Here is a 56152-nt window from a genome sequence, read left to right as displayed (position 1 = left end):
CCGGACTGCGCAAGGGCGGCATCTTCGACAGCACGGTCCTCGTGCTGTCACTCGTCGTGATCGCCATCCCGACCTTCGTGCTCGGCTTCGCGCTGCAGCTGCTCGTCGGGGTCCAACTGGGGTGGGCCAAACCCACGGTCGGCTCGAATGTCACCTGGGGAAGCCTGATCCTCCCGGCAGTGGTGCTTGGCATGGTGTCCTTCGCCTACGTGCTGCGCCTGACGCGCGCGTCCGTCATCGAGAACATGAACGCCGACTACGTCCGCACTGCCACCGCCAAGGGCCTGTCACGCCGCAAGGTCGTGACCACCCACGTCCTGCGCAACTCACTGATCCCCGTGATCACGTACCTCGGCGCGAGCCTGGGCGGCCTGATGGGCGGCGCGATCGTGACCGAAGCCATCTTCAACGTCCCCGGCGTTGGCCAGAAGCTTTACCAGGCCATTCTCCGAAGTGAAGGCCCCACCGTGGTCGCCATTGTGAGCGTCCTGGTGCTGGTCTTCGTTCTCGCCAACCTGTTGGTCGATTTGCTGTACGCCTGGCTTGACCCGAGGATCCGCTATGAAAACTAATCGCACACTCGAGCACTTTGTCGCCCCGGTCGAGGAAACCCCTCTGCTGGCAACGGATGCCGTCAAAGTCGACGAGGCGCCGCTGAGCCTCTGGGCAGATGCCTGGCGCAAGCTCCGCCGTCGTCCGCTCTTCATCATTTCCGCGGTCATGATCGCGCTGATCATTGTGGTGGCCGTCTTCCCGGGGCTCTTCACCCAGGTCGCCCCGGACAACGGCTGCGAGCTGGCGAACTCCAACGGTGCTCCCACCGAGGGGCACCCGCTGGGCTTCACCTTCCAGGGCTGCGACATCTACTCGCGCATCATCCACGGCACCCAGGCATCGCTCATGGTCGGTGTGTTCTCGGTGATCTCCGTGCTGATCATCGGCGTCACCTTCGGCGCCCTGGCCGGCTTCTTCGGCGGCTGGGTGGATACCTTCTTTGCCCGCCTCGGCGACATCTTCTTCGCCCTGCCCATCGTCCTCGGCGCCCTGGTCCTTACCCAGCTGCCGCTGATGCGTGAGAACCGGGGAGTCTGGACCGTGGTCCTGGTCCTCGTGGTGCTTGGCTGGCCGCAAATGGCCCGCATCACCCGCGGCGCCGTCATCGAGGTCCGCAACGCCGACTTCGTGACCGCTGCCCGCTCGCTCGGAGTCTCCCGGCTCGGATCCCTGGTCAGCCATGTGCTCCCGAACGCGCTGGCACCGATCATCGTGCTCGCGACCATGGAACTCGGCGTCTTTATCGTCGCCGAAGCCACGCTCTCGTTCCTCGGAATCGGCATGCCCGGCTCGGTGATGTCCTGGGGCAATGACATCTCCGCGGCGCAGTCCTCCATCCGCACCAACCCGGCCGTGCTGCTCTACCCGGCAACGGCCCTGTCCATCACGGTCCTGAGCTTCATCATGCTGGGCGATGCCCTGCGCGATGCGCTCGATCCGAAGAGCCGCCAGCGATGAAGGAGGCAACCATGACTACGTCCGACGTCACGATTCTCGAGGCCGGAACCCAGGCTGACCGGCCACTGCTGGAAATCCGCGACCTCGCGATTTCCTTCAAGACCGGCAGCGGCGAGGTCCAGGCCGTGCGCAACGCCCATCTGACCATCATGCCCGGCGAAACGGTCGCCATTGTGGGCGAGTCCGGATCCGGCAAGTCCACGACGGCGCTGGCCGCGATCGGACTCCTGCCCGGCAACGGACGTGTCGCCGGCGGGCAGATCCTGCTCGACGGCGAGGACATCTCGCACGCTTCCGAGAAGCGCATGATCGAACTGCGCGGCAACATCATCGGCATGGTCCCGCAGGACCCGATGTCCAACCTGAACCCGGTCTGGAAGATCGGCGACCAGGTCAGGGAGACGCTGAAGGCCAACGGCCGCCCCAGCGGCCCGGACGACGTCGCCAAGGTCCTGGCGCAGGCCGGGCTGCCGGACGCCGCCCGGCGGGCCAAGCAGTACCCGCACGAGTTCTCCGGCGGCATGCGCCAGCGCGCGCTGATCGCCATCGGCCTGTCCTGCCAGCCGCGCCTGCTCATCGCCGATGAGCCGACGTCGGCCCTGGACGTCACCGTGCAGCGCCAGATCCTGGACCACCTGGAGAAGATGACCTCGGAACTGGGCACCTCCGTGCTGCTCATCACCCACGACCTCGGCCTGGCCGCCGAGCGTGCCGACAAGGTCGTGGTCATGTACCGCGGCAATGTCGTCGAGGCCGGCCCGTCCCTGGAGCTGCTGCAGAACCCGCAGCACCCGTACACCCAGCGGCTGGTGGCCTCGGCGCCGTCGCTGGCATCACGGCGCATCCAGGTGGCCAAGCAGCTCGGCGTCCCGACGGAAGAAGTTTTGGCTTCCGCCGAGACCGTTGCGGTTGAACCGGCGATGACCGAAGACGTGCTGCAGATCCAGAACCTGAGCAAGGTCTTCAAGCTGCGCTCCGGGTTCGGCAAATCGACCGACTTCACCGCCGTCGACGACGTCTCCTTCAGCGTCAAGCGCGGGACCACGACGGCGATCGTGGGCGAGTCGGGTTCCGGCAAGTCCACCGTGGCGCAGATGGTGCTGAACCTGCTCGAGCCGACCTCCGGCAAGATCATCTTCGACGGCGTTGACACCTCCGCGCTGAACAGCAAGGAGATCTTCGCGTTCCGCCGCCGGGTGCAGCCGATCTTCCAGGACCCGTACGGTTCCCTCGATCCGATGTACAACATCTACCGGACCATCGAGGAGCCGCTGCGGGTCCACAAGATCGGGGACAAGGTCAGCCGCGAGAAGAAGGTCCGCGAGCTGCTGGACCAGGTGTCGCTGCCGCAGTCCACCATGCAGCGGTACCCGAACGAGCTCTCCGGCGGCCAGCGCCAGCGCGTGGCGATCGCCCGTGCCCTGGCGCTGGATCCGGAGGTGATCATCTGTGACGAGGCCGTGTCCGCCCTGGACGTCCTGGTCCAGGCGCAGGTGCTGAACCTGCTCGCGGAACTGCAGTCCCGGCTGGGCCTGACCTACCTGTTCATCACCCACGACCTCGCGGTGGTGCGGCAGATCGCCGACCACGTGTGCGTCATGGAGAAGGGCAAGCTGGTGGAGACGGGCTCGACCGACGACGTCTTCGACGCGCCGCGGCAGGACTACACCAAGGCGCTGCTCCATGCCATCCCGGGCGCGCGCCTGATGCTGCCCCCGGAAGTGGCCTGAGCCGGGCAAACCTTGCTGAGTGAACCCGGCTGAATGTACGCAGCTGGCATGACGCCGGAGCCGGTGTCCGCCCCCCCGGGGGCGGGCGCCGGCTCCTGTCTTTCCGGGCTGCCCGTGGGACCGCAGGAGGACCTGCGGCCCTACACGAAGGGGACGCCAATCCCTAACATGGCGCCATGGAACTACTACAGGAACCGGGCGCTGAAGAACCGGCGTTGTCTGCCACCACGGTTTTCGCCAGTCTCGCAGAGCTGCGGGACGCCCCAGGGTACAGCCCAAAGGCCATCTCCGGCCGACTCATCAACTCGCTGGGCGCCGATGCTGCCGCACCCCTGCTGGGCGTCAGTGCGGACGTGCTGGATCGCTGGGCGTCGGGCCAGGAGGCACCCGACGCGGACGGGCGACTCCAGCTTGCGGACCTGGATGCCTTGGTCGGCCACCTCCACGGTGCCTTCACGCCGGCCCAGGCGATCTTCTGGATGTGCAGCCCCAACGTGCAGCTGGGTGCCAGGCCCATCGATGTCTACCGGACGCAGGGATCGGCGCCGGTGATAGGAGCCATCCGGGCCCATATGCACGGTGCTTTCGGCTGACCGCGCTCTCCGCGGCTCGCTCTCAGCGGTTTGCCGCGGGCCCTGCCGGCCCGGGCTCGGCCGGCCCGGGCACCGGGGCCCGGAAGCCGAAATCGCCCAGCCGCCGGGCCAGCAGCCCGGCCAGGGCGGCGTGGCCCTCGGGACCCATGTGCACGCCGTCGGCCATCAGATTGGTGAGGTTGTGGCGCGTCAGCCAGTCCCCGACGCCCACAAAGGGGATCGTATGCCGGGCCGCCACGGTGCCCAGCAGCGCATCCACCTCGGTGCGGCGGCCGCCGCCGTCTGCTGCGCCGCGGGCGAGGGTTCCGACCATCGCCAGCCGGGCCTCGGGGTAGCGCTGCCGGATGCTGGCGATCAGCCGCTCGGCGTTGGCTGAGATCTGCTGGTCGGTGGCGCCCCGGGAGGCGTCGTTCCCGCCGCCCTCAATGACAACGAGCGGCGGCGATCCGTAGGGCAGCAGCCAGTCGCCGCGCTGCAGGGCATCGATGTAGTTGCCGGTCGTGCCGTTGGAAGTAACAAATCCGGTGCCGCCCCGGCCGCAGAAGTGCACCTTGTAGCCCAGGCTGGCCAGTGCCGTCCGGGGCCAGGAAAACGTGGGTTCCGACTGGGAATCGCCGATCAGCACGGCGGTCCGGGCGATGTCCTCCACGACCACCTCGTTGCGGCCGTTGGCGGGATTGCGGTAAATGCTGCCCGCCGGCAGGCTTCCCGGCACGGTTGTCGCTTCAGTCAGTTTCCGGGTGCCGTACCAGCCCGCGGCCAGCGGCTCGCCGGCAGCCCCGGCGGGTGCGGGAGCGGTCTGGCCGTAGAAGCCGCCGACCGGGGCCGTGCCGTCGTCGGCGGTGCGGGTGGGGGGTGTCTGTCCGCAGCCGGCAACCAGGATGCCTACGGCGATCATCGGTGCGGCCAAGCGGGACAGAGCCGAGGCGTTGCGCATTGATGTCTCCGTGCTGGCTGCTGCTGTCAGAGCAATGATGGGGCATGGGCGGCGGAATATCCAGTGATTTTACTCACACCCGGCGCGCCGATCTCCCGTCCTGACTACCCGGCCGGGACGCCGGGAATGAGGGATTTTAGGCCAATAAATGCCTTAGCGTTTAGAATGGATGAAGGTGCCCTGTGCCAAAGGGGCGTATCCGTCGTGCGTTCCGGTTGGAAATGTCGCGATACAACAGCTGACTTCACCACTGAATCGAGCAATAACGCATGTCTGAAACCACCACCAACACCGCGGTAGCCACTGCATCGCGCAGTGACCTGCGCAACGTCGCGATCGTGGCCCACGTTGACCACGGCAAGACCACCCTGGTCGACGCCATGCTCAAGCAGACCAACTCCTTTGCCGCCCACAACCACCTCGAAGACCGGGTCATGGACTCCGGCGACCTCGAGCGTGAAAAGGGCATCACCATCCTGGCCAAGAACACCACGGTGGCCTACAACGGACCGTCCTCCAAGGGCGAGACCATCACCATCAACGTCATCGACACCCCCGGCCACGCCGACTTCGGTGGCGAGGTCGAGCGCGGCCTGTCCATGGTCGACGGCGTTGTCCTCCTCGTTGACGCCTCTGAGGGCCCGTTGCCCCAGACCCGCTTCGTCCTCCGCAAGGCCCTCGCCGCGCACCTGCCGGTGATCCTCCTGGTCAACAAGACCGACCGTCCCGACGCACGGATCGACGAAGTTGTGCACGAGTCCATGGACCTGCTTCTGGGCCTGGCTTCCGACCTCGCCGACGAAGTTCCGGACCTCGACCTGGACAAGATCCTCAACGTCCCCGTCGTCTACGCCGCCGCCAAGGTCGGCCGCGCGTCCCTCGAGCAGCCCGCCGACGGCTCCGCCCCGGAGAACGAGGACCTCGAGCCGCTGTTCCAGGCCATCATCGAGCACATCCCGGCGCCGACCTACAACCCGAACGGTGTCCTGCAGGCGCACGTCACCAACCTGGACGCCTCCCCGTTCCTCGGCCGCCTGGCGCTGCTGCGTATCTACAACGGAACCCTCCGTAAGGGCCAGACCGTTGCCTGGGCGCGCGCCAACGGTGAACTGAAGAACGTCAAGATCACCGAACTGCTGGCCACCAAGGCGCTGGACCGCGTCCCGACCGAGTCCGCCGGCCCGGGCGAGATCGTCGCCGTCGCCGGCATCGAGGAAATCACCATCGGTGAGACCCTCACCGACGTCGACAACCCGCAGCCGCTGCCGCTGATTACCGTTGACGATCCGGCCATCTCCATGACCATCGGTATCAACACCTCGCCGCTGGCCGGCCGGGTTAAGGGTGCCAAGGTCACGGCCCGCCAGGTCAAGGACCGCCTGGACAAGGAACTGATCGGTAACGTCTCCATCAAGGTGCTCCCGACCGAGCGCCCGGATGCCTGGGAAGTCCAGGGACGTGGCGAGCTCGCGCTGGCCATCCTGGTCGAGCAGATGCGCCGCGAAGGCTTCGAGCTGACCGTCGGCAAGCCGCAGGTTGTCACGAAGATCGTCGACGGCAAGGTCCACGAGCCGATGGAGCACATGACCATCGACGTGCCGGAAGAGTACCTCGGCGCCGTCACGCAGCTCATGGCTGCCCGCAAGGGCCGCATGACCAACATGGCGAACCACGGCACCGGCTGGTGCCGCATGGAGTTCATCGTTCCGGCCCGCGGCCTGATCGGTTTCCGCACCAAGTTCCTCACGGACACCCGCGGCGCCGGCATCGCAGCGTCCATCTCCGAGGGCTACGAGCCCTGGGCCGGCCCGATCGAGTACCGCACCAACGGTTCGATGATCGCCGACCGCGCCGGTGTTGTGACCCCGTTCGCGATGATCAACCTGCAGGAACGCGGATCCTTCTTCGTTCGCCCCACCTCCGAGGTCTACGAGGGCCAGATCGTCGGCGAGAACTCCCGCGCCGACGACATGGACGTCAACATCACCAAGGAAAAGAAGCTCACCAACATGCGTGCCGCTTCCTCCGACACCTTCGAGAACCTGACGCCCCCGCGCGACCTGACCCTCGAAGAGTCGCTCGAATTCGCCCGCGAAGACGAGTGCGTCGAGGTCACCCCGGAATCCATCCGGATCCGGAAGCTCATCCTGGACGTCAACCAGCGCGCCAAGTCCAACCGCGCCCGCGCGAAGGTCTAATCTTCGCGTTCTGCGCTGAAGAATCGGATCGTTTGTGAATAGGAGAGCTGCCGGCATGGCAGGCGGTATTGCCGCCGCCGTGCCGGCAGCTCTTTTTGCTGCCCTCGCCGGCACGGTCCTGCACGGGCAGGACTTCCTGGTGGCGGGCGTCGAGGTGCCGTGGGGCGCCGCCGCCGCGCTGGTGCTGCTGGGCTCCGTCGAGCTGTGGCTCGGCGCCGCGTTCCGTTCCGCGCTCCCGACGGCGGTCTGCGGCGCGCTCTGCTACGCGCTGGCCGGCTGGTGGTCCACCCTGGAGAACGGCAAGCGCCTCATCGTCGGCGACCTGGCAGGAAACCTCTGGATCTACGGCATCGCGGTGGTCACCATCGGCATGCTGGCCTGGTGCCGGCGCTACCGGCCGGCCACGGCTTAGCCACACCGCCGCACCACAGCACGCCACCCTGCCCGCGGGACATGCCCATTCTTCGCCCTCCGCCCCGGGGGACATGCCCATTTTTCGCGGCCAAGGATGGACATAGGCGCAGTATGTCCGTCCGCTGCACCTGCCGCGGGACATGCCCCTTCTTCGCTCCGCCCGCAGGCGGGACATGCCCGTTCCCCGCGCGCTGCCCGCGGACATGCCCATTGCTGACCAGGGACGTGCACCAGGCCCGCCGCGGAACAGGTCCCCACCGGGCCCGGTCCGCCGGGCATGCCCTTTTGCACATAGCGGATCCCGGCCCTGTTCCGGCCCGGGGCCTGGGCGCCACGATGTCCGCATGGTCAATGTCATGGAAGTACTTTCACGTTACGACGGCGTCGCCCGCGCCAAACACCTCGCTGCCGCGGGAGTCTCCGACTTCCAGCTCAAGGCAGCCCTGTCCCGGGGCGCAGTCTCCCGGGTGGCCCGGGGCGTTTACGCGGTCCCGGGTGCCGATGCCGAGCTCGTCGCCATCCGGTCGCTTCCGGCCGAGCCCGCGTGCGCCACTGCGGCGCAGTTCCAGGGGCTCTGGGTGCTCGAACCGCCCGTGCAACCCCATATTGCGATCACCCACAGCCGCCCCTATCCGGGCTTCATTTGCCACCGCTCCGCCGCGCCGCCCACGCTGCTGGACACTGTTGTTCAAAGCCTGCGATGCCTCCCGGAACTCGACGGTCTCGTCATTGCCGAGTCCGCCGTCGTCGTCAAAGGCTTAAGCCTCTCGGGGCTGCGGCATCGGCTGGCCGGGCGCAACGACGCGAGGGAGCGCCGGCTGGTGGCCAGGATCGTCCCGCAATCGCAGTCCATCATCGAGTGCATGGCCCGGTATTGGCTGCGCAGGGCAGGGTTCCATGTGGAGTCCCAGGTCAACATCCCGGGCATGGGCCACCTTGACCTCATGGTCGACGGCCGGCTCGGCATTGAGACCGACGGGGCGGCTTTCCACATGGACCGGGCAAGCTTCGAGGAGGACCGGCGCCGCTGGAACGTCACAACCCGGCTCGGCATCCCGACGCTTGTGGTCAGCTACACGCTGCTGCTGAACCGGCCCGATGAGTTCATCGCGATGGTCCGCGAGGCGCTCAACAGCATCTCCGCTGCGGCCTAGCGCCGGAGATGTCCTCCGAGTCGCGGTTCCCACTCATGCAAATGTCCAGAGTTCACAGTGACGGCTGGACATGCCCCACATTCGCCGACCGGACCGCGGGGACATGTACAGCGGTGGGGCCGCGAATGGACATAGTGGCTATATGTCCATTGGCCGAGGCCAGGGGAGGGCATGTCCACCGGGCGGGGAGGGGTGAGGCAGGCTGGGCTGGGCGTGGGAGGTCCGGGGCGGGGGGGTTAGGGCTGCTGGCGCGGGGCGCGGCGGGGCGGCGGGGGCGGGACCTGTTTGGCGGCCACCACCAGCGGCAGCGGGATCACGACGTCGGAGCGCCGGGTGCGGATGGTGCAGCCGTCCTCGGTGCGCGCCACGAGCTCGCCCAGGGCGTCCGTCAGCCCGCCCTCAATCCGGTACCTGACCACGACCCGGGTGCCGGGCTCGGCAGCGGCCAGGAACTCTTGGGGCGACGGCTTCGAGGAACTCACCCGTCCATACTAGGTCGGTTGGATTCCAGAGTGCGGACCCGTGTGACGCCCGGCTAGGTTCGCGGGAACCGGCTGGGAGATAATAGGCTCAGAAGTCAGCAGCCGGCGCTCAGGCCGGGAGCAGTTGTCCGGCACTTGCCGGAACCAGAGTGGAGAGGCCAGGGACGTGACGTACGTAATCGCGCAGCCGTGTGTAGATGTCAAGGACAAGGCATGTATTGAAGAATGCCCCGTTGATTGCATCTACGAGGGTGAGCGTTCCCTGTATATCCACCCCGACGAGTGCGTGGACTGCGGTGCCTGCGAGCCGGTCTGCCCCGTCGAGGCCATCTACTACGAGGATGACACGCCCGAAGAATGGGCCGACTACTACAAGGCCAACGTGGAGTTTTTCGACGATCTGGGGTCCCCGGGCGGGGCCGCGAAAGTCGGCAACACCCACACCGACCACCCGATGATTGCCGCCCTGCCGCCGCAGAACCAAGAGAGCTAGGGCGGGGCGTCGGTGACTTCTGCGCTGCGCAGCTTCGGCCTCAGCCTGCCCGACTACCCGTGGGAAGCCCTGGCGCCGTATCTGGCCCGGGCTGCCGAACACCCCGGGGGAGTCGCGAACCTGTCCATCGGCACTCCGGTGGACGCCACCCCCGCGGTGGTGCAGGAGGCCCTGCGCGCGGCGGCCAACGCTCCCGGCTACCCGACGGTCCACGGCACAGCCGGGCTCCGGGAAGCTATCGCGGCGTGGTTTGAGCGCCGCCGCGGCGTGCCCGGGCTGGATCCGCAGGACATCATGCCCACCGTGGGCTCCAAGGAACTCGTGGCCTGGCTCCCGTTCCTGCTCGGCCTCAAACCGCGCGACGTCGTCGTCCGCCCGACGGTCGCCTACCCCACGTACGACATCGGCGCCACGTTCGCCGGGGCCGAGCACATCGCCGCGGACGACCTGGACGAGCTCGACGCCGGCACCCGCGCACGGGTGCGCCTGGTCTGGATCAACTCCCCGGCAAACCCCACGGGCAGTGTGCGCGACGCCGAATCGCTGCGCCGGATCGTCCGGCAGGCCCGCGAGCTCGGCGCCGTCGTGGCCTCGGACGAGTGCTATGCCGAACTCGGCTGGGGCGAATGGGACCTCCAGCGCGGCGGCTCCCCGGTGCCCAGCATCCTGGACCCGCAGGTCGCGGAGGGCTCACATGAGGGCCTCCTGGCCGTGTACTCGCTGAGCAAACAGTCCAACCTGGCCGGCTACCGCGCCGCCTTCGTCGCCGGTGACCCCGCCATCGTGGCGAACCTGGTCAACAGCCGCAAACACGCCGGCATGATCGTTCCGTACCCGGTCCAGGAAGCTATGCGGGTTGCCCTTGGCGACGATGTACACGTCCAGGCGCAGAAGGACCTGTACCGCGGACGCCGCGAACGGATCGTGCCGGCTCTTGAGCGGTTCGGGCTGACCATCCACGAATCCCGCGCCGGGCTCTACCTCTGGGCCACCGCGGGCGAACCCACCTGGGACACTGTCGGCCGGCTCGCGGACCGCGGGATCGTCGTCGGTCCTGGCGTGTTCTACGGCGACGCCGGCAACGGATTCATCCGCGTGGCGCTCACGGCAAGCGATGAGCGGATCGACGCCGCCGCCTCCCGACTGGCCGCAGGCGCGTAACAATGCAGTGACACGTGCCACAACTGGCGCGTTTTGGGTAGGACCGGACGGCCTTGGATTAGTGCCACCCGGAAACTGAAGGTAGTTTTTAACTGACTATCAATGGTGGCTTTCCACAAGAAGGCAGCGCAGCCGTTGGAATCCGTGGCTAAAACAGGTTCCGTGGGCGGCTTCACCAAAAGTTGGACCAGCTTTCTACAGAGGCCCCGACGCCTCAGAGGAGACTCCATGACTGAGACCACCAGCGCAACCCTGCGCCATGCCGGCGGGGAACTCGTACTCCCGCGCATCCAGGTTGTAGAAGGAAACGAAGGCTACGACGTTTCCAAGCTGCTGAAGCAGACCGGTGCCGTTGCCTTTGACCCCGGCTTTATGAACACCGCAGCAACCACCTCCGCGATCACCTACATCGACGGCGACGCCGGTGTCCTGCGGTACCGCGGCTACCCGATCGAGCAGCTCGCCCAGCACTCAAGCTTCCTGGAAGTTTCCTACCTGCTGATCTACGGCAACCTGCCGACCGCCACGGAGCTGGAAGCCTTCGACCAGCGGATCCGCCACCACACCCTGCTGCACGAAGAGCTCAAGGGCTTCTTCAGCGGTTTCCCGCGCGACGCCCACCCGATGCCGGTGCTGTCCTCGGCCGTGTCCGCACTGTCCACGTTCTACCAGGACTCGCTGGATCCGTTCAACGCCGAGCAGGTGGAAGTTTCCACCTACCGGCTGCTGGCCAAGATGCCGGTCATCGCCGCGTACGCCCTGAAGAAGAGCATCGGCCAGCCCATGCTCTACCCGGATAACTCCCACAACCTCGTGGAGAACTTCCTGCGCCTGAGCTTCGGCCTCCCGGCCGAGCAGTACGAGGTGGACCCGGTCGTCGCCAAGGCACTGGACCTGCTCCTGATCCTGCACGCCGACCACGAGCAGAACTGCTCGACCTCCACGGTCCGGCTGGTTGGCTCCTCCAACGCGAACCTCTTCGCCTCCGTGTCCGCCGGCATCAACGCCCTCTTCGGCCCCGCCCACGGCGGCGCCAACGAGGCCGTGCTGAAGATGCTGCGCCAGATCCAGGCCGACGGCACCAAGCCCGAGGACTACATGGAGAAGGTCAAGAACAAGGAGGACGGCGTCCGGCTCATGGGCTTCGGGCACCGCGTCTACAAGAATTACGACCCGCGCGCCAAGATCGTCAAGGCCACGGCCCACGAGATCCTCACGAAGCTCGGCGGCCACGACGAACTCCTGGAGATCGCCCTGCGCCTCGAAGAGAAGGCCCTGAACGATGACTACTTCATCCAGCGCAAGCTCTACCCGAACGTGGACTTCTACACCGGCCTGATCTACAAGGCGATGGGCTTCCCGGAGAAGATGTTCACCGTGCTCTTCGCGATCGGCCGCCTGCCGGGCTGGATCGCGCAGTGGCGCGAGATGATCAACGACCCGAACACCAAGATCGGCCGCCCGCGGCAGCTCTACATCGGCGAGCCGGAGCGCAACTACCCTTCCGTGTAGTCCTTAGTAGACAAAAGCAGCAACAAGAGTACGACGCCGGCCGCTCACCCCACGGGGTGCGCGGCCGGTGTCGTTGTCACTCGGGTCCCGCACCGGGGCAGGCTGACCGACCATCCCGCACCCGGACGGGGCCGGACCACCGCGCGGCCGTCGGACTGCCGACGGTGTGGCCCGCAGCCGTTCGCGCACATCCGTGCTAAAAAAGACGAATGCCCAAATTTGTCGACGCCGCTTTGCGGCGCCAAGAAGTGGTCGAAGCGGTTTTCCGGATCGTCGCAGCAGACGGGCTCGAAAGGGCCTCGCTCCGCGAAGTCGCGGACGAGGCCGAACTGGCGGTCGGATCGGTCCGGCACTACTTCGCCAGCAGCGACGAGCTCCTGGCCCACTCCTTCGGGGTCGTCGTGGACCGGATCGTCCGCCGGCTGGCGGCAGCCGATGAGCGCCTCGCGGAGTCGCAGCCCGGCACTCCGCAGCACCACGAGGGTGTATTAACCCTGCTGGGTGAGTTTCTTCCGCTGGATGAGGAGCGCGCCGTCGACGCCTGCGTCTGGATGGCGTTCAAGGCCGCGGCCAGGACCAAGCCGTTCCTCGCCCCGGAAGCGGACCGGAGCCACCGCGCCGTGGCCGCGATCGTCGGGCGGCTCGTGATGGAACTGTCCGCCGGCGCCGGGGCCGGCACGTCCGGAGCCGGGGCCAACGCGGCCGGGAACGACGCGGCTGAGCCCGACCCGGCGGCGGAGCAGCAGCGCCTCGTCACCGAAGCGGAACGGCTCCTGGCCACCCTGGACGGGCTCACCCTGCACGCCCTGCTGCAGCCCGAGTGGATGACCGCGCAGATGTGCAGCGACGTGTTGGAATCCCACCTCAACGGGCTGGGCAGCTACGCTGGCAGACATTAACGTGCGTTAACTTGGGGAATACACTGGAAACGTACGTCTTGCCAAGGAGGCAGTTGGATGCACCACACAGGCGGGCCGGGCTGGCGGATCACCATGGACACTTCGGGTCCGATGCTCATTGCACTGTACGTTCGCGACGCCGCCGGCCTGGACACCGCGGGGCACCCGGCACTCTGTCACGCGGCACCGAAGATCCGGCCCGCGGACCACACGCACCTCATTGCGGAGGTAGGCGGAATCAGTGCGCTCAAGACGGAGTGGGAAGCCTGGTGGGAGCAGCTCCTCAAGGCCCATCCCGAGATGTCGCCGGAACTGGGCCCGCCCGGCTTCCGCGCCTTCAGTAATTCCCCGGCCCTCCGGCGTGTGCTGCAGGCGCATTTCGGTGCGGCGCTGTCCTGGGCGCGGGAACGCCGCAGTGAGTACCTGGCCCTGGAGGCCGAACGTGAGGCCGCCGGCGGGGTGCAGCTGCTGCAGGACATGGTGGAGGACCGGCTGCTGGAGGTGGGCCGGGCCGCCAATGATTTCAACCTGACCATCATCGAGCTGCCGCTGGCCGAGCCGCGGGCCTGGTACCTGGAGCCGGACAAGATCATCATGAGCTCGGATCTGCTGTCCCAGCCGGAACTGTTCCGGAGCTATGTGCAGCCGGTAGTGGACCTGCTGGTCTGAGTCCGCACGGACCGCACGCACGGACCACACCAGGGGACCGCATGCACGGACCGCCGCACGGACGCACCTGCGGACGTGCCGCTACTGCGTCGGCGCCTCCGCGACAGTGACCCTGACCTGTCCCGCCGGGACCTCGGAGGCCTGCCAGCCGTTGCGGTCCTGCCGCGTCCAGCTGCGCCCCTCCGTCTGGACTTCCGTGATGGAGAGGGCCTTGGCGTTGGCAACCGCCCACTGGGCCACGGCCCACGCACGGTCACCCTCGGCCTCCAGGACGAGGGTGCGGCCCTCCGTGGATGCCGGGACCGCACCAAAGTCGGAGGTAAGGCGTTCCTGCACGGCCGCCGGGTCGCCGGCTGCGTCGGGGTCGCGCAGCGTGCAGTCGAGGCCCGCGGCGGTCTGTCCGGTCAGCGACGACGCAAAGGCGCGGGCCATCGCCTCGTGCTGGGCGTAGGCGTCCGGGTAGGCGGAACGCTGGACCCGCTGTGCGGCATCGGTGATTTCCAGCGTCTGGTAGCCCGGGACCTTCACCAGGGCATCGTAGAAGGCGTTGCTCGCGTGGTGCGGGTCCATCACCTGTTCCGTGGTGCCCCAGCCCTGCGAGGGGCGCTGCTGGAAGAGCCCGCGGGAGTCAGGGCCGGCCTGGTCACCGTGGCCGATGTTCCGGATCTTGGACTCCTGCATGGCCGTGGCCAGCGCGATGCTGGCGGCCCGGGCCGGGAGCCCGCGGCGGACGGCAACAGCCGTGATGAGACCGGCATTGGCCGCCTGGTCGGTGGCAAGCTGGGCAGTGCCGCCGCCCGCGGCCGTGCAGCGTTCGGTGATGAGGACTTCCGAGCGCTGGACGAACGCCAGGGCCGTGTACACCGCGCCCGCCACCAGGACCAGGGTCAGCAGCAGCACAACCCAACGGCGCAAGCTGCCTCTGCGTGCCACGAAAACTACTCCCTCAGGCCCGTCCGGGGCCGGTTCATCTGCTAACGGTTGGCTTTCCGCACCCAACCTTAGTTGGCGTGCAGGGCCTCGTTGAGTTCGACGGTCTGGCCCTTGCGCGGCAGGACCTCCACCTCGCCGGTGGAGGAGTTGCGGCGGAAGAGCAGGTTCGGGACGCCGGAGAGTTCCACGGCCTTGACGATCTGGCTGGTGTCCTCGCCGTCGGCGTCTTTGGCCCCGACCACACGGATGCGGGTTCCGGCCGTGACGTACAGGCCGGCCTCGACGACGGAGTCGTCGCCGATGCTGATGCCCACGCCGGAGTTGGCGCCCAGCAGGACCCGCTCGCCCAGGGAGATCTTTTCCTTGCCGCCGCCGGACAGGGTCCCCATGATCGAGGCGCCGCCGCCGACGTCGGACCCGTCACCGGCGACCACACCCGCGGAGATACGGCCTTCCACCATGGACGTGCCCAGGGTGCCGGCGTTGAAGTTCACGAAGCCCTCGTGCATGACCGTGGTGCCCTCGGCCAGGTGCGCGCCGAGGCGGACCCGGTCGGCGTCGGCGATGCGCACGCCGGAGGGGATGACGTAGTCGACCATGCGCGGGAACTTGTCCACACCGTAGACCGTGACGGCGCCGCGCTTGCGCAGCCGGGCGCGGGTCAGTTCGAAGCCCTCGACGGCGGCGGGCCCGAAGTTGGTCCACACGACGTTGGGGAGCTTGCCGAAGATGCCGTCGAGGTTGATGCTGTTCGGCTGAACCAGGCGGTGCGAGAGCAGGTGCAGGCGCAGGTAGGCGTCGGCGGTGTCGGCCGGGGCCTCGTCGAGGTGGATCTGGGCGAACACGACCTTCTGCTCGGTGCCGCGGTCGGCGTCGGCGCCGGTCGCGGCGATGTCGAGCAGCGACTGGTCCGCGTTCGCGACGTCGCGGAGGCTCTCCGTTGCGGTGCCGAGGGCCGGTGCCGGGAACCAGACGTCCAGCACGGTGGCGTCACCCTTGCCGGTGGCGATCGTGGCGACGCCGTAGCCATAGGCGGAGCGGGCGTCTGCGGGCACAGCGGAAGAAGCGGTTTCAGTCATGCCCCCAAGTCTATAGACGGCGCCCGCCGTCCCTGAAACCGGTGACAGCCCGGAGCGGCGCCGGGGGAGCGCAGCGGATAAAGTGGGACGGTGACTGCCCCGGACCTGAACTCACGCCCGAACTCCCGCCCCCATGCCGCCGCCCGCCTGGACCTCCGCCAGGACGTGGCGCTGCTGACCGCCAGGCTCATCGACATCTACAGCGTCTCCGGTGCGGAGCAGGAACTGGCCGACGCCGTGGAGCATGCCCTCCGCTCCATCCCGCAGCTGGAGCTGGTCCGCGACGGCGACTCGATCATTGCCCGCACCAACCTCGGCCGCGCCGAACGGGTCATCCTGGCCGGGCACCTGGACACGGTGCCGCTGCCGACCACGGAGGGATCCCTCGGGACCGTCCCGTCCTACTGGCCCTCGGGCTCGCCCGGCGAGGGGATCCTCTACGGCCGCGGTGCCACCGACATGAAGGGCGGTGTCGCGGTGCAGCTGGCGCTGGCCGCCGGGCTGTTCGACGGCGGCGCGGAGCCGGACAAGGACGTCACCTTCGTGTTCTACGACCACGAGGAAGTCGAGGCCGTCAAGAGCGGGCTCGGCCGGCTGGTGCGGAACCACGGCCACCTGCTGGGCGGCGACTTCGCGATCCTGCTCGAACCCACGCACGGGACCGTGGAGGGCGGGTGCAACGGCACCATGCGCTTCGAAGCGACCACGGTCGGCGAAGCCGCGCATTCGGCCCGGGCCTGGATGGGCAGCAACGCGATCCACGCCGCAGCCCCGATCCTGGCCCGGCTCGCGGCCTACGAGCCACGGACCATCACCGTGGACGGCCTCGACTACCGGGAAAGCCTCAACGCCGTGAAGGTCAACGGCGGGACCGCCGGCAACGTCATCCCGGACCGGTGCGTCGTGGAAATCAACTACCGCTTCGCCCCGGACAAGACCCCGGAACAGGCGGAGCAGCATGTCCGGGACCTGCTGGAGGGATTCGACGTCGTCCGCACCGACAGCGCCGCCGGCGCCCGGCCGGGACTCAACCACCCCGCCGCCGCGTCCTTTGTCGCCGCTGTGGGGGCCGCGCCCAAGCCCAAGTACGGCTGGACCGACGTCGCGCGCTTCAGTGAACTGGGCATCCCGGCGGTGAACTTCGGGCCCGGGGACCCGCTGCTGGCGCACAAGGACAACGAACACGTCGAGGCCGAGGCGGTCCGCGAATGCCTCCGGGTCCTGCGGAGCTGGCTCACGGCCTGACTCAGGCAGGACAGCAGCCAATACAGCAGGCAACACAGCAGGCGGTACCGCCGGGAACGCCACAGGCGTTGCAGCCGGCAACACAAAAGGTCCGGAACCCCTCGCGGGATTCCGGACCTTTTGTGCGTGCGGTGCAGCCTTGGTGCGGCGCAGGCTGCGCCGCCGGGGACCTACTTGACCGGGATCTCGGCGACCGGAACGTGGACGACGCCGCCGGCGGCCTTCTTGGAACCGCGCTTCTCGATCCAGATCGCGAGCCGGGAAACGGAGAAGTTGATGGCGATGTAGATGGCCGCCGCCACAAAGAACACCGGGAACAGGTAGTCCGGGCCGAGGAAGTCGGCCATGATCTGCACTTTGCGCAGCAGTTCCTCGTAGGACACGATGTAGCCGAGCGAGGTGTCCTTCAGCAGCACCACGAGCTGCGCCACGAGCGAGGGCAGCATGCGCCGGATCGCCTGGGGCAGTTCGATGCTGCGCCGGGACGCGAAGCTGGTGAGGCCGATCGCGAGGCCGGCTTCACGCTGGCCCTTCGGCAGCGACTGGATGCCGGCGCGGATGATCTCGGCGAAGATCGCCGAGTTGTACAGCACCAGGCCGGCGACGACGGCGGCGAAAGGAGCGGTCGCGAACACCAGCAGCACGAAGAACATCATCAGGACCACGGGCATGCCGCGCAGGAACTCCAGCACGATCCGGGTCGGGATGCGGATCCACGCAACGTCGGAGATGCGCATGAGGCACAGCACGAGCCCCAGCGGGAACGCGATGACGGCGGCGAGCGCCGCGGCGGAGAGTGTGGCGATGATGCCGTTGCCGATCAGCACCCAGACCTCGGGAATCTGGAAGACGGCCCAGCGTTCGGGTTCGAAAATTCCCTGCGCGGCGAGGATGGAGACCGCCCACCAGAGCAGCCCGGCAATCGCGACGGCTCCGACGATGGAGCCGATCAGGGAGACGCGGCGGGCCTTGGGGCCGGGGACGTCGTAAAGGACCGAAGTCATCGGGCGATCGCCACCTTTCGTTCAACCAGGTTGGCGAGGTAGCCAAGGGGGACGGTGATCAGCAGGTAGAAGAACGCGACGCCGACGAGGACCCACAGCACGGCGTCGCCGTGGGCGTTGGCGAGCTGACGGCCGTAGCCGAAGAGTTCCAGGACGTAGAAGGCGCCGGCCACCGAGGAGTTCTTCACCAGGGCAATGAGGATGTTGATCAAGGGCGGGATCACCGTGCGCAGCGCCTGCGGCAGGATGATCAGGGTGAGGACCTGGCTGAACTTCATGCCGATGCTGCGGGCGGCCTCGGCCTGGCCCACGGGGACGCTGTTGACGCCGGAGCGCACGGCTTCGGCGATGAAGGCCGAGGTGTAGGCGCTCAGGGCGATGATGGCGGCGACCTCGAACTGCTGGAACGTCACCCCAAGCCGGGGAAGGACCACGGCGGCGAAGAAGAACGCGATGGTCAGCGGGGTGTTCCGGACGATCTCCACGTACGTCATGCTGAAGCCGCGCAGGGCGGCGATGGGCGAGACACGGGCTGCTGCGAGCAGGGTGCCGAAAATCAGTGCGAAGATCCCCGAGACCACGGACAGGAAGAGGGTTCTGAGAAAACCGTCCACATATGCGGGAAGGTTTTCAATGATGACGTCCATAGGTTCCTTAGGCTGCCTTGCGGGAAGTGGAGCGGGAGACGGAAATGGCGGTTACCGGGGCCGCGTCGGGCGCGTACCCCGGCAACCGCCACACCTGGCTAGTAGCGGTCGATCGTGGGAAGGGCGGGAGCGGTCTTGATGACAGTTCCGGCGGTGTCTTCCCAGGCCTTCTTGTAGGAACCGTCCTTATCGAAGGCTTCCAGCTGGTCATTGATCCACATGCGGAAGGCGGTGTCGTCCTTCTTCAGGCCGATGCCGTAGGGCTCCTTGGTGAAGGTCTGGTCCGAGGCCAGCTTGAAGGCGTCCGGCTCCTTGGCCACGAAACCGGCAAGGATGACGTTGTCGGTGGTGATCGCTTCGACCTGCTTGTTGCGCAGCGGCTCGAGGCAGGCGGAGTAGGTGGCAGCCGGGACGAGGACTGCTCCGTACTTCTCGACGATCGTGGCGGCCGGGGTGGAACCGGTCACGGAGCAGACGTTCTTGCCCTTGACGTCTTCGGGCTTGGTGATGGACGTGTTGTCCTTGTTGACCATCAGTGCCTGGCCGGCCTCGTAGTACGGGCCGGCGAAGTCGACTTCGGTCTTGCGCTTGTCGTTGATCGTGTAGGTGGCGACGATGAGGTCGACCCTGCCCTGCTTGATGAACTGCTCGCGGTTGGCGGAGACCGTCTCGACCCACTCGATCTTGTCGGCGGCGATGCCCAGCTTGGCGGCGATCAGCTTGCCGATTTCGACGTCGAACCCGATGGGCTTGCCGTCGAGGCCCTTCTGGCCGAACAGGGGCTGGTCGAACTTGGTGCCGATGATGATCTTGTCGGCGGATGACAGCTTGGCCATGGTTGAATCGGCAGCGAAGCTCGGCTTCTCGGCCACGGGCGGGTTGGAAGAGGAGGTGCTGCCGCCGCAGGCGCTCAGGCTGAGGGCCAGAGCCGCGGACGCGGCAACCAGAAGGGATTTCCTTCGGGTCAAAAATGCCATCATGACGTACCTTTCATTGGACGGCCGCCTTGCGGCGGCCAGGGTGCGAACTCGGAGGGAACTCAGTGGGTCAGCAGCTTGGAGAGGAAGTCTTTGGCGCGGCTGCTCTTGGGGTTGGTGAAGAACTCTTCGGGAGTGGAGTCCTCGACGATCTGGCCGCCGTCCATGAACACCACGCGGTGCGCGGCCTTGCGGGCGAAGCCCATCTCGTGGGTGACCACGATCATGGTCATGCCCTCCTTGGCCAGCTGGATCATGACGTCGAGGACCTCGTTGATCATTTCCGGGTCCAGGGCGGAGGTCGGCTCATCGAAGAGCATGACCTTCGGCTTCATGGCGAGGGCGCGGGCGATCGCGACGCGCTGCTGCTGGCCGCCGGAGAGCTGGGCCGGAAGTTTCGGCGCCTGGTGCCCGACGCCGACGCGCTCCAGCAGGGCCATCGCGTCCTTGTCGGCCTCGGCCTTGGAGAGGCCCTTGACCTTGATCGGGCCGAGCGTGACGTTTTCAAGAATCGTCTTGTGGGCGAAGAGGTTGAAGGACTGGAAGACCATCCCGACGTCGGCGCGCAGCTTGGCGAGTTCCTTGCCCTCGGCGGGCAGTACCTTGCCATCGATCTTGATCACGCCGTCGTCGATGGTCTCGAGGCGGTTGATGGCACGGCACAGCGTTGACTTGCCGGAACCCGACGGTCCGATGACGACAACAACCTCGCCCTTGCGGACATCCAGGTTGATGTCCTTCAGGACGTGCAACTCGCCGTAGTGCTTATTGACGGCATTCAGGGAGACGAGGGCATCGCCGGGCACTTGAGTAGTCATAAGAAGAATCTAGCGAACATCCGCAGATTATGACCGCAATCACTCCCACTTCCTACAGATCGTGATTCAAGAGATACCTGCAGGTCAGCCTGCCAGCGGCGTCCTCGGGTAGCCTGTGGAGCCGGCCGGGCATCCTGCGCCGCCGCCCGCACGTCCGGGCCGTGCCGGACCGGCGCCGGCGGGGAACCGCGCTAACCTGTGGACATGAGTACCGATCCGCAGCAAGAGGGGCCCCCGGCCGCCGCCGGAAAATCCGCCGGAAAATCCGCCGGAAATCAAGCCGGCAAAACAGCCGGTAAAACAGCCGGGGAGACAGCCAAACAGGCCGCCGCAAAGACCGCCGGCGAAACCCGCGACATTCCGGCCCCGGCCGGGATCAGGCACAAGGGCCCGCTGGAGCTGCGGCGCAAAGCCGCCAAGGTCACGATGTCCGACCGGACCCTGCTGGACACGAAGGGACCCGGACAGTTCGTCCACACTGACCCGTGGCGCGTCCTCAGGATCCAAAGCGAGTTCGTGGAAGGGTTCGGCGCGTTGGCCGACCTGGGCCCGGCGGTCAGCGTCTTCGGCTCGGCACGGACCGTGCCCGGCAGCCTGAACTATGAACTCGCCGTCGAGGTGGGGCGCCAGCTGGCCGAAGCCGGGCTGGCAGTGATCACCGGCGGAGGACCCGGCTCGATGGAGGCTGCCAACAAGGGCGCCGTGCAGGGCAACGGGGTGTCCGTGGGGCTCGGCATCGAGCTGCCCTTCGAACAGGGGATGAACCAGTGGGTGGACCTGGGCATCAACTTCCGCTACTTCTTCGCCCGCAAGACCATGTTCGTGAAGTACGCCCAGGGGTTCATCGTGCTGCCGGGCGGCCTCGGCACGCTGGACGAACTCTTCGAAGCGATGGTGCTGGTCCAGACCCGGAAGGTCACCTCCTTCCCGATTGTCCTGATCGGAACAGCGTTCTGGAGTCCCATGGTGGAGTGGATCCAGAACACGCTGGTGGCCGAGGGAATGATGTCCGAGGAGGACCTGGACCTGCTGCAGGTCGTCGATGATCCGGCGCTCGCCGTGGAGCTCGTGGTGGAAGGTGCCGCCCGGCACCGGAACCCCAACGGCACCGGCGCCGGGAACGGGAACGGCACCGGACCCGCCGGCGGCACGCGGGGCTGACGGGCCACCCGCCGGACCCGCCGGCGTCTGGCACGATGGGGGAGTGAGCTTCTTCCTGATCTTCGTGGCGATTGCGCTCGTCGGCGCCGCTTTCCTCCTCGGCACCGGCCGGGCATCGAGGTTCTTCCGCGGCCGCCGCGGGACGGACGCCGGTGAGCTGCGGGCCCTGGATGACGGCTTCGACCAGCCGGTCGCCAACCTCCCGCCGGTGCTGCTGCCCGCCGAGGCGGAGCCGGCCGACGTCGACCGTCTCCGGTTCGCCATTGGCCTGCGGGGCTACCGGATGGATCAGGTGGACCAGGTGCTGGACGAGCTCCGGGACCAGCTCGCCACGAAGGACCGGAAAATCGCGGACCTCGGGGCCGAACTGGGGCGGCGCCGGCGGCAGGGACCGGAGCGGGCCCCGTGAGCAGCGACCCGCCAAAGGGGCACCTGCCGGCGGCAGTGCAGCCGCACCGCCGCGAGGAACCGGCAGACGGAACGCGCAGCTCCGGGCTGCGGGACCTGACTGCCGCGGCCCGGGGCAGCGTCGCAGCTGCGGCGGGCCGGGCGGCGCACTGGCCCTGGTGGGTCCAGGTGGGCGGCCTCTATGTCGCCGCCCGGTTCGTCAGTGCCTGCATTTTCATGGCCGCGGCCCTGCACCAGGGCGTGAACCCCTGGTTTCCCGCGAAGCCGGACTACTGGTCCTTTGTCAACATCTGGGATGCCCGCTGGTACGGCGAGATCCTCCTGAACGGCTACCCTGACGTCCTTCCGACCGACGGGGCCGGGAACGTCCAGGAGAACGCCTGGGCGTTCTATGCGCTCTTTCCTGTGCTGGGCCGCGTGGTCGCAGGGGTGACCGGACTGCACCCGGCGTTCAGCCTGACGCTGATCGCCATGGTGTGCGGGCTGGGCGCGGCACTGGTCATCTACCGACTGTTCCGGCACAAGGCATCGCACCGGACGGCGCTCTGGGGAACGGTGTTCGTTGCCACCTTTCCGGTGTCCCCGGTGCTCCAGGTGCCCTACGCCGAGTCGCTGAACCTGCTCCTGCTGGCTTCTGCCCTGCTGTTGGTGGTGACACGCCGCTACCTGTGGGCCCTGCCCGTCGTCGTTCTGATGTGCCTGTCCCGGCCGACCGGCGTGCCGTTCGCGGCGATGGCGGGGCTGCTGTTCCTTTTCCGGGGGTGGCAGTCCTACTCGGCGTTCCGCCGCCCGGCACGCGGGGATGACCCGGACCCGGCGGGCGGCGGGCAGCCGGGCGTCGTGCCGCACACCGTCGTGCCGCACACCGGCACCCAGCTCTGGTCCCTCGCCGGACTGACGGCGGTCAGCGGACTGGGGGCCCTGATGTGGCCGGGGATCGCCTGGGCAGTGACCGGAGACATCGAGGCCTACACCAAGACCGAAACCGTCTGGCGCGGCCACGACCTCGTGCCGTTCAAGCCCTGGTTCGACACCGGCATCCTGCTCTTCGGGCCGGTGCTGGGGGTGCTGGCGCCGTTCGTTTTCGTCGCACTGTTCGCCTTGCTCCTGATGAGCCGTCCGGTGCGGGCGCTGGGCACGGAACTGCGGCTGTGGTGCGCCTGCTACATGGGCTACCTGCTGCTTTTCCTGCACCCGCAGACGAGCACTTTCCGGATGCTGCTTCCGCTGTTCCCGCTGGCACTCGCCGCGGCCCTCATCTCCCGGTCCCGCGCGTACCGCGTCACCGTGGTGGTCATGTTCGTGCTGCTGCAGATTGTCTGGATCGTCTGGCTGTGGGCCTGGGCTCCGCTGCCCGGCGGTGGGGACTATCCGCCGTGACCCACGGCACCTTTGGCGGCCGCCGACGCGAGCACGACGCGGCGCGTCGGAAAGTCCAACGATTAGCTACAGCCGCGTTGTTACGCGATAATAGTTGGTAAGCAAGGACAAGAAGCAAACTGAGTATGTGGCCCTGATGGCACCCATCATGGCCGCCGGGCAGCTTGATTGACTAAGCGGACGCAGCCCGGCCGGGCTGGTATGTCACTGGACTAATGGAGGGGATATTCCTTATGGCGGCAATGAAACCACGCACCGGCGACGGCCCGATGGAAGTTACCAAAGAAGGACGAAGCTTGATCATGCGTGTTCCGCTCGAAGGCGGCGGACGGCTCGTGGTCGAACTCAATTCCGCCGAAGCTGCCAACCTGAAGGAATGCCTCGTCGGCGTTACCGAATAGCGTCAATGAACACTTGACAGCGGGCGGGGCCCGCAGCCGGATGGCTGCGGACCCCGCCCGCTTTTTGCTGTCCTGCGGCGGAGTTGCCCGCCGCCCTCGACCGTCAGTTACCGACGGCTACTTTTGGACAGCTACTTTTTGACGGCGACCAACAGGCCGTCGCCGGTGGGCAGCATGGCCGACGCGAGGCGGTCGTCGTCGCGGATGGCCCTGCCCACCTGGCGCAGGATCACGGTGGTGGCGTCCCGTGCGGCCGGGTTGGCGACGCGGTCCTTGTCCAGCGCATCGTTGACGATCAGCAGGCCGCCGGACTTGAGCAGGCGGATGGCCTGCTCCACGTAGCCGGGGTAGTTCGGCTTGTCGGCGTCGATGAAGACCAGATCGTAGGCGGCGTCTGTCAGCCGGGGAAGGACGTCGCGGGCCCGACCGGAAATGGTCCGCGTGCGGTTGGCCGGGCTGCCGGCTTCCTGGAACGCTTCCCGTGCGGCTTTGAGGTGTTCGACGTCGACGTCGATAGTGGTCAGTACGGCCTGCGGACCCAGGCCGCGCAGGATGCAGACGCCGGAGACGCCCGCGCCGGTGCCGATTTCAACAGCGGTCTGGGCCTTGGAGGCGGCGGCCAGGACGGTCAGGACGGCCCCGACGCCCGGGCCGACGGGGGTGACGCCCAGTTCGAAGGACCGTTCGCGCGCGTGCAACAGGACCTCATCCTCGGCAGGCAGATCTTCTGCGTAGGACCAGCTCGTGGACTTATCGGCGCTCATGGATTTCGCTTTCTGGGCGGGAGGGGGGTTGTTCCCTCCAGCGTACTGTGTCAGGTGGTACCCGGCCGGGAGGCGCCCCCGCTGCGGCGGTCACACTGCGGCCCCGGCGGCCGGTTTCTGCCGTGGGCGGAAGGACCGCCAGCGTCAGGAAATTCCCAGCTTGATTTGAAATGATGGTTATCCGCTCATCCGCGAGGTGATCGGCGCCGAATCAAGGATGCAGGTGCTTGCAGCCGCAAGCACCGTCCACGGCGTAAGCACCATCCACGAGGGGAGCGGACAATGTCGATAGCGGCAGCTGTCCCTGCAACTGAAGAGTCCCAGCCCGCGGCAGAGGCCGAGTGGGTCCGGCCCACCTGGGAGGAAGTGGTGACCAACCACTCCGCAAAGGTGTACCGCCTCGCGTACCGGCTCACCGGCAACAAGTACGACGCCGAGGACCTCACCCAGGAAGTGTTTGTCCGCGTCTTCCGTTCGCTGGAGAACTTCAAGCCGGGAACGCTCGACGGGTGGCTGCACCGGATCACGACCAATCTCTTTTTGGACCAGGCGCGACGCAAGAGCCGCATCCGCTTCGACGCCCTGGCCGACGACGCCGAATCCCGTTTGCCCGGACGCGAGCCCGGCCCCGAGCAGAGCTTCGAGTTCAACAATCTGGACATTGACGTGCAGGCCGCGCTGGAGGAACTTCCCCCGGATTTCCGCGCCGCCGTCGTCCTCTGCGACCTGGAAGGCCTGTCCTACGATGAGGTCGCCGAGGCGCTGGACATCAAGCTCGGCACGGTCCGCTCCAGGATCCACCGCGGCCGGACCATGCTGCGGGAGAAGCTTGCACACCGCGACCCGCGGCCGCAGACCGCCAAGGCCTCGCTGAAGCCGCGGCTGAAGATGCCGCGCATCGCCGGTCTCCTCTGACCCGAGCAATGCGTCTGCTGAAACGACTGCTCCGGGGCCCGCACGAACGGCAGCCCCGGCACTTGGACTCATGCGCGGAATGCCGGCTCCAGCAGCGCCGGGAACGCCAGTACCTGGAGCGGCTGCGCAGCGCCGACGTGCCCGTGGCCAGCAATGACCTCACCGCACGGCTGCTCGAACGCACCGCGGACCTGGCCCGCCACGAACCGCCGGGCGCCCCGCCGGCGGCCCGCGGATTCCGTCCCGCCCGCGGTTTCCGGCCTGCCCTTCGGGCCGCGGTGCTCGTCGCCGGGACCGCGGCAGCCGCCACCGCGTTGCTCGGCGGATCGGCCTACCTGATGGGCGGGGACCGCGCCCCGACGTCCGCCGGCGCATCCGCCCCCGTCTTCCTGCAGCGCGACCTTGCCGCCTCGGGGGCTGCTGCCGCCGTCGAGGCCGGGCCCGGGGCGCCGACGGGGTGGAGCCTCACCGGCGAACCCGATTTCACCCCGGCCGGAGCACTCACGGACGACCAGCTCGCGTCCCTGCGCTCCGCGGGCTGGACCTGCCCCGAACTGCGCGAACTCGGCTACCACCTCGTCTGGGCCAGGGCCGGGGTGCTCGCCGGCGGCGACATCCTGGAACTGCGCCTCACCGACGGCCGGAGTTTCGCCACCGTCCTGGAACAGCACAGCGTCGCACCGGGCAGCAGCGACACCCAGGAGCGTGACGCCCGGGACCGTGACGCCCGGGACCGTGACGCCCAGGAGAGCGGCGTGCGCGGGCAGACCGGCAGCCCGGGCGCCGGGCCGCAAACCGCCCCGCCGGCACCGATGAACGTGCTCACGGGCCGCCCGGCGACGTCGGACGGCTTCACCGCCGCAGCGGTCCCGGCAGTGACCGGCGCGGCGGGCGACGGGGCAGGGGCTGGCCGCGGGACGCTGTGGGTCCACCGTGCCGCACCCTTCGCCGCGATCTACCAGGCGGGCGACGTCACCTTCACCTACGTCTCGGACCGCCCGGCCGAGCAGGCCGACGACGGCGTGGCGGCCCTCGTGCGGGCCCGTGCCGCGGCAGCGGATCCGGCTGGCAGCGGGGCACAGGGGCAGGTCGAAACCGTCGACGGCGCCGGGGACAATTTCGCCGCGCGGCTGGAGCGCGGCCTCGGCAGGATCATGGAGCTGCTGGCCCCGTGACCGGCCGATGCCGGGCCGAGGTGAGAGCTCGCGCCCATGGGCTGCACCGTAATGGGCACGAAATCTCACCTCGGCGGCGGCACCAGCTGCGGGGGCACGCGCCGTGTGTCACGGCCGAATCGTCCCAGCCCCGATTGAGAGGGTAATCTTCCTACAGTGCTTGGAATCAACGGACCGGAGTTTGTACTTCTGCTGATCATCGGCCTTCTGGTGATTGGTCCCAGCAGGCTGCCCGAATACACCCAGAAACTTGCCAACATCGTCAAGGAAGTCCGCCGGATGGCGTCGGGCGCGCGGGAGCAGATCAAGGAAGAAGTCGGCATCGATATCGATGACGTCGACTGGAAGAAGTACGACCCCCGGCAGTACGATCCCCGCCGGATCATCAAGGAAGCGCTGCTGGAGGATGACACCAAGCCGGTCAGCGCCGGTGCCCCGGCGGTAGCCACCGTGGCGGCAGCCGCGGCGGCCGCGGCCCGCCCGCCGGCCCGGATTGTCGAGCGGCTCCCGGACGGCGAGCCGGCGCCCTTCGATTCCGAAGCGACCTAACGAGGCTGCAGGCCCAGCGGCTTTCCCCTGAGCCCGCGCGGGACTGAGGCAAGCCTCCCGGCGATGTCCAGCAGTGCTACGGCCGCCGGCGTTTCCGGACGTCCCAGCACCAGGGGAATCCCGGCGTCGCCGCCCTCCCGCAGCAGGATGTCCATCGGGATCTGTCCCAGCAGCGGAACGTCCGTGCCCACCGTGGCGGACAGCCGCTCGGCGAGCACAGCGCCGCCGCCGCTTCCGAACAGCTCCATCCGGCCGCCGTCGGGCAATTCCAGGTACGACATGTTTTCCACGACGCCGGCGACGCTCTGGCCGGTCTGGGTCGCGATGGCGCCCGCCCGCTCCGCCACGTCCGCGGCGGCAGCCTGGGGGGTGGTCACGACGAGGATCTGGGCCTTGGGCAGCAGCTGGGCCACGGAGATGGCGATGTCGCCGGTACCGGGCGGAAGGTCCAGGAACAGCGCGTCGAGATCGCCGAAGTAGACGTCGGTGAGGAACTGCTCCAGGGCGCGGTGCAACATGGGGCCGCGCCACGCGACCGGCTGGTTGCCGGTGACGAACATGCCGATCGAGATGACTTTGACCCCGTACGCCACCGGCGGCAGGATCATGTCATCCACGCGGGTGGGGGTCTGGGTGATCCCCATCAGCGCCGGGACGGAGAAGCCGTAGACGTCCGCGTCCACAATCCCCACGCGCAGCCCCTGGGCGGCCAGCGCGCAGGCGAGGTTCACCGTCACGGAGGACTTGCCCACGCCGCCTTTGCCGCTCGCGACGGCGTAGACCTTCGTCAGCGAGCCGGGGTCGTTGAACGGGATCCCGCGCTGCCCGCCGGCGCCGCGCAACTGCTCCTTGAGCGCGTCGCGCTGCGCCTGCGTCATGACCTTCAGGTCGACCTCGACGCCGGTGACCCCGGGCACGGCGGAGAGCGCCGCCTCGCAGTCGGCGGTGATGGTTCCGCGCAGCGGGCAGCCGGCAATCGTCAGCAGCACCGCGACCCGGACCCGGCCGCCGTCGGAAACCTCCACCGCGTCCACCATGCCGAGCTCGGTGATGGGGCGGCGAAGCTCTGGATCGATGACGGTGGCGAGGGCGGCATGCACGGCCCCGTCCAGAGGGGAGGCCGCGGGGATGCCCTGGGTTGTGCTGTCCTGGCTGGGGTTCATGCGGTGACGGCTCAGTTCTCGGGGGAAGCGGGGTGCGCGGGTGCGCCGGCGTTGTCCGGCCCGGCACCCTGGAGGGTGTCCGGCCCGGCACCCTGAAGGGTGTCCGGCGCCAGAGTGTCCGGCCCGGTGCCGGGTTTCCTGGCGGATTTGCGGTCGTTCCTGTCGGACTTGATCCGGGGCATTTGCTGGGTCCGGGGGCTGCGCTGCTTGTCGCGGCGGTCCTTCAGCTTGTCCTTGACCTTGTCCCGCGGCGTCTCGTGGACGCCGGCCGAAGGATCGTGGGTGCGCAGTTCCTCCTGCGCTTCCAGCATGTCCTCAAGCAGGCTGCGCAGTTCGGTCCGGACGTAGTCGCGGGTGGCGACTTCGCGCAGGGCGATCCGCAGCGAAGCGAGCTCCCGGGTCAGGTATTCGGTGTCGGAGAGGTTGCGTTCCGCGCGCTGGCGGTCCTGCTGGAGGGAGACGCGGTCGCGGTCGTCCTGCCGGTTCTGGGCCAGGAGCAGCAGCGGCGCGGCGTAGGAGGCCTGCAGCGAGAGCATCAGGGTCAGCAGGGTGAAGCCGAGCGCCCGGGAATCGAACTGCCACTCCACCGGGGCGAAGGTGTTCCAGACGAGCCAGAGGAGGACAAACACGGTCATGTAGACCAGGAACTGCGGCGTGCCCATGAAGCGGGCAAAGCCTTCCGTGGTCTGGCCGAAGGCGTCCGGGTTGGGTGAAAACTTCGGCAGGATCCGCTGGCGGCCGCTCAGGGGTGTATCGAGGCTTCCCTTGGCCGATTTGCTGCCCGGCCGGACGTGGGGGTTCCGTGGTGTGCTGTTATCAGCCAATGCGGCCTCCAAGCTTCCTTATCGGGACATCGTCCTCGTGGGCGCGCCAGTCATCGGGCAGCAGATGATCCAGCACATCGTCAACAGTCACCGCCCCCACAAGCCGACCGTCGCTGTTGACGACGGGGAGCGAGTTGAGGTTGTAGGTCGCCAGCGTGCGGGCGACCTCGCTGATGTGGGCCTGGTCCGACACCGGCTCCAGGGTCTTGTCCACCAGGTTGCCCAGCGGCTCGGGCGGCGGGAAGCGCAGCAGCTGCTGGATGTGGACGACGCCGAGGAACCGGCCTGTCGGCGTCTCCAGCGGCGGCCGGGCAATGAAGATCGACGACGCCAGGGCGGGGGAGAGCTCTTCCCGGCGGACATGGGCCAGGGCCTCGGCGACGGTGGCTTCCGGGGGCAGGATGACCGGGACCGGGGTCATCAGGCCGCCGGCGGTGTCCTCGTCGTATTCGAGCAGCCTGCGGACGTCTTCGGCGCCCTCGGGTTCCATCAGCTGGAGCAGTTGTTCGGCCTGGGCGCTGGGCAGTTCCGCGAGGAGGTCGGCGGCGTCGTCCGGGTCCATTTCCTCCAGCACGTCCGCGGCACGGTTCACGTCGAGGGCGGAGAGAATCTCCACCTGGTCGTCTTCGGGCATCTCCTGCAGGACGTCGGCGAGGCGTTCGTCCTGCAGTTCGCTGGCGACCTCGAAGCGGCGCTTGTCGCTCATCTCGTGCAGGGCTTCGGCGAAGTCCGCAGGATTGAGGTCCTCGTGGGTCGCGACGAACTGGGTGGCGGCCTGGGGTTCGGTGCGCGCGTCCGGGTGCGCGTCGGCCCAGTCGATAATCAGGGTCTCGTTGCGCCGCAACCGGCTCAGCGGGGAGAGGGAATGGCCGCGGCGGACAAAGAGCTTGCTGACAAACCAGTCACCGGAGCGGTGCTTGTCCATCGCAATGTCCTCGATCGTGGCGTCCCCGCTGCCGTCGGCGAGCGTGACACGGCGGTCGAACATCTCGGCCACGACGAGGGTTTCCGCGCCGCGCTGTTCGAAGCGCCGCAGGTTCACCAGCCCGGTGCAGATGATCTGGGTCTGGTCGATCGAGGTGATCCGGGTCATCGGCACGAAAACGCGCTTCTTCCCGGGAACCTCGACGACGATGCCCACCACGTGCGGGGCGCCCCGGGTTCCGCGGGAGAGCACGACGACGTCGCGCAGCCGGCCCAGACGGTCACCCAGTGGGTCAAAGACGTCCAGTCCGAGGAGGCGCGCGACAAACACCCGCGAAAGATTTGTGCTCACCTGTACAGGCTACCGAGTCCGCTCTCTTTTAGCTGAATTTACAGCCGGTGCCCAGCCGGATAGGTAAGAATAGGCGTATGTCAAACATTTTTGGTGCTCCCAGGGCTGGCGCCCCCAACGGCCCGGACGAGGCCCGCAGTGTCCCCAAGGGCGACACCGTCGGTTCCTACAATTCCTACCTGGATGCCCAGAAGGCGGTGGACTACCTCGCGGACCAGCAGTTCCCGGTGCAGATGGTCTCGATTGTCGGCAATGACCTGAAGATGGTGGAGCGGGTCACCGGCCGGCTCACCTACCCCCGGGTGGCCCTGTCGGGTGCACTGAGCGGCATGTGGTTCGGCCTGTTCGTGGGCATCATGCTCTCCTTCTTCTCCACCACGCCGGGGTATTTCTCCATCGTGACCTCCGTGCTCATGGGCGCGGCCTTCTTTATGCTGTTCGGCATCGTCACGTATGCCATGCAGAAGGGCAAGCGCGACTTCACATCCACCAGCCAGGTGGTGGCGACGAACTACGACGTCGTGGTCTCCTTCGAGGCGGCGAACGAGGCGCGGCGCCTGCTCCACCAGCTTCCGATGACCCAGCATGACGCCTCGGCGTCCGCCGGATCGGCCGGTTACACCCAGCGCGACTACCAGCACCAGCCGTACCAGCCCGGTCCCGGGCAGGGCGTCCAGCAGCCGGGCCAGCACGGCCACGCCCCGCAGCGCCCCGCGGCCTGGAACGACCCCTACGGCCAGCGCACGCCCGAGGCCGGCGGCCAGCCGGCCGAAGGCCAACAAGCGCCAGCCCAGCAGCCCGGCGGCCAGCCGGCCGAAGGCCAGCAGACAGAGCACGCCCACCAGCCGGCAGAGCCTGCCCATACCGCGGCGGAGACGGAAGAGGCACCCAAGACGCCCGGGTTCGCCTATCCGGACCTGCCGGACGGCCGCCCGCAGTACGGGGTCCGCGTCACCGATACGCCCAAGCAGGGTCCCGACGAGGGCGGTTCGCAGCACTGACCGGCAACGCAGAAGGCCTCCGCCCCGGAGTGATCCGGGCGGAGGCCTTCTGCGTGTCAGCGTCAGCGTCGCAGCTTCAGCGTGTCATGTCAGCGCCAGCGTGGCGTCGCAGCGCCAGCGAAGCCGGGCGGGCGCGGCATTAGACCGCCGGGCCGTCAGCTTCCTGGTAGATTCCCGCCATCCAGGATTCGACGTCGTCGGCCTTGCGGGGCAGGGCCGCACTGAGGTTGACCGGGCCGTCGGCGGTCATGAGGATGTCATCCTCGATGCGGACGCCGATGCCGCGGTATTCCTCCGGGATCGCCAGGTCCTCGTCCTTGAAGTACAGCCCGGGTTCGATCGTGAAGACCATGCCGGGGGTGAGGACACCGTCGAGGTACAGTTCGCGCTTGGCCTGGGCGCAGTCGTGCACGTCGAGGCCGAGGTGGTGGCTGGTGCCGTGCGGCATCCAGCGGCGGTGCTGCTGGCCCTCGGCGCTGATGGCCTCCTCCACGGAGACCGGGAGCAGGCCCCAGGCGGCCAGCCGTTCCGCCAGCACGGTGGTCGCGGCGGTGTGGATGTCGCGGAACCGGGTGCCGGGCTGGGCGGCGGCAAAACCGGCGTCGGCGGCGTCCAGCACAGCCTCGTAGACCTTGCGCTGGATCTCGGAGAAGGTGCCGTTGGCCGGCAGGGTGCGGGTGATGTCCGCGGTGTAGAGCGAATCCGCCTCGACGCCGGCGTCGAGCAGCAGCAGTTCGCCGGCGTTGATCTTGCCGGTGTTCCGGGTCCAGTGCAGCACTGTGGCGTTGTTGCCGGAGGCCGCGATGGTGTCGTAGCCGAGCTCGTTGCCTTCCTCCCGGGCGCGGGCGAAGAACGCGCCCTCGACGACACGCTCGCCGCGCTGGTGGGTGAGCGCCCGCGGCAGGACCTTGACGACCTCCGTGAAGCCCTGCACCGTGGCGGCGACGGCGGTCTTCATCTGCTCGATTTCCCACTCATCCTTGAGCAGGCGCAGTTCGGAGAGGGCCTCGGAGAGCTTCTCGTCGAGCGCGTCCAGGATGCCCATGTCCAGGTTCTCCGGGTCCTTGGCGGTGTTGTAGCGGGCGGTGTCCACGAGGGCGTCGATGTTCTCGTCGACCTTCCGCACCAGCCGGATGGAGATCCCGCCGATTTCGGGGGCACCCACGTTCTTGGTGATGCCCAGTTCGAGTTCGCTGATGTCCGCGGTGTCCAGGCCGAGGAGGGCCTTGAACTGGGCCAGGGTGGGGCGGGCGCCGATCCAGAATTCGCCGGCCCGGGAGTCGGCGTAGAACTGCTCGGTGTCGCGGCCGGCCAGCGGGCGGAAGTACAGCGTCGCGTGGTGGTGGCCGCCGTCGTCGCCCCTGCCTGCCTCCACGGGCTCCAGGATGAGCACGGCATCGGGCTCGTGGTCCAGGCCCAGGCCGGTCAGGTGCGCGAAGCCGGAGTGCGGCCGGAAGCGGTAGTCGCAGTCGTTCGAGCGGACCTTCAGCGGACCGGCCGGAATGACCAGGCGTTCGCCCTTGAACTTCTCTGAGATGGCGCGCCGGCGGGTGGCGGCGTGGCCGGCGACGGCGTCGCGTTCCGGGAGCTGCTCGCTGGACGGGGCCCAGTTGCTGGCCATAAACGCCTTGAAGGCGTCGGAGCTGGGCCGCTGCGAGCGGTTGTTGACGCGCTCATCGAGGGGCTGGGAAGCGGAGACTTGGGTGTTATCTGCATCTTTCACCGTCCCATAGTCTCACCAGCGGAGCGGCTTAGGCCAACAGGCCTGCGGGGTCCATCCCGGGCGCCGCGGGGGGCGATCTACTAGGCTGGTGAGGTGAAGATCGACCTGCATGCCCACTCGAATGTATCCGACGGCACCCAAGCGCCCAGCGCGGTGATGGACTCGGCGGCGGAGGCGGGGCTCGACGTCGTCGCCCTGACCGACCATGACTCCACCGACGGCTGGGCGGAGGCCGCACTCGCTGCGCGCGGGCACGGTGTGGCGCTGGTTCCGGGGATGGAGATTTCTTGCCGGACGATCGAGGGGATCAGCGTGCACCTCCTCAGCTACCTGCACGACCCGGCGCACCCTGGGCTGCTGGAGGAAATCACCAAGGCCAAGGATGCGCGCTTCACGCGGGCCGAGCGGATGGTCAGCCTCCTCGCGGAGGACTATCCGCTGAGCTGGGACGACGTTATCCACCATGTGGCGCCCGGTGCCACCATGGGCCGGCCGCACATCGCCGACGCCCTCGTCGCCGCGGGCGTGGTGGCGGACCGCAGCGAGGCATTCGATTCCATCCTGACCTCGCACTCACGCTACTACGTGCAGCACTACGCCCCGGACCCGGCGTTCGCCGTCGAACTCGTCCGTGCCGCCGGCGGCGTGCCGGTGTTCGCCCACCCGGTGGCGTCCGCCCGCGGACGGATCGTGGGGGAGCGGGTCTACCAGGAAATGATCGACGCCGGGCTGGCCGGGCTGGAAATCGACCACCGCGACAATCCCGAGGAGGGCAGGGTGTTCCTGCGCAAACTCGCGGACCGGCACGGGCTGCTGGTCACAGGGTCCTCCGACTACCACGGCGCCGGGAAGCCGAACCGGCTGGGCGAGAACCTGACCTCACCCGAAGTCTTTGCCCGGATCGAGGAACAGGGAACCGGAACCCCGGTGGTGCGCTGACGAAACGGACGCCCTCCCGCCCCGCCCCGTTGACCTTGCAGCTTTGGTCCCTACCGGGCCGGAATGGCCGCCACAAGTGATAGCGCTTCGGGGCTAACTTGGAAAAACAGTGAAGGCTGCGTGCGGGGTGAGCCGTTTGGCCATGACGTCGATGGCCGGCTGGTTCTGGTCCACGCAGACGAACCTGCGGTCGAGCTTCGCGGCGACGGCGCCCAGCGTGCCCGAGCCGGCGAAGAAGTCCAGGCACCAGTCACCGGGCCGGCTGGAGGCTGCCACCACGCGGCGGATCAGCCCCTCGGGCTTCTGCGTCGGGTAGCCGGTCTTTTCCTTGCCGGTGGGGGAGACGATGGTGTGCCACCAAACGTCGGTGGGCAGCTTGCCGAGTTCCCGTTTGGCCGGTGTCACGAGTCCGGGCGCCATGTAGGGCTCCCGGTCCACTTCGGCGCTGTCGAAGTGGTACTTCGCCGGGTTCTTGACGTACACGAGGATATTGTCGTGCTTCGTGGGCCAGCGGTACTTGGCGCGGGCGCCGTAGTCGTAGGCCCAGATGATCTCGTTCAGGAAGCACTCGCGGCCGAAGATCGCGTCCAGCATCACCTTGGCGTAGTGCACCTCACGGTAGTCCAGGTGCAGGTACAGGGTGCCGTCGTCGGCGAGCAGCCGCCAGGCCTCGACGAGGCGCGGCTCCAGGAAGGTCCAGTAGTCGCTGAACGCATCGTCGTATTTGTGCAGCGCGCCCTTGATCGTGTCGTAGGAACGGCCCTTGAACCCGACCCGGTCGCCGTCGCCGCCGGTGTTGAGCACCATTTTGGTTTCCTGGCGCTTTTGGACCCGGCCGGTGTTGAAGGGCGGATCCACGTAAATGAGTGTGAAGGCGCCGTCCGGCAGCGTCGGGAGGTACGCCGCGTTGTCCGCGTGTACCACCAGGTTGCTGCCGTCCGGCGCCCAGACGGTGTCAGTCATGTAGGGGTTTAGGCCTCGGTGCTGCCTGCCGGAGCCCCGGCCTGTGCCTCGCCTGCGACCACTTCGCCGTTGTGGCGGCGGGTGCGGGTGCGGCGGCGTGCGCGGGTGGCGCGGTCGACCTCGGTCGGCGCGGCCGCGGCGGTCCTGGCCGGTGCCTCGGCGGCGGGGCCGGTGCTGGCTTCAGCAGCCTCGGCCGGACGACGACGGCGGTCGCCGGAGCGCCCGCTGTCCTTGGCGGCGGTGGCGCCGCCGCTGCGGCGGGTGTCGCGGCTGCCGTCGCGGCTGCCTCCCGTGGTGCGGCCGCCGTCACGGCCGCCGCCGGTGGCGCCGGCGTCGCGTCCGCCGGTCCGGGCGCTGTCACGTCCGCCGGTGCGGGCGCTGTCACGTCCGCCGGTGCCCTGGCCCGTGCGGGGGGCGTTCTTCTTGCCGGTCTCGCCCAGGTCCTCCAGGACCTCGGCGTCGACGCCGGCCAGCACACGCTTGTCGCGGGGCAGCCGGCCCTTGGTGCCCTCGGGGATGTCGAGTTCCTCGAAGAGGTGCGGGGAGGAGGAGTAGGTTTCCACGGGCTCCGGGACGCTCAGGCCCAGGGCCTTGTTGATCAGGCCCCAGCGGGGCATGTCGTCCCAGTCGACGAAGGTCACGGCGGTGCCCTTGTTGCCGGCACGGCCGGTGCGGCCCACGCGGTGCAGGTAGATCTTTTCGTCTTCAACGCACTGGTAGTTGATGACGTGGGTGACGTCGTCGACGTCGATGCCGCGCGCGGCAACGTCGGTGGCCACAAGGACGTCCACCTTGTTGTTGCGGAAGGCGCGCAGCGCCTGCTCGCGGGCGCCCTGGCCGAGGTCGCCGTGGATGGCGGCGGCGGCGAAGCCGCGGTCCACCAGTTCCTCGGCAACCTTGGCTGCGGTGCGCTTGGTCTTGGTGAAGATGATGGTGCGGCCGCGGCCGCGGGCCTGCAGGATGCGGGCGACGACCTCGATCTTGTCCATGCTGTGGGCACGGTAGATCAGCTGGCGGATGTCGCGCTTGGTCAGGCCCTCGTCATCGGGGTCGGCCGCACGGATGTGGGTCGGCTTGGTCATGTAGCGGCGCGCCATGGCGACGACGGGACCGGGCATGGTGGCCGAGAACAGCAGGGTCTGGCGGACGGCGGGTGTGCCGGCGATGAGGGTCTCGACGTCCGGGAGGAAGCCGAGGTCCAGCATCTCGTCGGCTTCGTCAAGGATGACCATCTTGACGTTCTTCAGCACGAGGTGCTTCTGCTTGTACAGGTCGATGAGGCGCCCGGGGGTGCCGACGACGACCTCGACGCCCTTCGTCAGTGCCTCGACCTGCGGCTCGTACGCACGGCCGCCGTAGATCGTGGTGATGCGGGCGTTGCGCTTGCGGGCGGCGTTCTGCAGGTCATTGGCGACCTGGACGGCGAGCTCGCGGGTCGGCACGATCACGAGGGCCTGCGGGGCGCCGGGTGCGGGCAGCGAGTCGTAGCCGGCATCGTCCGGCCCGACGACGCGCTGCAGCGCCGGGATGCCGAAGCCGAGGGTCTTGCCGGTGCCGGTCTTGGCCTGGCCGATGATGTCGTGGCCGCTGAGGGCGACCGGCAGGGTCATGGCCTGGATCGGGAAAGGGTGCGTGATGCCGGCGTCGGCCAGCGATTCCACGATGTCGGCGCGGACGTTGAAGTCGGCGAAGGTCTTCTCGGCTATCTCGTGCGGCTTCTCGTCCGAGATGATGGTCTCTTCCGGCTCGAGCGTTTCCGTTCCGGATTCGTCGGTCAGAAGCTGGTGCGTATGCAATTCACTCACTAGGGGAGTTTCCTTATTCATTTTGGGCTGCGCTGCTTGCTCAACGGGGCCGGCCGGGAGGCCGTTCCGGAGCACGCTCAGGCGCGCAGGCAATTCCAGTGGAAGCCGATCGCGGGCTATCTAAATGCTGGCACTGGGGACCAGCGGGTCTGTCTCAAGATCGCGTAGGGGCGGGCTTGTTGAATTCGAAAATCAAGGAAATCAACGACCGGGCATCCATATCTACCCTTCCAGTCTAGCTGTACGCGACCCTGATCCCCGACTGACACCGCAGACGGCGCGCGGGAGGGCCGGCTGTTCCCTAACCCACCAGCTCCAGCCGGACCTCGCGGGTGGCAATGTCGGAGGACACAATCCGCACCCGGACCTGGGTGCCGGGCTCCAGTTCACCGGGGCAGCGGGCGGTCACCGCGGGGTCGGCGATCTGCACGATCCCGGACGGTCCGTTGCCGTTTCCCGCCTTGGTGCCGCCGCCTCCGTTGCCGTTCTTTCCGTTCCCGTTCTTGCCGTCCGCGTTCTTCCCGTTCGCAGTCTTCCCGTTACGGGCTGGCTTGGACCCTGAAATCACGACGGCGTCGAACTCCTGGCCGACGTGGTTCACCAGAAGCGCCGCCTCGACGGTGTCGAGGGAGAGCCGCTCCAGTTTGGCGGCCAGCTGGTCCGAGGTCGCCATGATCCCCGGAAGGGAGGGAAGGGCTTCGCGGGCCCAGTCCGGGACGGCTGTGCCGTTGCTGAGCGCCTCGCAGATCACCAGGACGAACCGGTCGATCAGCCGGCGCAGCGGGGCGGTGGAGTGGGCGTAGGCAGCGCCGATGGCAGCCTGGGTGGCGGCCTCGGGCACGGTTCCGTCGAAGGGGGTGTAACCGGCGCCGCGGAACAGCATGCCGGCCGAGTGCACGATCGCCAGCTGGCGCGGGTCTGTCGGATCCAGGGTGCGCAGGTACTCGCCGTAGCTCATTTCGCCGTCCCAGGGCTTGCCCAGGGCGCGGGTCTGGCGGTGGAAGTGCCCCAGCGAGGCTTCATCCGGGGCCGGCATGGTGCGCAGGATGCCGACCTTGCCCGCCAGCATGATCTCCGCGGCGGCCATCCCCGTCATCAGGGAAATCTGGGCGTTCCAGTCCTCCACGGGCAGCGGCGGCGCAGCGGCAATCCGGTAGCCGCCGTCCGCCAGCTGTTCGATTTCCTGTTCCGGCATATTCAGGCTGGCGCCGCCGCGGAGCCGTTCGAGCTCCACCCGCTTCATCCCCACTTCCTTGAGCAGCTGCAGCACGGGCGCGGCGGTCCCGGCGTCGAGCTCGGCCTGCACCCCCCGGTAGCTGAGCTTCGCCCGGCTGCGGACCGTCGCGCGGCGGACCAGCACCGCGGACACCTCGGCCGCGGCGTCCAGCTCGAATTCCCACACGAACGCGGCGCACAACTGGCCGGCGAGCAGGCTGCCGGCTTCTTCGCTGATGATTTCCGGATGCAGCGGAATCCGGCCGTCAGGGGTGTAGTAGGTCTGGCCGCGGCGGCGGGTTTCGGCGTCGAGCGCCCCGCCGGGGACCACAAAGGAGGGGACGTCGGCGATCGCGTAGAAGACCTTGTAGCCCTCACCGGAACGGTCGATGAAGAGGGCCTGGTCCAGGTCGGTGGAGGACGCCGGATCGATCGTCACGAACTCGATATGCGTGAAATCCAGCTCCGGCAGCTCGTGCCCGGCGACGGCCTCCTTGGCTTCCCGGAGCGCGTCCTCGGGGAAGGGCCCCGGCAGCTCCAGCGTCGTGCGCAGCGCGTTGAGCGCCTCGGCAAGTTGGTTTTTCTGCTGGTGGACATTCGGGGTCAAGCGATGATGGGACACGAAAATCAGATTAGCTCCATTTGCGCCATTAGTCTTGGATCATGAGCACATCCCCGGCTGATCCTGCCCGTTACAACACGTTCCTGATGGATCTGCTCGGCGTCATGGCCTACGGCGAGCTGTCCGCCTTCGAACGGCTCTCCTCCGATGCCCGGTATTCACCCACCCTGCACGACCGTGCGGTGCTGGGCCGGCTCGCCGTGATCGAGTTCCAGCACTACGAGCTCGTGAGCGCCAAACTCGACGCTATGGGCCTGGACGCGGAGGCCGCCATGCTGCCGTTCCAGCCGTCCGTGGACCATTTCCACGAACGCACCCGCCCGGCGGACTGGTACGAATCGCTGATGAAGGCCTACGTGATCGACACAGTCTCCGCCGATTTCTACCGCGCCATTTCCCGCTACGTCGACGCCGGAACCCGGGCCCTGGTGGAGCAGATCCAGGCCGACGGGGGAGCCACGGAGGTGCTGCGCGAGCGGCTCAAGACAGCCCTCGCCGACGACCCGCGGCTGGCCTCGCGGCTGGCACTGTGGGCCAGGCGCCTGCTCGGGGAAGCGCTGACCCAGGCGCAGCGGGTGAGTTTTGAGCACTCGTTCGTCGGGGGCCTGGTCGGCGCGGACGAGGACCGGTCCAAGGAACTTGTCCGCGAGCTGATGGACGAACTGGCCGCGAACCACTCCCGCCGGATGACCCAGCTCGGCCTGGCTGGCTGACCGGACGCCCGAACGGTCAAGGCCGGTCCGGGGCCGGGCCGGGGCGGGCCTGGCCGGGATCGGTTCCGCGCGTGAGCCGCGGTTCAGTTCCCTGCGGCGTCGAGGGCCGCGAGCAGGGCCCGGGCGGCGTCCGCGGGATCGTCGGCGTCGGTGATGGCGCGGACCACCACGATCCTGCGCGCGCCGGCCTCCACCACCTGCTCCACGTTTCCGAGGTCAATGCCGCCGATCGCGAACCACGGCACCTCTCCCGCGATCTTGCCCTCGTCCGAGCGGGCCGCCCGGCGGGCGGCGTCGGCCGCGTAGCGCACCAGCTCAAGTCCGACGGCGGCGCGCCCCGGCTTGGTGGGGGTGGCCCACACCGGCCCGACACAGAAGTAGTCCAGGCCGCTGCGGCCGGGGGCGGCGGCGATGGCCGCGTCCACCTGGTCCGGGCTGTGGGTGGAGAGCCCGATCACGGTGTCCTTGCCGAGGAAGTCCCGCGCGGCCCCCAGGGGGATGTCCTTCTGCCCGATGTGGAACACCGGAGCCCCGGAAAGCGAGGCGAGGTCCGCCCGGTCGTTGACGGCCCAGAGCCGGCCGTGCCGGCGGGCCGCCTCGTGCAGGACCTCCAGGAGTTCCAGCTCCTCGGCCGCCTCCAAGGACTTGTCGCGCAGCTGGATGATGTCAACACCGCCGGCAAAGGCCGCGTCCGCGAAGTCCGCAAAGTCGCCGCGGTCCCGGCGGGCACCGGTGCAAAGGTAAAGGCGGGCAGTGGTGTGGGCGGCATCCTGGCTCATGCCTCCAGCCTAGTTCCTCTAAACTGGGCGAATACCGCGGGAGCCCGCCGCCGCCGGTCACGCCACAGGCGTCCGGCACCGGCAGGCTGAGAGGGCGTTAGAGCCGACCGCTTGACCTGATCCGGTTAGTACCGGCGTAGGGAAGGAATCCTCCATGGGCCCCCCATCCGCCCTCGGCCTGTCCGCGGCAGCTGACACTGGCACGGACGCTGTGACGCCCGATGACGCCGAAACCCGGGAATGTTACGACGTCGCCGTGATCGGCGGCGGAGTTGTCGGCCACGGGATCGCGTGGGCGGCGAGACTCTCAGGCCGTTCGGTCGCCTTGATCGACGACGCCCCCGGAAGCGGCGCCAGCTGGGCCGCCGCCGGCATGCTCGCCCCGGTGAGTGAACTGCACTACCAGGAGGAGACCCTCCTGGAGCTCATGCTCGAATCCTCCCGCCTCTGGCCGGCTTTCGCCGCCGCACTGGACGGCGAACCGGCCGCCACGCTGGACGCGGGACAGGCCGCCGGCGCCGGAGGCGCACGGACGGACACCGGCACGGGATATCTCACGACGCCGACCCTCGCCGTGGGGGCCGACGCAGCCGACCGCCGGGCGCTCGCGGACCTGCGCGCCGTCCAGCAGGCGCACGGCCTCGCCGTGGAGCCGCTGACCGTCCGTGAAGCGCGGGTGCGGGAACCCCTACTGAGCCCTGGTATCTCCTGTGCTTTCGACATTCCCGCCGACCACCAGGTGGACCCCCGCCGGCTACTCACCCGGATCGGCGAGCTCCTCGCCGCCGACGGACAATGCCGCACCATCAGCAGGCGCGCTGCCGGCTTGATCTGGACGGACGGGCGCGTGGCCGGCGCCAGCCTCGCCGGCGGCGGCAGCGTTCGGGCCACGGAAACCATTGTGGCGAACGGCCTGGGCGCCGCCGCGCTGGAGGGCCTGCCCGCCGGACTCCGGTTGCCGCTGCGGCCGGTCCACGGCGACATCCTCCGGCTCCGGGTGCCGGAAAGACTGCGGCCGCTGCTGACCTCCACGGTACGGGGACTGGTCCGCGGCGTCCCGGTCTACATCGTTCCCCGGCAGGACGGCACGGTGGTGATCGGCGCCACCCAGCGGGAGGATGCCCTGGGTGCCGAAAGCCCGACGGCGGCCCCGGCAGGCGGCAACCCTGCCGGCGCCGCCCCCGAGGCAGGCGGAAGCAGAGCCGGCGCGGCCGTGTCCGCCGGCGGCGTCTACCAGCTGCTGCGCGACGCCCAGCAGCTGGTCCCCGCCGTCGCCGAACTGGAACTGCTCGAGGCCACCGCGAGAGCCCGTCCCGGAACCCCGGACAACGCGCCGTTGCTGGGCCGCGTCGCCGAACCGGGGGGTCACAGCGACGTTGCGGGACTGATCATCGCCACCGGGTTCTTCCGGCACGGAATCCTGCTCACCCCCGCCGCCGCGGAGATCTGCCGGCAGCTGCTGGACGGCGTCGCGGACCCGCGCTGGGCGCACTTCAGGCCGGACCGGTTCGCCAACGGCACGCAGGACCCGGGCACACAGGACCCGGGCACAGAGGACACCGGCACAGAGGATTCCCGCACACAGGACACCGTTCCGCCGGCCGCGGGACCGCCGGAAACAACCCCTGGGATCAGAGCCCCCCGAATCACAGCACCCCGCAACACCACCCACCCGGACTCCACCCCTGAGCACAGCAAGGAAACGGTATGAACATCAGACTGAACGGAACCGAGCACGCGCTCCCCGAGGGCGCCTCGGTCAGCACCCTCGTCAGCCAGATCACCGGCCGGCCGCTGGCCCCGAACGGCCAGTCTGCGGACGGCGGGAAACTCGGGGTCGCCGTGGCCCGCAACGCGGAGGTCGTTCCCCGCAGCCAATGGCACGGCACCGCGCTCGCCGATGGCGACGACGTCGAGCTGGTCACGGCGGTGCAGGGAGGATGAGCAGCATGGCGGAAACCACAAGGGCAGCGGCCCCGGCAGTCGTACCGGCCGCGGCAGATCCCTTCACGGTCGACGGCGTGCAGCTGGGGTCCCGACTGATCATGGGCACCGGCGGGGCGCCGAGCCTGGACGGTCTGGGCGCCGCGCTGCTGGCCTCCGGCACCGAACTGACCACCGTCGCGATGCGGCGCTACTCGCCCGCGGAGGCCGGGTCGCTGTTCCAGCTGCTGCTGGACCACAACATCAGGGTGCTGCCCAACACCGCGGGCTGCTTCACCGCCAGGGACGCCGTCCTGACCGCCGAGCTGGCCCGCGAAGCCCTCGAAACGGACTGGGTGAAGCTGGAAGTCATTGCCGACGAGCACACCCTGCTGCCGGACGCCGTGGAACTCGTCGAGGCCACCGAACAGCTGGTGGGCCGCGGGTTCAAGGTCTTCGCGTACACCAACGACGACCCGGTGCTGGCCCTGCGGCTGGAAAACCTCGGCGCCGCCGCGGTGATGCCCCTGGGCTCACCGATCGGCACAGGCCTGGGCATCCTGAATCCGCACAACATCGAACTGATCGTCTCGCGGGCCTCCGTGCCGGTGGTCCTGGACGCCGGGATAGGCACCGCCTCCGACGCCGCCCTGGCCATGGAGCTTGGCTGCGACGCCGTCCTGCTGGCGACGGCAGTGACCCGGGCGCAGAATCCGGTGCTGATGGGGGAGGCCTTCAAGCATGCCGTGATCGCCGGTAGGCTGGCCAAAAGGGCCGGCAGGATCCCGCGCCGGGAGCACGCGCTGGCGTCCTCGGCGATGGAGGGCCGGGCCGAATTCCTCTAGGCATGGAAGGAGCCCGCCATGGCAGCCACCGACGACATCCTCGACGAGGGCCAGGTCGACGCGGCCCTGGCGGAACTGCCGGACTGGAGGTACCGGCTCGGCGGTCTCGTCACGGCCTACAAGGCACCGACAGCGGCCGCGGCGCTGGAACTGATTGCCGCCGTCGGACGCCTCGCCGAAGAACAGAACCACCACCCGGACCTGGACTGGCGCTACAACCGGGTCTTCCTGCGGTACAGCTCCCACGACGCCGGGGACGAAGTCACGCGGCGGGACGTCGCGGCCGCCACGGCCGCGGGGGCGGCAGCAGCCGCTGTCGGCGCCACCGCGGAACCCGGCCTGCACCGGACTGTGGAGGTGGCCATCGACTCCGAGGACCCGGCCGCCATCGCGGAGGTCTGGCGGGTGGCCCTCGGCTACCGCCGCGGAGGCGCGAATGACCTGGTGGACCCCTACGGGCGCGGCCCGACGCTCTGGTTCCAGGAGACCTCCACCCCCAACCCCAACCGGATGCACCTGGACATCCACCGCAGCAGGGCCGAGTCGGGTCCCGTGCTGGAGAAGACGGCGGCTGCCGGGGCTTTAATGAACCATGACCACGCACCCAACTGGGTGGTGGTCACGGATGCGCAGGGAAACCAGCTGTGCCTGTGCACTGAGGCAGGCCACGGAACCGGAGCGCCGGAGGCCTGAGCCGCGGCAGTCCGGTGCCCGCTGCCCGGCAAGCGGCTAGTAGCGCAGGATGGCGGTGAGCCGTGCGGTGTCGCGGCTGGTGCGCGTTTTGCCCAGGTACAGCACGGCCGCCGCGGAGGCGGCGGCGCCCAGGACCATGGGCAGCACCCATGGAATCCAGGTCAGGCCCGGCTGGTACCCAAGCCCGGCGGCCATGAACACGATCCAGCTCAGCATCCCGACCGTCAGCGACACCCCGGCCGGCACGGCGATGCCGTACTTGGCGTGGCGCTTGTCGTTGGCCCACACCACAAAGCCCGCGGCCACGGTCACCAGGGCAACCACAATCAGGGAAAGCATGTCGGGACTCCTTGCGGATCGGGGCGCCGGCCGGCAGCGGTGCTGCCGGCGCACAGGGGTAGCAGGTGGTTAGAGCGCGCCGAAGCCGACGCGGCGGACTTCCTCGGCGCCGATTTCAACATAACCCAGGACGTTCGCGGGAATGATGATCAGGCGGCCCTTTTCATCCGTCAGGCGCAGTTCCGTGCCCTTCGCGATGGCCTCGCCGACCACCTTGGCGACGGCGTCGGCCTCCTGGGACGATTCCAGGACAATTTCGCGGCCGATGTTCTGTATGCCGATCTTTACTTCCACAGCAAGGCCTCCCAGCCAATCAAAGTTCTCAGGTGTTATGTCTATTTGTAGTCTAGGTTTCCTTGGGGAAGCGGGAGATTCCGCGCCAAGCTAAACGGTAGATCAGATCGCTGGCCACATCGAGGTCAAGATTGCCGTCGGTTTCCAGCCAGTACCGGGCGCTGACCTGCGCCATTCCGGCGAGCCCGCGGCCCAGCAACTGGGACTCCAGTTCGGGCAGCTTGGTGTCCTCGGCGATGACGCGGGCGACGGCGTCGGCGAAGGTCTTGTTGAACGCTTCCAGCCGGGCGCTGACATCGGCGTCGTTGACGAGGTCGGATTCGAAGACGAGCCGGTGGGCCTGGTCGTCGCTGGCGATGAAGCGGAAGTAGGCCCGCATGACGGCCTGGACGCGTTCGTCGTTGTCCGTGGTGGAGTTGAGGGCGCCGAGCAGCAGCTCAATCAGTTTGCTCAGCTGGCTGTCGAGCAGGGCCAGGTATAGCTCGCGTTTGGACGGGAAATGCTGGTACAGCACGGGCTTGCTGACATGGGCGGTCTCGGCGATTTCGTCCATCGCGGCTCCGTGGTAGCCGTTGGCAACGAACACTTCCTGGGCCGCCGCGAGCAACTGTGCCCGACGTTCATCGCGGGGAAGCCGCGCCGATCGCTGTCCGCTGCGTGCCGGGACGTCCGGTGACTTTCCGGCATGACCCCGCTCAACCGGTGCCTGATGAACCACTGTCGGCCTTCTTTCGCTTGCTGTTACGTCTACTTTACGTGCCGGTAATATGACCTGGCGGCATCTTCGGGCATAGATTGAAGTATGGCTTCCAAGTTCACCCCCAGCACAGGCCCCGCAACCCCGGAAACTGCGCCCGTGGCGCCCGGACCGCTGGTGGAACCGGCCGACGGACTGAGCCCGGACGAGGTGGAACGGTACTCCCGGCACCTGATCATCCCGGAGATCGGGTCCATCGGGCAGCGCCGCCTGAAAAATGCCAAGGTCCTCGTGATCGGCGCCGGCGGCCTGGGCTCTCCGGCGCTGCTGTACCTGGCGGCCGCCGGCGTGGGCACCCTGGGAATCGTCGACGACGACACCGTGGACCTGAGCAACCTCCAGCGCCAGGTGATCCACGGCGTGGCGGATGTGGGCCGGCCCAAGATCGAGTCGGCGCGCGACGCCATTGCCGCCCTGAACCCGCTCGTGGAGGTCCGGCTGCACAATGTCCGGCTGGACGCCTCCAACGCCCTGGAGCTGTTTGCCGGCTACGACCTCATCCTGGACGGCGCCGACAACTTCGCCACCCGCTACCTCGTGAACGATGCCGCGGCGATCCTCGGCAAGCCATACGTCTGGGGTTCGATCTTCCGCTTCGACGGGCAGGTCAGCGTCTTCTGGGAACACTTCGGCCCCACCTACCGGGACCTGTACCCGGAGGCGCCCCCCGCCGGCTCCGTGCCGTCCTGCGGCGAAGGCGGCGTGTTCGGGATGCTCTGCGCCGCCGTCGGCTCGCTCATGGTGACGGAGGCCGTCAAGCTGATCACCGGCGTCGGGCGTTCCCTGCTGGGCCGCGTGGCGCTCTTCGACGCCCTGGGCGGGACCTGGCGCGAAATCAAGGTCTCCCGGGATCCCGAGGCGGAGCGGATCACGGAACTGACCGACTACGAGGCATTCTGCGGCATCACCCCGGCCGCGGAGGCGGGCACCGAACACACCGTGACCGCAACGCAGCTGGCCACCATGCTGGCTTCCCGCACGGCCGGACTCAAGGACTTCCACCTGGTCGATGTGCGGGAAACAGGGGAGTACGAGATCGTCCGGATCGACGGGGCCGTGCTGATTCCGCAGGGCCGGATCCTTGCCGGTGAGGCCTGGAATGAGCTGCCGCAGGACATGGACATCGTGTTCCATTGCAAGGGCGGGACCCGGTCCGCGGCCGTCCTCGCAGCCGCCCGGGCTGCCGGGTATGAGCGCGTCAGCCACCTCGACGGCGGAATCCTGGCCTGGGTGCGGGACGTGGAGCCGGACAAACCGGTCTACTGACCGGGTCAGTCTGGAGTGAATCCGATGCGTTGTGATCGTCCGCCTATCTCTTCCCCCGGTGGGGACGAGCTAGGAGGCGGGATCGTCATTACGTTTCGTCGGCCGATAGCCGGCGAGTTCGGCGCGGATGTCGCCCTCCTCGTGCCCGCCCTTCTTTTTGCCGAATGGCAGCACTTTTAGCAGCGGGTGCACGATAGCCATGACGAGGAGGCCCCAAGCGAGTCCGAGGACGGCCGAGCACAGGGTGTTCACGAGCCAGGCCAGGAAGCCGCCGAGCACCGGGATCCCGGCGACAGGAGCCTCGAGGACGTGGACCAGGTCATACGGCACGTGCCAGCCGAGGTCGTAGGCCCCCTGCAGCATGATGTGACCGCCCACCCACAGCATGGCGACCGTCCCGATAACGGTGATCGTGGTCAGCACGGAGGGCATCCCCTTGACGAGCAGCTCGCCGAAGCGCTGGGAGCCTGCAGAGTCCTTGGCTGCCAGGTGCAGGCCGATGTCGTCCATCTTCACAATGAGAGCGACGGCGCCGTACACGAGCACCGTGATCGCGAGCGCCACGACCACCAGGATGACCGCCCGGGCCCACAAGGACTCGGCGGACACTTCGTTCATCGCGATGACCATGATTTCGCAGGAAAGGATGAAGTCGGTGGTGATGGCGCCCTTGGTGACCTTGGCCTCCGCCTCCGGGCCCCGGTCGACCGCCGGCGTCTCTTCTTCGGCTGCGTGGTGGCCGCGGAGCTTGTGCCAGACCTTCTCGGCCCCCTCGTAGCAGAGGTAGGTGCCGCCCAGCATGAGGATGAACGGAATGACCCCCGGGATGAAGGCGCTGATGAGCAGCAGCGCCGGCAGGATGATAAACAGTTTGTTTCGGAGCGAGCCCCAGAAGATCCGCTTGATCATCGGCAGTTCGCGGGACGGGTCCGCCCCGGACACGTATTGCGGGGTGACGGCGGCATCGTCGATGACCACGCCCGCGGCCTTGGCCCCCGCCTTGGCGGCTCCGGCCGCGACGTCGTCCACGGAGGCGGCCGCTATGCGGGCCAGGGCTGCGATGTCGTCCAGCAGGGCGACCAGGCCGCCGCTCACAGCTCGCTTCCGTACTGCTTGAAGGCGGACGGCTGGACGAGGTTGCCTCGGTCAAGGCGCGTTATTGGCATACTCGGATTATATGGTGGCGGGCAGCCCTTCGTCGGGAGCGGCGTGAGCGACACCGAGCGATCACAGAAAGTCATCACTATGCGCTGAACTCCACAGCACAGTGGCGTGGATCGCTGCCGTCACCGACAATCGCACGGTCATCGCCAGTTCCATCAAAACTGTCGTAGCCATCTTCTAGCCTGAGCGTATGGAAAGCACGGTGTGGAGTGCGGAGAGCAGGGAGGCCCTGGCGGCCGTCGCCGCGTCCGTCGCCGCGCTGGCTGCAATCAGCGGCGCCGGCGCGGGCCATGCTGATCAGTCGGGCATTGATCAGCCGGGCACTGATCAGCCGGGCACTGATCAGTCCGGCCCCGTTCCGTTCCGCGATGCCGAGTCGCTGCGGGACGCCGAGCTTGATCCTTGGGCTGATCCGTTGCGGGATCGGGCGGAGGCGTGCCTGGACGGGCTCGCCGAGGCGGCGCGGGAGGAGGCCCGGTTCGCGGCGCTGAAGGTGCGGCTGACCGCGGATTACGCGGAGGCGACCCGGGCGATGGCGTCCCCGACGGCGTCCCTTCATGACCGCACCGTCCAGGAGATGGCGATGGTCGCGGAGCTCGCGTGTGTCCTGACGGTCAGCGAACACGCCGCCGGCGCCCTGCTGGATCAGAGCCAGGCCCTGACCACGCAGCTGCCGCTGACCCTGGACGCGTTGCAGGACGGGACGATCTCCTGGGCCCACGCCCGGATCCTCGTCGATGAAACCGCCGGCCTGGGCCCGGAACGGGCGGCGGCGCTGGAGGCGCACTTCCTGGACCCCGACGCGCCCCACCCGGCCCGCGGATGCCCCGCCGGGGAACTCGTCCCGGGACGCTTCCGCGCCAAATCCCGCACCTGGCGCGAACGCCACCACCCGGACAGCATCGAGAAACGCCACACCAGGTCCGCGAAGGACCGGCGGGTCGAGTTCGGTCCGGACCGGGACGGGATGGCCTGGTTCTCCGCGTACTTGCCGGCGGTGACGGCCGCGGGGATCTGGGAACGGACCACCGCCGCGGCCCGCGCGCTCCAGGGCCCGGCCGAGACCCGGACCCTGACCCAGCTCCGCGCCGACGTCGCCGCGTCTTTGCTCCTGAACTACGGCGGCGGCGCTGATGTCAACGGCCTGGCCGGGGATGTGCCGGTGCCGCGGGCGCAGGTCCTGATCACCGTCCCGGTCCTGTCCCTGCTCGGTGCCACCGGGGAGCCGGCGATGCTGGACGGGTACGGGCCGATCCCGCCGTCCATGGCCCGGGCCCTGATCGCCGACGGCGCGGAGTCCTTCCACCGCGTCCTGACCGACCCCCGCGACGGCGCGCCGCTGGAAATCGGCCGGACCAACTACCGCCTCACGAAGGCCATGCGCCAGTGGCTCCGGCTCCGCGACGGCCGGTGTCCCTTCCCGGGCTGCAACAACCCGTCCCTGGACAACGAGGCCGACCACCTCCTGGCCTGGGCCGACGGAGGCACCACCGGCATCACCAACCTCGGCCAGCCCTGCCGGAAACACCACGGCCTCAAACACGGCTCCGGATGGACCCCCTCCGGAGCCAGCAAAGACAAACCACCCGGCTGGACCTCACCCTCCGGCCGGTACTATCCCAGCGAACAGCAGGACTGGGAACCACCCGACTGGCCACCAAACCTCCTGCCGGCCACGGACACACTCCCGGACCCGGGCCAGGGCCAAAGCCTGCCCCCGGATCCAAGACCATATCCGGACCCGGATCCCGAACTGGCCCTGACGGCGCATCCAGGTTGGAATCCCGAACTGGACCTGCCCGCGCACCCCGGCTGGGATACCGATCTGGACCCGCCGCCGGATCCCGGCCGGGATCCCGACTGTGATCCCGACGTGGACGCGCCCCCGGACCCCGGCCGGGACCCCGACCTGGAACTGCCCCCGGATCCCTTCCCGGACTGGCACCTATTCACGGCCTGGCACCCCTGGCCGAACGCAGACACCGGCCACCAGGCCTGTCTCTGAATTAGTGCGTGACAGGTTGGCATGCTGAATCATGTCGCGGACCGGTGTCCTGGCGGATGCCCAGGGGTAGCGTAATTGAATCGTTGATGCCGAGTTTCGACGGGAAGCCGTCTGATCGCTGAAGGCATTATCTGCCCCGGTGGGAGCGCCGCTTAAGCGATTTCCCGCACGCTGCCCGGTGCGGAAGGGTCCTGGTGTTCAACCGGGCATCCGGCGTCGGCCGCTTTTGCCACGGGCTGTTCGACCGTGATGCCGTACAGCGCCTCCAGGGCGGCCACGTAGTCTTCCTGCTGACCGTTGGCGGCGAGCTCGCGGGCCCGGACAGTGGGAACGTGCAGCAGCTGCTTGACCATCCGGCGGAGCGCGAACTCGACTTCCTCGGCCGCGGCGGTGCAGCCGTGGCGGGCCCGGACCTTTTCCATTTCCGCGTCCAGCACATTCATGGTGTGACGGCGCAGGGCGACAATGGCCGAGTCCACCGAGCGGGCCTCGCGTTCCTGCTCGAAGGCGCTGGCCGCGCCGGCCACTATGCTGCTGGCCTGGGCCAGCGATTCGGACTGTTCCTGCGGGGCGGCCAGGCGCACCGATTCCAGCGTGAGCAGTTCGACGCCGTCGAGTCCGCCAACGGCGGGATCAAAATCGTGGGTGAGGGCGAGGTCGATGGCGATCAGGGGCTGGGGCGAGGACGCCCGGACCATGGCCAGCTCGGATGCTTCAACGCGGGTGTCCGCGCCGCTGCAGCCGATCATGACGTCGGCGGCGGCCACGGCGGCCGGGAGGCTGTCGCCGTCCAGCGCGGTCCCGCCGCGGGTGGCGACGAAACCGGCGGCGCGTCCCGAGGAGGAGTACACGGACACGTCCGTGCAGCCGCGTTCACGCAGCAGCGACATGGTGGCGCCGGCGTAGGCGCCGGTGCCGAACACCACGACCTTTTTGGTGGACCAGTCGGGGACTTCGGAGAGTTCGGTCGCGAGGTCAAGGGCCACGGAGACCACCGAGAGGCCGCGGGCGCCCAGGGCCGTCTGCGCTCCGACGTCCTTGGCGGTCTTCGACGCCGCCTGAAAGAGGCGGACAAGCCCGGGGCTGGCCGTGCCTTCGTGCTGGGCCGTAATCAGGGCCCGCCGGACCTGGCCGGCTATTTCGCGTTCCCCGACGACGGCGGAGTCCAGCCCGGAGCTGACGGAGAACAGGTGCTGGGTGACGTCCGCGCCTGTGCGGGTGCTGAAGGAACGCGCCACGAGCTGTTCGTTGAGTCCGGTGGAGCCGCTGAGCTGGGCGATGAGGGCCAGGCGGGCGTCTTCGACGTCGTCCTGCCGGTGGGCTTCACCGTAAATTTCGAAACGGTTGCAGGTGGCGAGCACAATGGCACCCGCCACGGCCGGCGATCCGGCGAGGGCGGATGTGGCGAGCTCGGAAGCACCGGTGCTCAGTAGAGCAACGGTCTCGAGGTCGATGTCGGCGTGGGTCGCCACCAGAGAAAAAAGAACCACAGCATCACAATCATAGCTTTTTCGTTCCCGCGTAGAACAACAGCCCGGCGTGCGACTGCACACGCGGGGCTGTGATTCCCGCCACGGCCGGGGCGCAGGCTGGGCGCAGCCCGGGTCGCTGCCCATGTCGGTGACAGGCTGTCGTTATCTTTTGGGGCTGATTTTCGGCACAATCGAAGTCATGACTCCTCGCGCTGCGGCAACTCCTGAACTCTCCGGCCTTGACGCCGGGCACCCTCTGATGGACGGCCGCACCGCGGATTCCCCGCTGATCACCGCCTACCGCGGCGGCAAGCCCTCGCGCCGTCCGGTGTGGTTCATGCGCCAGGCCGGTCGCTCGTTGCCCGAATACCTCAAGCTGCGCGAGGGGGTCGCGATGCTGGACTCCTGCCTGCGGCCGGACCTGGCCTCCGAGATCACCCTGCAGCCGGTCCGCCGTCACGACGTCGACGCCGCCATCTTCTTCTCCGATATCGTGATTCCGCTCAAGCTGGCCGGAGTCGGCGTGGACATTGTTCCCGGCGTCGGTCCCGTGCTGGAGAAGCCGGTCCGCACCGCGGCCGACGTCGCCGCCCTGCCCCAGCTGACCTGGGAAGCCCTCGAACCCATCCGCGAAGCCGTCCGGCTCACCGTGGCCCAGCTGGGGAAGACCCCGCTGATCGGCTTCGCCGGCGCGCCGTTCACGCTCGCGGCCTACATGGTCGAAGGAAAGCCCTCCCGCGACCACCTCGGCCCGCGCACCATGATGCACGCCGACCCGGAGACCTGGACCGCGCTGGCCAACTGGGCCGCGGACGCCTCCGGCATGTTCCTGCGGGCCCAGCTGGAAGCCGGTGCTTCCGCCGGCCAGCTCTTCGACTCCTGGGCAGGATCCCTCGGCCTGGCCGACTACAAACGCTTCGTCGCCCCGGCCTCCACCCGCGCACTGGATCACGTGCGTGACCTCGGCGCCCCGCTGATCCACTTCGGCACCGGCACCTCGGAACTGCTCGTCGCCATGCGCGACGTCGGCGTCGACGTCGTCGGGGTGGACTACCGGCTGCCGCTGGATGAAGCCAACCGCCGGCTGGGCGGCACGGTGCCGCTGCAGGGCAACATCGACCCGGCCCTGCTGTCCGCGCCGTGGGAGGTGCTGGAAGCCCACGTCCGCGACGTTATCGCCGCCGGCGCCGCAGCCCCCGGCCACGTGCTGAACCTCGGCCACGGTGTGCCGCCGGAAACCGATCCCGACGTGCTGACGCGCGTCGTCAAACTCATCCACTCGATCTCCCCGGAGTAAGCGCGTGGAGGCAGCCCGCGGTACCGCCGGGGACACCGCAGCGCCCACCGCCGTGGTGGTGGGCGGCGGGATCTCCGGCCTGCTGGCCGCCCGCGAACTGGCCCGCGCCGGCGTCCGCACCACGGTCCTGGAGGCCTCCGGCGCGTGGGGCGGCTGCGTCGGCAGCCATGTCGTAGCCGGCCTGACCCTGGACAGCGGCGCCGAGTCCTTCGCCACCCGGTCCTCCGCCGTCGCGGATCTCGCCGCCGAACTGGAGCTGGCCGGGAAGATCGTCGCCCCGCGGCCGGGCGGCGCCTGGGTCCAGTTGCCCGACGGTCCGCGCGAACTTCCCCGCACCGGAGTCCTAGGCATCCCGGCCAACCCCTGGGACCCGGAAGTCCGCCGCTCCCTCGGCCTGCTGGGTTCGCTCCGGGCCTCGCTCGACAAGCTGCTGCCCGCCTCGCTGGGGACCCGGGACGAGGCCGTGAGCGTCTCGGCCCTGGTCCGCGCGCGGATGGGACGGCGCGTGCTCGACCGCCTCGTGGCGCCCGTCGTCGGCGGCGTCCACTCCGCAGACCCGGACGTCCTGGACATCGACATGGTGGCCCCCGGCCTGCGTGCCGGGATCCGGGACCACGGCTCCCTGGCCGCCGCCGTCGGGGCGCAACGTCGTGGCGCCCCGGCAGGGGGAGGGCCTGTGCCCGGGGCGCCGTCACCGGCGCTGCAGAAGGCGGGATCGGCCGTGGCGGGACTGCGCGGCGGAATGCACACCCTGATCCCGGCCCTGCTGGCCGAGCTGCGCCGCCAGGGCGTGACGCTGCTCGGCGGCACCCGGGCCGACACCGTGGAGCGCACTGCCGGCGGCTGGCGGGTCACCGCAGGCGGCACCGCCTACGACGCCGGGCTCCTGGTCGTCGCCGTGGAAGGCCCGGCCGCCATCGAACTGCTCTCCGGCGCCCTGCCGGAGCTGGCCGGCCACCGCCCCGAGCCCGGACCCGATGTCAGTCTGGTCACGCTCGTGGTGGACCTGCCCCAGCTCGACGCCCGGCCGCGCGGCACCGGAGTCCTGGTCGCGCCGCAGAGCCCCGGAATCCAGGCCAAGGCCCTCACCCACGCCACCGCCAAATGGGAGTGGCTGGCCGAGCAGACCGGCCCCGGCACCCACGTTGTCCGGCTGTCCTACGGCCGCGGTGACACCCGGCACGGAGCCGCGGTCCGGCCGGAACCCCGCACCGACACGGAGCTGTTCGAGGCGGCCTTGAAGGACGCCTCCGCCCTGCTCTCCGTTCCGGTCACCGCCGGCGACGTGGTGGACTGGGACGTTGTGCGCTGGGGCGGTGCACTGCCGTTCGCCTCGCTCGGTCACAAGCGCCGCGTCGCGGAGGTGCGCAGCATCTGCGCGGCGGACGGCACCCTGGCAATAGTGGGCGGCTGGCTGTCCGGCAACGGCCTGGCCGCGATCGTGGCCGACACCCCGCACCAGGTCCGGACGCTGCTGCCCTGAGTGGTGCCGGAGCCCGTTAACCGGGCGCCGCTCCGGCCGCCCGGACACCCATAAAAAGCGGGAAACGGCAAATTTTCCCCCGCCTCCGCTGACGGCTAAGGTCGATGACCATGGTTACTCACAGGTCCAACGTCCAAAAAACGCAGACCGGTCACCATGGGGGACTTCGGCGCGGCACGGCGGCTGCCGCGCTCGGAGTGGTGCTGGCTTTTTCCGCAGGCGCGCCCGCCGCGCACGCGGCCACAAGTGCTTCCGCTTCCGCCTCGGTTGCCGGCGCGACGGACCTGCAGTCCCTTGGTCTCGCCGGCCTGGTTGACGGCCTGCTGGCGCCGTCGAGGCACGCCGCACCGAGCCCCACGCCTTCCGGCCCCTCGCCGCGGCCCACCTCCTCCGAGGACCCTGACGAGCCGGAGCCCAGCCGCAGCCCCAAGCCGTCGCCGAGCCGGACCGTCACCCCGCAGCCCGTGGCACCCAAGCCCGTTGCTCCGCAGCCAGCTGTGCCGGCGGTGCCGGCCGTGCCGGCGGTGCCGGCCGTGCCGGCGGTGCCGGCGGTGCCTGCGGGACCGCAGCCCATCCGTCCGGCTCCGGCCCCGCCTGCGGCTCCCGTCCCGGGCGGGAACGTTGCGGCACCGGTACCGGCCGCCGAAGTTCCCGCCGGGACCGCGGTCCCCGCCGAAGTCCCGGCAGCGCCGGCGTCGCCGTCGAACACTGCCACTGCTTCCCCGACAGCCACGGCCGGCCCCGCCACAGCGTCGGCCAAGCCCCGCTCCGGGAGCACCTCGATGGAGGCGACTTCGACCCGGGAACCCGCCGGAGCCTCGCCGTTACTCGGCCTGGGTATCGGTCTCGTGGCACTGTCGTGCGCCGCCGGCGTCGTGGTCCTGCGGCTGCGCCGCGTCTGACACCCCGAGGGTTGTCCCAGGGCGCCGCATCCGGCACGCGAATCTCCGGCGATGTGAAATAAAGCACTTCTACGCGCTGTAGAAGTGCTTTGTTTCGACTTCATTGAGGGGAAGGGGCAGACTGGTATCCATGAGCCACACTTCTGCCGAAACTGTCACTAAAACTGAATCAGCAAGCGAAGAATCAGCCGAGCAGTTCTTCACCCTCTGGACGGTTTTCAAGCGATCCGCCGACGTGCTCCGCAGCGGCGATGCTGCCGAGGAATACGAAGCCCTCACCGCGCGGCTGGCCGAGGCCGGCGTGGTCCACCGCGGCAGCTACGACGTTTCAGCAATGCGCGCGGATGCCGACATCATGGTCTGGTTGCACGGCCCCCAGCCGGAAGCCCTTCAGCGCGCGGTCCGCGACATCCGCCGCAGCAAGCTGTTCACCGGCACCGAGATCGCCTGGTCCGCCATGGGAGTGCACCGGGAGGCCGAGTTCGCCAAGAACCACACCCCCGCCTTCTCCCGCGGGGTGGAACCGGCAGAGTGGCTCTGCGTCTACCCCTTCGTCCGCTCCTACGAGTGGTACCTGCTGCCCGACGCCGAGCGCGGGGCGATGCTGCGCGACCACGGCATGCTGGGCCGGGACTTCCCCCAGGTCATCTCCAACACGGTGTCCTCCTTCGCCCTGGGCGACTGGGAATGGATACTGGGCCTGGAAGCCCCCGAACTGGTGGACCTCGTGGACCTGATGCGCCATCTGCGCGCCACCGAAGCCCGCCACCACGTCCGCGAGGAAATCCCGTTCTACACCGGCCGCCGGGTCAGCGCCGCCGAGATTGCCGAGGTCCTGTCATGAGCCCGCTGGATCCGCAGAGCGCAGTCGCAGCCGACTCCACCATCAACGAGGTGACCGAAGCCGGCCGGATGGCCCCGAAGGACTACGACGCCGTGCTGCTCGCCTCCTTCGGCGGCCCGGAAGGCCAGGACGACGTCCTGCCGTTCCTGCGCAATGTCACCCGCGGCCGCGGCATCCCGGACGAGCGCCTCGAAGAGGTCTCGCACCACTACCGCGCCAACGGCGGCATCAGCCCGATCAACCAGCAGAACCGCGAGCTCAAGGCCGGCCTCGAGGCCGAACTCGCCGCCCGCGGGATCGGACTGCCGGTCTTCTGGGGCAACCGCAACTGGGCCCCCTACATCCCGCAGACCCTCCAGGACATTTACGACGCCGGGCACCGCAAGGTCCTGATGGTCACCACCAGCGCCTACTCCTGCTACTCCAGCTGCCGCCAGTACCGCGAGGACATCGGCATCGCGCTGACCGAAACCGGCCTCGACGGACGGCTCGAAGTCGACAAGGTCCGCCAGTACTTCGACCACCCCGGCTTCGTCGAGCCGTTCGTGGAGGGCACCGCCGCCGGCCTTGCCGACGTCCGCGCGCAGCTGGCTGCGGCCGGCACCCCGGACGCGCCGGTCCACATCCTTTTCGCC

At 68.6% G+C, this 56152-nt stretch carries 56 protein-coding genes and 1 riboswitch (2 of these 57 cut by a window edge); of the genes, 34 read left to right on the top strand and 22 right to left on the bottom strand.

Features of this window, described 5'->3' with window-relative positions; all coding sequences use genetic code 11:
* The 4 genes from J2W14_RS06810 to J2W14_RS06795 form a co-directional block, all read left to right on the top strand.
* Positions 1-572 carry the 3' portion of an ABC transporter permease gene (locus J2W14_RS06810; protein ID WP_307460229.1) on the top strand. The gene continues 358 nt to the left of window position 1, outside the view, so 572 of the gene's 930 nt are visible here — the last part of the coding sequence; its start codon lies off the left edge, out of view; the stop codon is at positions 570-572.
* A complete protein-coding gene (locus J2W14_RS06805; protein ID WP_307460228.1) occupies positions 562-1512 on the top strand; it encodes an ABC transporter permease in 951 nt (316 codons plus the stop codon). Before J2W14_RS06810 ends, J2W14_RS06805 begins: the two co-directional genes overlap by 11 nt.
* 11 nt (positions 1513-1523) lie before the next feature.
* Positions 1524-3242 (top strand): ABC transporter ATP-binding protein, encoded by a 1719-nt coding sequence (locus J2W14_RS06800; protein ID WP_307460224.1) that lies wholly within the window; start codon positions 1524-1526, stop codon positions 3240-3242.
* 176 nt (positions 3243-3418) lie between these two features.
* Positions 3419-3835, top strand: coding sequence for a hypothetical protein (locus J2W14_RS06795; RefSeq protein WP_307460222.1), 417 nt, complete (start codon positions 3419-3421; stop codon positions 3833-3835).
* 22 nt (positions 3836-3857) lie between these two features.
* On the opposite strand, the gene J2W14_RS06790 is transcribed toward J2W14_RS06795, so the two are convergent.
* Positions 3858-4772 carry an SGNH/GDSL hydrolase family protein gene (locus tag J2W14_RS06790; RefSeq protein WP_307460217.1) on the bottom strand — a complete coding sequence of 305 codons (915 nt, stop codon included), beginning with the start codon at positions 4770-4772 and terminating at the stop codon, positions 3858-3860.
* Positions 4773-5041: 269 nt separating this feature from the next.
* Between J2W14_RS06790 and typA the strand changes: the two genes are divergently transcribed.
* The 3 genes from typA (at position 5042) to J2W14_RS06775 (ending at position 8538) form a co-directional block, all read left to right on the top strand.
* Positions 5042-6970 (top strand): translational GTPase TypA, encoded by a 1929-nt coding sequence (typA, locus tag J2W14_RS06785; RefSeq protein ID WP_307460214.1) that lies wholly within the window; start codon positions 5042-5044, stop codon positions 6968-6970.
* 55 nt (positions 6971-7025) lie between these two features.
* Positions 7026-7382, top strand: a complete 357-nt coding sequence (locus J2W14_RS06780; RefSeq protein WP_307460211.1) for a hypothetical protein — start codon at positions 7026-7028, stop codon at positions 7380-7382.
* Between the two features lie 358 nt (positions 7383-7740).
* On the top strand, positions 7741-8538 hold the full coding sequence (locus J2W14_RS06775) for a type IV toxin-antitoxin system AbiEi family antitoxin domain-containing protein (RefSeq protein WP_307460208.1): 798 nt from the start codon (positions 7741-7743) through the stop codon (positions 8536-8538).
* Between the two features lie 236 nt (positions 8539-8774).
* Here J2W14_RS06775 and J2W14_RS06770 read toward each other — a convergent pair whose 3' ends face one another.
* Positions 8775-9020 carry a putative acetyltransferase gene (locus tag J2W14_RS06770; RefSeq protein WP_307460206.1) on the bottom strand — a complete coding sequence of 82 codons (246 nt, stop codon included), beginning with the start codon at positions 9018-9020 and terminating at the stop codon, positions 8775-8777.
* A gap of 166 nt (positions 9021-9186) precedes the next feature.
* On the opposite strand from J2W14_RS06770, the gene fdxA reads away from it, so the two are divergent.
* The 5 genes from fdxA (at position 9187) to J2W14_RS06745 (ending at position 13754) form a co-directional block, all read left to right on the top strand.
* Positions 9187-9513, top strand: a complete 327-nt coding sequence (gene fdxA / locus J2W14_RS06765) for a ferredoxin (RefSeq protein WP_226762298.1) — start codon at positions 9187-9189, stop codon at positions 9511-9513.
* 12 nt (positions 9514-9525) lie between these two features.
* Positions 9526-10674 (top strand): succinyldiaminopimelate transaminase, encoded by a 1149-nt coding sequence (gene dapC / locus J2W14_RS06760; protein ID WP_307460200.1) that lies wholly within the window; start codon positions 9526-9528, stop codon positions 10672-10674.
* Between the two features lie 228 nt (positions 10675-10902).
* A complete protein-coding gene (locus tag J2W14_RS06755) occupies positions 10903-12186 on the top strand; it encodes a citrate synthase (RefSeq protein WP_307460197.1) in 1284 nt (427 codons plus the stop codon).
* 209 nt (positions 12187-12395) lie between these two features.
* On the top strand, positions 12396-13085 hold the full coding sequence (locus J2W14_RS06750; protein ID WP_307460194.1) for a TetR/AcrR family transcriptional regulator: 690 nt from the start codon (positions 12396-12398) through the stop codon (positions 13083-13085).
* A gap of 57 nt (positions 13086-13142) precedes the next feature.
* Positions 13143-13754: a hypothetical protein gene (locus J2W14_RS06745; RefSeq protein ID WP_307460191.1), complete on the top strand. Its 612-nt coding sequence runs from the start codon at positions 13143-13145 to the stop codon at positions 13752-13754.
* A gap of 81 nt (positions 13755-13835) precedes the next feature.
* Here the strand turns inward: J2W14_RS06745 and J2W14_RS06740 are convergent, their stop codons facing one another.
* A complete protein-coding gene (locus J2W14_RS06740) occupies positions 13836-14687 on the bottom strand; it encodes a hypothetical protein (protein ID WP_307460187.1) in 852 nt (283 codons plus the stop codon).
* 68 nt (positions 14688-14755) lie between these two features.
* Entirely contained in the window at positions 14756-15766 is a 1011-nt protein-coding gene (gene dapD / locus J2W14_RS06735) for a 2,3,4,5-tetrahydropyridine-2,6-dicarboxylate N-succinyltransferase (protein WP_307460183.1), read from the bottom strand.
* Positions 15767-15856: 90 nt separating this feature from the next.
* Between dapD and dapE the strand changes: the two genes are divergently transcribed.
* Positions 15857-17011 (top strand): succinyl-diaminopimelate desuccinylase, encoded by a 1155-nt coding sequence (gene dapE, locus J2W14_RS06730; protein WP_307460180.1) that lies wholly within the window; start codon positions 15857-15859, stop codon positions 17009-17011.
* A gap of 170 nt (positions 17012-17181) precedes the next feature.
* Here dapE and J2W14_RS06725 read toward each other — a convergent pair whose 3' ends face one another.
* From J2W14_RS06725 to J2W14_RS06710, 4 genes are all read right to left on the bottom strand, one after another.
* Positions 17182-18015, bottom strand: coding sequence for an amino acid ABC transporter permease (locus J2W14_RS06725; protein ID WP_307460178.1), 834 nt, complete (start codon positions 18013-18015; stop codon positions 17182-17184).
* Positions 18012-18662 carry an amino acid ABC transporter permease gene (locus J2W14_RS06720; protein ID WP_307460175.1) on the bottom strand — a complete coding sequence of 217 codons (651 nt, stop codon included), beginning with the start codon at positions 18660-18662 and terminating at the stop codon, positions 18012-18014. The genes J2W14_RS06725 and J2W14_RS06720 overlap by 4 nt, the downstream gene beginning before the upstream one ends.
* A gap of 98 nt (positions 18663-18760) precedes the next feature.
* Entirely contained in the window at positions 18761-19642 is an 882-nt protein-coding gene (locus tag J2W14_RS06715; protein ID WP_307460172.1) for a glutamate ABC transporter substrate-binding protein, read from the bottom strand.
* A gap of 59 nt (positions 19643-19701) precedes the next feature.
* Positions 19702-20457, bottom strand: a complete 756-nt coding sequence (locus J2W14_RS06710; protein ID WP_307460170.1) for an amino acid ABC transporter ATP-binding protein — start codon at positions 20455-20457, stop codon at positions 19702-19704.
* A gap of 204 nt (positions 20458-20661) precedes the next feature.
* Here J2W14_RS06710 and J2W14_RS06705 point away from each other — a divergent pair, with 204 nt between their 5' ends.
* The 4 genes from J2W14_RS06705 (at position 20662) to J2W14_RS06690 (ending at position 23807) form a co-directional block, all read left to right on the top strand.
* Positions 20662-21618 (top strand): TIGR00730 family Rossman fold protein, encoded by a 957-nt coding sequence (locus tag J2W14_RS06705; protein ID WP_307460167.1) that lies wholly within the window; start codon positions 20662-20664, stop codon positions 21616-21618.
* A gap of 43 nt (positions 21619-21661) precedes the next feature.
* Positions 21662-22027 (top strand): DivIVA domain-containing protein, encoded by a 366-nt coding sequence (locus tag J2W14_RS06700; protein ID WP_307460165.1) that lies wholly within the window; start codon positions 21662-21664, stop codon positions 22025-22027.
* A 95-nt stretch (positions 22028-22122) separates the two neighbouring features.
* Positions 22123-23406 carry a hypothetical protein gene (locus J2W14_RS06695; protein ID WP_307460609.1) on the top strand — a complete coding sequence of 428 codons (1284 nt, stop codon included), beginning with the start codon at positions 22123-22125 and terminating at the stop codon, positions 23404-23406.
* A gap of 233 nt (positions 23407-23639) precedes the next feature.
* Positions 23640-23807, top strand: a complete 168-nt coding sequence (locus tag J2W14_RS06690) for a DUF3117 domain-containing protein (protein WP_160664543.1) — start codon at positions 23640-23642, stop codon at positions 23805-23807.
* A 131-nt stretch (positions 23808-23938) separates the two neighbouring features.
* On the opposite strand, the gene J2W14_RS06685 is transcribed toward J2W14_RS06690, so the two are convergent.
* On the bottom strand, positions 23939-24571 hold the full coding sequence (locus J2W14_RS06685; protein ID WP_307460162.1) for an O-methyltransferase: 633 nt from the start codon (positions 24569-24571) through the stop codon (positions 23939-23941).
* A 282-nt stretch (positions 24572-24853) separates the two neighbouring features.
* On the opposite strand from J2W14_RS06685, the gene sigE reads away from it, so the two are divergent.
* The 3 genes from sigE to J2W14_RS06670 all read left to right on the top strand — a co-directional run bounded on the left by sigE (position 24854) and on the right by J2W14_RS06670 (position 27210).
* A complete protein-coding gene (gene sigE, locus J2W14_RS06680; RefSeq protein ID WP_307460159.1) occupies positions 24854-25486 on the top strand; it encodes an RNA polymerase sigma factor SigE in 633 nt (210 codons plus the stop codon).
* Positions 25487-25548: 62 nt separating this feature from the next.
* Positions 25549-26661 carry a hypothetical protein gene (locus J2W14_RS06675; protein ID WP_307460157.1) on the top strand — a complete coding sequence of 371 codons (1113 nt, stop codon included), beginning with the start codon at positions 25549-25551 and terminating at the stop codon, positions 26659-26661.
* A gap of 156 nt (positions 26662-26817) precedes the next feature.
* On the top strand, positions 26818-27210 hold the full coding sequence (locus J2W14_RS06670) for a Sec-independent protein translocase TatB (RefSeq protein WP_307460155.1): 393 nt from the start codon (positions 26818-26820) through the stop codon (positions 27208-27210).
* On the opposite strand, the gene J2W14_RS06665 is transcribed toward J2W14_RS06670, so the two are convergent.
* From J2W14_RS06665 to J2W14_RS06655, 3 genes are read right to left on the bottom strand one after another with little or no spacing between them, the layout of a single operon-like run.
* Positions 27207-28373 (bottom strand): Mrp/NBP35 family ATP-binding protein, encoded by a 1167-nt coding sequence (locus tag J2W14_RS06665; protein WP_307460149.1) that lies wholly within the window; start codon positions 28371-28373, stop codon positions 27207-27209. The genes J2W14_RS06670 and J2W14_RS06665 overlap by 4 nt on opposite strands.
* An 11-nt stretch (positions 28374-28384) precedes the next feature.
* Complete coding sequence (locus tag J2W14_RS06660) at positions 28385-29209, bottom strand: DUF1003 domain-containing protein (RefSeq protein ID WP_307460146.1); 825 nt, start codon at positions 29207-29209, stop codon at positions 28385-28387.
* Positions 29190-30473, bottom strand: a complete 1284-nt coding sequence (locus J2W14_RS06655; protein WP_307460144.1) for a magnesium transporter MgtE N-terminal domain-containing protein — start codon at positions 30471-30473, stop codon at positions 29190-29192. The genes J2W14_RS06660 and J2W14_RS06655 overlap by 20 nt, the downstream gene beginning before the upstream one ends.
* 77 nt (positions 30474-30550) lie before the next feature.
* On the opposite strand from J2W14_RS06655, the gene J2W14_RS06650 reads away from it, so the two are divergent.
* Positions 30551-31474, top strand: coding sequence for a general stress protein (locus J2W14_RS06650; protein WP_307460140.1), 924 nt, complete (start codon positions 30551-30553; stop codon positions 31472-31474).
* Positions 31475-31613: 139 nt separating this feature from the next.
* Here J2W14_RS06650 and J2W14_RS06645 read toward each other — a convergent pair whose 3' ends face one another.
* The gene (locus J2W14_RS06645; RefSeq protein WP_307460137.1) at positions 31614-33197 is read right to left on the bottom strand and encodes an aminopeptidase P family protein; all 1584 of its coding nucleotides are present in this window, start codon (positions 33195-33197) and stop codon (positions 31614-31616) included.
* Positions 33198-33290: 93 nt separating this feature from the next.
* On the opposite strand from J2W14_RS06645, the gene J2W14_RS06640 reads away from it, so the two are divergent.
* Complete coding sequence (locus J2W14_RS06640; protein ID WP_307460135.1) at positions 33291-34136, top strand: PHP domain-containing protein; 846 nt, start codon at positions 33291-33293, stop codon at positions 34134-34136.
* Between the two features lie 93 nt (positions 34137-34229).
* On the opposite strand, the gene J2W14_RS06635 is transcribed toward J2W14_RS06640, so the two are convergent.
* The 3 genes from J2W14_RS06635 to J2W14_RS06625 all read right to left on the bottom strand — a co-directional run bounded on the left by J2W14_RS06635 (position 34230) and on the right by J2W14_RS06625 (position 38741).
* Positions 34230-35099, bottom strand: a complete 870-nt coding sequence (locus tag J2W14_RS06635) for a DNA-methyltransferase (protein ID WP_307460132.1) — start codon at positions 35097-35099, stop codon at positions 34230-34232.
* Between the two features lie 8 nt (positions 35100-35107).
* Positions 35108-36904, bottom strand: coding sequence for a DEAD/DEAH box helicase (locus J2W14_RS06630; protein WP_307460129.1), 1797 nt, complete (start codon positions 36902-36904; stop codon positions 35108-35110).
* 301 nt (positions 36905-37205) lie between these two features.
* Positions 37206-38741 carry an RNB domain-containing ribonuclease gene (locus J2W14_RS06625; protein WP_307460126.1) on the bottom strand — a complete coding sequence of 512 codons (1536 nt, stop codon included), beginning with the start codon at positions 38739-38741 and terminating at the stop codon, positions 37206-37208.
* A gap of 41 nt (positions 38742-38782) precedes the next feature.
* On the opposite strand from J2W14_RS06625, the gene J2W14_RS06620 reads away from it, so the two are divergent.
* Positions 38783-39454 carry a ferritin-like fold-containing protein gene (locus J2W14_RS06620; RefSeq protein WP_307460123.1) on the top strand — a complete coding sequence of 224 codons (672 nt, stop codon included), beginning with the start codon at positions 38783-38785 and terminating at the stop codon, positions 39452-39454.
* Between the two features lie 83 nt (positions 39455-39537).
* On the opposite strand, the gene thiE is transcribed toward J2W14_RS06620, so the two are convergent.
* A complete protein-coding gene (gene thiE / locus J2W14_RS06615) occupies positions 39538-40233 on the bottom strand; it encodes a thiamine phosphate synthase (protein ID WP_307460119.1) in 696 nt (231 codons plus the stop codon).
* Positions 40234-40259: 26 nt separating this feature from the next.
* Positions 40260-40394, top strand: a riboswitch (TPP riboswitch).
* On the opposite strand from thiE, the gene J2W14_RS06610 reads away from it, so the two are divergent.
* The 4 genes from J2W14_RS06610 (at position 40388) to J2W14_RS06595 (ending at position 43694) form a co-directional block, all read left to right on the top strand.
* Positions 40388-41944: an FAD-dependent oxidoreductase gene (locus J2W14_RS06610; protein WP_307460114.1), complete on the top strand. Its 1557-nt coding sequence runs from the start codon at positions 40388-40390 to the stop codon at positions 41942-41944. It overlaps the preceding riboswitch by 7 nt.
* Positions 41941-42177: a sulfur carrier protein ThiS gene (gene thiS, locus J2W14_RS06605; protein WP_307460112.1), complete on the top strand. Its 237-nt coding sequence runs from the start codon at positions 41941-41943 to the stop codon at positions 42175-42177. Before J2W14_RS06610 ends, thiS begins: the two co-directional genes overlap by 4 nt.
* A gap of 5 nt (positions 42178-42182) precedes the next feature.
* On the top strand, positions 42183-43001 hold the full coding sequence (locus J2W14_RS06600) for a thiazole synthase (protein WP_307460109.1): 819 nt from the start codon (positions 42183-42185) through the stop codon (positions 42999-43001).
* A gap of 18 nt (positions 43002-43019) precedes the next feature.
* A complete protein-coding gene (locus J2W14_RS06595) occupies positions 43020-43694 on the top strand; it encodes a 4a-hydroxytetrahydrobiopterin dehydratase (RefSeq protein ID WP_307460108.1) in 675 nt (224 codons plus the stop codon).
* A gap of 36 nt (positions 43695-43730) precedes the next feature.
* On the opposite strand, the gene J2W14_RS06590 is transcribed toward J2W14_RS06595, so the two are convergent.
* From J2W14_RS06590 to J2W14_RS06580, 3 genes are all read right to left on the bottom strand, one after another.
* Entirely contained in the window at positions 43731-44033 is a 303-nt protein-coding gene (locus tag J2W14_RS06590; RefSeq protein WP_307460105.1) for a hypothetical protein, read from the bottom strand.
* A 69-nt stretch (positions 44034-44102) separates the two neighbouring features.
* Positions 44103-44327, bottom strand: a complete 225-nt coding sequence (locus J2W14_RS06585) for a DUF3107 domain-containing protein (protein WP_307460103.1) — start codon at positions 44325-44327, stop codon at positions 44103-44105.
* Between the two features lie 52 nt (positions 44328-44379).
* On the bottom strand, positions 44380-45045 hold the full coding sequence (locus J2W14_RS06580; RefSeq protein WP_307460101.1) for a TetR/AcrR family transcriptional regulator: 666 nt from the start codon (positions 45043-45045) through the stop codon (positions 44380-44382).
* Between the two features lie 84 nt (positions 45046-45129).
* Between J2W14_RS06580 and moeB the strand changes: the two genes are divergently transcribed.
* Positions 45130-46350, top strand: a complete 1221-nt coding sequence (gene moeB / locus J2W14_RS06575; protein ID WP_307460099.1) for a molybdopterin-synthase adenylyltransferase MoeB — start codon at positions 45130-45132, stop codon at positions 46348-46350.
* A 69-nt stretch (positions 46351-46419) separates the two neighbouring features.
* Here moeB and J2W14_RS06570 read toward each other — a convergent pair whose 3' ends face one another.
* Positions 46420-47445: a DUF808 domain-containing protein gene (locus tag J2W14_RS06570; RefSeq protein WP_307460096.1), complete on the bottom strand. Its 1026-nt coding sequence runs from the start codon at positions 47443-47445 to the stop codon at positions 46420-46422.
* A gap of 259 nt (positions 47446-47704) precedes the next feature.
* On the opposite strand from J2W14_RS06570, the gene J2W14_RS06565 reads away from it, so the two are divergent.
* Positions 47705-49519: an HNH endonuclease signature motif containing protein gene (locus J2W14_RS06565; protein ID WP_307460093.1), complete on the top strand. Its 1815-nt coding sequence runs from the start codon at positions 47705-47707 to the stop codon at positions 49517-49519.
* 152 nt (positions 49520-49671) lie between these two features.
* Here J2W14_RS06565 and J2W14_RS06560 read toward each other — a convergent pair whose 3' ends face one another.
* Positions 49672-51009, bottom strand: a complete 1338-nt coding sequence (locus tag J2W14_RS06560) for a glutamyl-tRNA reductase (protein WP_307460091.1) — start codon at positions 51007-51009, stop codon at positions 49672-49674.
* A 181-nt stretch (positions 51010-51190) separates the two neighbouring features.
* Between J2W14_RS06560 and hemE the strand changes: the two genes are divergently transcribed.
* The 5 genes from hemE to J2W14_RS06535 form a co-directional block, all read left to right on the top strand.
* Positions 51191-52288: a uroporphyrinogen decarboxylase gene (gene hemE / locus J2W14_RS06555; protein WP_307460088.1), complete on the top strand. Its 1098-nt coding sequence runs from the start codon at positions 51191-51193 to the stop codon at positions 52286-52288.
* A gap of 4 nt (positions 52289-52292) precedes the next feature.
* Positions 52293-53771 (top strand): protoporphyrinogen/coproporphyrinogen oxidase, encoded by a 1479-nt coding sequence (locus J2W14_RS06550; protein WP_307460085.1) that lies wholly within the window; start codon positions 52293-52295, stop codon positions 53769-53771.
* Between the two features lie 110 nt (positions 53772-53881).
* Positions 53882-54673, top strand: coding sequence for a hypothetical protein (locus tag J2W14_RS06545; RefSeq protein ID WP_307460081.1), 792 nt, complete (start codon positions 53882-53884; stop codon positions 54671-54673).
* A 130-nt stretch (positions 54674-54803) separates the two neighbouring features.
* The gene (hemQ, locus tag J2W14_RS06540; protein WP_307460079.1) at positions 54804-55517 is read left to right on the top strand and encodes a hydrogen peroxide-dependent heme synthase; all 714 of its coding nucleotides are present in this window, start codon (positions 54804-54806) and stop codon (positions 55515-55517) included.
* On the top strand, positions 55514-56152 hold the start of the coding sequence (locus J2W14_RS06535) for a ferrochelatase (RefSeq protein ID WP_307460076.1). Its footprint extends 642 nt past the window's final position; the window shows 639 of its 1281 coding nt (coding positions 1-639); the start codon lies at positions 55514-55516; the stop codon falls past the right edge of the window. Before hemQ ends, J2W14_RS06535 begins: the two co-directional genes overlap by 4 nt.

This window comes from Pseudarthrobacter oxydans (assembly GCF_030812335.1).
Taxonomy (GTDB): domain Bacteria; phylum Actinomycetota; class Actinomycetes; order Actinomycetales; family Micrococcaceae; genus Arthrobacter; species Arthrobacter oxydans_B.
The sequence above is the reverse complement of the archived record's forward strand: the minus strand, read 5'-3'. Positions and strand labels throughout refer to the sequence as shown.

Coding starts and splice junctions, on each gene's coding strand:
- J2W14_RS06650 (WP_307460140.1), top strand. CDS start 30,551: ATGTCAAACATTTTTGGTGCTCCCAGGGCTGGCGCCCCCAACGGCCCG.
- J2W14_RS06805 (WP_307460228.1), top strand. CDS start 562: ATGAAAACTAATCGCACACTCGAGCACTTTGTCGCCCCGGTCGAGGAA.
- J2W14_RS06755 (WP_307460197.1), top strand. CDS start 10,903: ATGACTGAGACCACCAGCGCAACCCTGCGCCATGCCGGCGGGGAACTC.
- J2W14_RS06750 (WP_307460194.1), top strand. CDS start 12,396: ATGCCCAAATTTGTCGACGCCGCTTTGCGGCGCCAAGAAGTGGTCGAA.
- J2W14_RS06705 (WP_307460167.1), top strand. CDS start 20,662: ATGAGTACCGATCCGCAGCAAGAGGGGCCCCCGGCCGCCGCCGGAAAA.
- J2W14_RS06800 (WP_307460224.1), top strand. CDS start 1,524: ATGACTACGTCCGACGTCACGATTCTCGAGGCCGGAACCCAGGCTGAC.
- J2W14_RS06600 (WP_307460109.1), top strand. CDS start 42,183: ATGGCGGAAACCACAAGGGCAGCGGCCCCGGCAGTCGTACCGGCCGCG.
- J2W14_RS06635 (WP_307460132.1), bottom strand. CDS start 35,099: ATGACTGACACCGTCTGGGCGCCGGACGGCAGCAACCTGGTGGTACAC.
- hemQ (WP_307460079.1), top strand. CDS start 54,804: ATGAGCCACACTTCTGCCGAAACTGTCACTAAAACTGAATCAGCAAGC.
- J2W14_RS06685 (WP_307460162.1), bottom strand. CDS start 24,571: ATGAGCGCCGATAAGTCCACGAGCTGGTCCTACGCAGAAGATCTGCCT.
- J2W14_RS06595 (WP_307460108.1), top strand. CDS start 43,020: ATGGCAGCCACCGACGACATCCTCGACGAGGGCCAGGTCGACGCGGCC.
- moeB (WP_307460099.1), top strand. CDS start 45,130: ATGGCTTCCAAGTTCACCCCCAGCACAGGCCCCGCAACCCCGGAAACT.
- typA (WP_307460214.1), top strand. CDS start 5,042: ATGTCTGAAACCACCACCAACACCGCGGTAGCCACTGCATCGCGCAGT.
- J2W14_RS06775 (WP_307460208.1), top strand. CDS start 7,741: ATGGAAGTACTTTCACGTTACGACGGCGTCGCCCGCGCCAAACACCTC.
- J2W14_RS06610 (WP_307460114.1), top strand. CDS start 40,388: ATGGGCCCCCCATCCGCCCTCGGCCTGTCCGCGGCAGCTGACACTGGC.
- J2W14_RS06545 (WP_307460081.1), top strand. CDS start 53,882: ATGGTTACTCACAGGTCCAACGTCCAAAAAACGCAGACCGGTCACCAT.
- thiE (WP_307460119.1), bottom strand. CDS start 40,233: ATGAGCCAGGATGCCGCCCACACCACTGCCCGCCTTTACCTTTGCACC.
- J2W14_RS06725 (WP_307460178.1), bottom strand. CDS start 18,015: ATGACTTCGGTCCTTTACGACGTCCCCGGCCCCAAGGCCCGCCGCGTC.
- J2W14_RS06795 (WP_307460222.1), top strand. CDS start 3,419: ATGGAACTACTACAGGAACCGGGCGCTGAAGAACCGGCGTTGTCTGCC.
- J2W14_RS06720 (WP_307460175.1), bottom strand. CDS start 18,662: ATGGACGTCATCATTGAAAACCTTCCCGCATATGTGGACGGTTTTCTC.
- J2W14_RS06710 (WP_307460170.1), bottom strand. CDS start 20,457: ATGACTACTCAAGTGCCCGGCGATGCCCTCGTCTCCCTGAATGCCGTC.
- thiS (WP_307460112.1), top strand. CDS start 41,941: ATGAACATCAGACTGAACGGAACCGAGCACGCGCTCCCCGAGGGCGCC.
- sigE (WP_307460159.1), top strand. CDS start 24,854: ATGTCGATAGCGGCAGCTGTCCCTGCAACTGAAGAGTCCCAGCCCGCG.
- dapD (WP_307460183.1), bottom strand. CDS start 15,766: ATGACTGAAACCGCTTCTTCCGCTGTGCCCGCAGACGCCCGCTCCGCC.
- J2W14_RS06790 (WP_307460217.1), bottom strand. CDS start 4,772: ATGCGCAACGCCTCGGCTCTGTCCCGCTTGGCCGCACCGATGATCGCC.
- J2W14_RS06590 (WP_307460105.1), bottom strand. CDS start 44,033: ATGCTTTCCCTGATTGTGGTTGCCCTGGTGACCGTGGCCGCGGGCTTT.
- J2W14_RS06665 (WP_307460149.1), bottom strand. CDS start 28,373: ATGAACCCCAGCCAGGACAGCACAACCCAGGGCATCCCCGCGGCCTCC.
- J2W14_RS06620 (WP_307460123.1), top strand. CDS start 38,783: ATGAGCACATCCCCGGCTGATCCTGCCCGTTACAACACGTTCCTGATG.
- J2W14_RS06780 (WP_307460211.1), top strand. CDS start 7,026: ATGGCAGGCGGTATTGCCGCCGCCGTGCCGGCAGCTCTTTTTGCTGCC.
- J2W14_RS06690 (WP_160664543.1), top strand. CDS start 23,640: ATGGCGGCAATGAAACCACGCACCGGCGACGGCCCGATGGAAGTTACC.
- J2W14_RS06715 (WP_307460172.1), bottom strand. CDS start 19,642: ATGATGGCATTTTTGACCCGAAGGAAATCCCTTCTGGTTGCCGCGTCC.
- J2W14_RS06565 (WP_307460093.1), top strand. CDS start 47,705: ATGGAAAGCACGGTGTGGAGTGCGGAGAGCAGGGAGGCCCTGGCGGCC.
- J2W14_RS06745 (WP_307460191.1), top strand. CDS start 13,143: ATGCACCACACAGGCGGGCCGGGCTGGCGGATCACCATGGACACTTCG.
- hemE (WP_307460088.1), top strand. CDS start 51,191: ATGACTCCTCGCGCTGCGGCAACTCCTGAACTCTCCGGCCTTGACGCC.